Raw genomic sequence first — 55,359 nt, forward strand, 5'->3', positions numbered from 1 at the left:
CGGCGGGATCGGGCTCGTCGGGAACGATGTCGTGGATCAGCTTCTGTACGTGCAGATACATGAGGCCTCCTCAGGCGTGGGGCGGAACTGCCGCCCACGCAGCACGGGTGCCCCGAGCCTGACCACCCTCAATCCTTCGGTGGTGTTCCAGTCTTCGAGGAAGGCTGTTGTGACTCACCACGTTTCACTGGTGTTACGCGCATTTATTGTTTTGTGATACACGCCTCACGGAGTCGTCCGAGCACATTTCGTCCGGAGAATGACAGGTATGACCTCTCCTATGGCGATCAGTCGTGACACCGCAGTGGGCCCGGAAGCCCGGTTGTCCTGGATTCTGTCCGGCCTCGCCGGGATGGTCGGCGCGGTCGCATTTCTGCATTCCGCGGGATACTTCGTCACCTTCATGACGGGAAATACCGAACGTGCGGTTGTGGGTCATTTCGGGGAACCCGCCGGCAAGGAGGTGGCGCCCGGCGCATCTCCCTGGGCTGCACTCGCTTTGATGGGATCGTTCCTGCTCGGTGTCGTCATCGCATCGATCTGCCGGCGGAAGTACTGGTCGAACCATCCGCACGGTGCCACCGTGGTGACGACGATCGCGCTCGCGGCAGCGGGATCGATCGATATCGCTCTGTCCGGGTGGTCGTCCGCCGACGTCAACTTCTATCCGATCCTTCTCATCGCTTTCGCGCTCGGTGCATTGAACACCGCCTTCACCAAGAAGGAAGAGACCTATATTCCGTTGAGTTACGTCACCGGAACGCTGGTCAAGCTCGGTCAGGGAATCGAACGCCATCTGTTCGGGGGCGGCACCCGCTACGACTGGGTCTGCTACGTGATGCTGTTGGGTTCGTTCTCGCTCGGTGGTGCGATCGGCGCATTCGTCGGTGTGGTCATCACGGGCCCCCAGGTGCTTCTGCTCGCCGCGGTGTTCAGCTTCGGCGCCACCATCTTCACGTTCACGCACACCGAGCGGCAGACGGTCTTCGGCTGACAGGTACCCCGCCGGCTCAGATCGCGCGGAAAGCTCTCCGCGCCGTCGCGGCCAGTGCTGCCCGTCGTCGGTCGTGATCGGACGCGCTCTCACCCGCGTGTGCGGTGTGGACGATCGCAGACTGCGCCCACGTGGCGGCGAGGGACACCAGCATCGACCAGAGATCCTCCGCCGAGAGGTCGTCGACGAGAACGCCCCGCTTCTGTGCGTCCCGGATGGCGTCCAGCTCGACACGACTCGCATCCTCGCGGTGTGCGAACAGCGGGCCGATCGGAGTCCGCTCCAACCGCGCCCACGTGAGCAGGCGCACCAGCTCGGGATCGTTCAGATACATGTCGTAGAGGGCCGCGACGTATCCGGGCAGGTCGTCCGCGTCGAGCGGGACGTCCGCCATGTCGACGTCCACCCGGTTGTCGAAGACCGCGTCGAACAGTGCCTGTTTGCTGCCGAAGTACGCATAGATCTGCGACTTGTTGATGGCGGCGTTCGCAGCGATGCGGTCGACGCGCGCCCCCGCGATGCCGTGCTCGGCGAACTCGGCCGTCCCTGCACGGAGTATTCGTCGTCTCGTCTCGGCGGCGTCACCCATGGGTCGAGCCTACGCAGTGACCAACTGGTTGGTCACTGCGATCGTTCTCGGTTACGCTTCCAACTAACCAGTTGGTTGCCACCGACCGGTCCACTTCGAAGGGACATCCAGTGAGAACCGTGGCCGCCTACAGCGCATCCGCACCCGGAGCCCCGTTGATCCGGGACTCGGTGGAGCGACGGGACCTGCGGGCCGACGACGTCGCCGTGCTCGTGAGCCACTGCGGTGTGTGCCATTCCGATCTGCACGCGCTCCGGGACGACGCGGGGTCCTTCCCGCTCACCCCGGGCCACGAGTTCGTCGGAACGGTGCTCGACGTGGGCAGCGGCGTCACGGACTTCGCCCCTGGGGACCCCGTGGCCGTCGGCAACATCGTCGACTCGTGCGACGTGTGCGACATGTGCGCTGCGGGGCAGGAGAACTACTGCCGTGAGTTCCCCACCCTCACCTACGGCGGGCGGGACCGCGTCGACGGATCGACGACGGCAGGAGCCTTCTCGGCGGAGTACGTCGTGCGGGATCGGTTCGTCTACCACCGGCCGAAAGGCCTCGATGCGGCCGCGGTCGCTCCCCTGATGTGCGCGGGCATCACGGTCTGGGAGCCGTTGCGCCGCTGGGGCGTCGGTCCAGGGTCGCGCGTCGGTGTGGCCGGAATCGGTGGCCTCGGTCATCTCGCCGTGCGATTCGCGGCGGCGCTGGGCGCCGAGGTCACCGTGTTCACCACCTCGTCGGCCAAGGCGGAGGAGGCGCGGGAACTGGGTGCTCACCACACCGTGCTGTCGACCGACGACGCCGCGATGGTGGCGGTGCAGGGCGGACTGGATCTCGTCGTCGACTGCATCCCGGTCGCTCACGATCCGCACCCGTACCTCGCGAGCCTGGCACTCGACGGAACCCTCTGTCTGGTGGGCCACCTCGGCTCGGTCTCGATCGAGACGGTGGACCTCCTGGTCGGTCGCAAGTCGGTCACCTCGTCCGGCAGCGGTGGTCGCCGGAGCACGCAGGAGATGCTCGACCTCTGCGGCGAACACGGCATCACCGCACAGGTGGAGGTACTGCCGTCGGCTCTCGTCGGCACCGCTCTGGACCGTCTCGAGGCCGGGGACGTTCGCTATCGCTTCGTGCTCGACATGAGTGATCTGACCGGCGACGCCACACCCGCACGAGGGTTGCCGAATCGGGACGCGGGGCATCCACGGTGTGACCCGACCACCGATCAGAGAGCAGGACCCCACGATGACGATGCCCAGTGATGCTGCGGACGCCGTTCCCGCCGCCGGAAGCAACGACGGGCCGCGCGAGCACGAGCAGGACACCGAGCACACGGCCTACGTCGACGAGGAGAACGTGCCGCACCCGGGGGACGCCAACACGGACTCCTGATCGACGATCGTGGGTATCTACATCAGCGGAAGGACGCTGACACTCACCATCGGGCACGACGAGTTGATCGTCCGTCAGCGATGGGAAGTCGTCAGTATCGTCAACGACATCGCGATCGCGGTGTGGTTCATCGTGGGCAGCGTGCTGTTCTTCAGTGAGTCGACGACCGAGATCGGCACTGTCCTCTTCCTCCTCGGAAGCATCGAGCTTCTGATCCGTCCTGTCATCCGCCTGTGTCGACGTGTGCACATTCGCCGAGTACGCGGCGCGACCGACGGAGTGGACAGCCTCGACTTCTGACAGCGGGACGATTCGACGAACGTGTCCACGACGTCGTTCAGTAGCTGTACGTGTTCGACGGCGCCTCCGTCGGTGTCACCGCTGTCACCCGGAGGTCCGGCGTCCACCGATCGTCCTCGGTGGCGCTGCCCGAGACCACGACACCTGTCACGATCCACCACTGATCGGCACCCGCGCTGCGCATCGACTCGGTGCCGGGACCCACGAGGTGCAGCCTCGTCGTCCGGGCGTCGGCGGCGCAGCAGATGATGAGGATGCGCGCCAGATCGACGCCGCCGTCCTCGCGGGGCATCGCGTATCCCCGGACCGCGATCTCGCGGTCGTCGAGTGTGCCCGCCGTGTCCGACCGGGCGCGCTGCAGGACGTCGATCATCGTCAATTCGGGCGTGCCGTCGGCCGGCAACGGGGGGAACGCTCGCCCGCCCGCGACGGTGATCGGCGGTTCCGTCTGGCGCTGTACGAACGATCCTGGTCCCAGCGCAGGGGGCGCGAGAAACAGGACGACCAGCGCCGGAGCGAGGAGCAACCACGGCATGCGGTGCGAGTGCGCGTGACCGTCGTCGTGCTCGTGCACACCGCCTGCCCTGATGTCGGAGACGATCGCCGCCGCCGCCAGCAGGAGGACGACCACCGCGCTGACGATCAGGTACGGGCCCAGCCCCGGTTTGACGTAGCGGACGTACGTGCCGTCGAGGGTGGTCTTCAGGACGGCGATGCCGAGAAACACCAGGATCAGGTTCTGCGTCTCCCGGCTCACGACGACAGTCCCGGGACGAGTACGCCGGCCAGGCACGCGCACAGAACCGCCGCGCAGAACACGACCGGTGCGAAGCGCACCGCGAACGTGCGTCCGAACGTTCCCGCGTGCATCGCGAAGAGCTTCACGTCGATCGCCGGGCCGACCACCATGAACACCAGCTTCGGGAGCGCCGGCAGGGTGGAGAAACTCGCGGCGACGAAGGCGTCGGCCTCCGAGCACACCGAGAGCACGACGGCGAGGACGGCCATGGCTGCGATGGCGAGCATCAGTTGTCCTGCCAGAGTATCGAACACGCTCTGCGGAACGACGACGTTCAGCATCGCCACGAACAGCGCTCCGAACGTGAGGTAGGCAGCGGACTGCAGGAGGTCCGCTCTGGCCGACTCGGCGAACACCGCCCAGCGGGGCGCGTCCTCGTCCGGGCTTCTCGCCTCGGCGAGCCGGCGCGTGATCCACGTCGGATCCGCGAAGCGCGTCCACAGACCTGCGACGACGACGGACGTCGCGAGCGATCCGAGCGCTCGCGCCACCACCATTCGTGGTTCGCCCGGAAAGGCGACGGCTGTCGAGACGAGCACGACGGGGTTGATCGCGGGTGCGGACAACAGGAAGGCCAGCGCGGGGCCGACGGGCACACCCCGGTCCAGCAGTCGACGGGCGATGGGGACCGATCCGCACTCGCACCCCGGCATCACCGCGCCGGACAGGCTCGCAGCGGTGATGGCCAGCGGCGTTCTGCGGGGCAGGATCCGCCGCACCATGGCAGGGGTGATCCACGCGGCGATTGCTCCGCTGACGAGCGTCCCGAGTACGAGGAACGGAATTGCCTGCACGACGACGCCGACGAAGATCGCTGCCGCGGTACTCGCCCGCGCGTTCGACATCACCACGTCGGACACGGGCACGGCGAGCAGTGCGGTGACCAGGACGATGCCGACGAACACCAGGGTGGAGGCGGACCTGGCCCGCGTCTCCGTCGCGGGGGTTCCGTCGCCCGGATCCGCCGCTGTGCTGTGGTCGTCGATGGAGCCACCCTAGGCCGACCGCAGACGCACTCGCGAGGTCGGCCGATTTCGCCGCGCGAGTACCGCAGGTTAGCCTGTGCTAACTCCACACCGTCGTGTGGTGGGCCGCCGGCGTATGTCGGCGGCTTCTCGCTGTCACACGAAGGAATCGTCTGTGGTGCACGCTGCTCGGCGCGTCGGCATTCTCGCCGCCGCCACCCTCGTTCTCGGTTCGCTCGTCGCCTGCGGCGCGTCCGAGGAGGTGACCGAGACCGCGGCCGCGACCACCGACGGCGGCACCACGTATCCCCTGACCGTCGACAACTGCGGTGAGACGGTCACGTTCGACTCGGCCCCGACCAGGGTGGTCTCGCTGGATCAGGACTCCACCGAGATCCTGCTGTCGCTGGGTCTCGCGGACCGCATCGTGGGCACGGCGTCGTGGACCGATCCGGTGCTGGACGAACTCGCCGACGCGAACGCCGGCGTGCCCCGGCTCGCCGACAACGCGCCCACCTACGAGGTCGTCGTCGATGCGGAACCCGATCTGGTGACCGCCTCCTTCGGTCGCCATTTCAGGCAGGGCGGCGTCGCAGAGCGGTCACGCTTCACCGAGACCTCGACCGCGACGTACCTCTCGCCGACCGATTGCGACAAGGGCCTGAGCGTCAACGGCGGCAACACGCGCACCACCCCGTTGACCATGGACTCGCTGTACCAGGAGATCACCGAGCTCGCGGCCGTCTTCGACGTCAACGAGCGCGGCGCGGAGTTCGTCGCCGAGCTGAAGGAGCGCATGGCCGCCGCGACGGCTCCGACGACGACCGACGGTGTGACGGTGGCATTCTGGTTCGCCGACACGAAGAGCCCGTACGTCGGTGGCGGTCTGGGCGCGGCGAACCTCCTGGCCACCTCTGTCGGAACGACCAACGTCTTCGCGGACCAGACCGACGACTTCCCCGCCGTCGGCTGGGAGACGGTCGTCGACCGTGATCCCACCGTGCTGGTGCTGGGAGATCTCACGCGAGCACGATTCCCCGGTGACCTCCTGGCCGACAAGATCGCATTCCTCGAGTCCGATCCGGTCACGAGCACGATGCAGGCCGTCCGTGACAAGCGCTACGTCTCGCTCCACGGCGCCGAGATGAACCCCTCCATCCGCACCGTCGACGGCGTCGAGAAGATGGTGGCCGGTCTCCGCGAGATGGGACTGTCGTCCTGACCTCCGCCGTCCTCGACACCGGGTCCCCGACGACCCCGCGTCGTGGTCGGGGACACACGGTCCGCGTCGCTGCGGTGTCGATCGGCGCGCTCGCTGCCGTGGTGTTCTCCGTACTGGTCGCCATCACTCTGGGGCCGGCGAACATCTCGATGGTCAACGTCCGCGACATCGTGCTGAATCACCTCGGTCTCGCGGACGTTCCCGTGAAGATGTCCAAGGACGCGATCGTCTGGCAGGAGCGGTTGCCCCGTGCTCTGGTCGCGGCGGCCAGCGGTGTCGGACTGGGTATCTGCGGTGTCGTCATGCAGTCGTTGCTGCGCAACCCCCTGGCCGACCCGTTCATCCTCGGGATCTCGTCGGGTGCCTCCACCGGCGCCGTGGTGGTCGGCGTGCTCGGCATCGGGGGAGCGGCGTTCGGGTTGTCGAGCGGCGCGTTCGTCGGTGCCCTGCTGGCCTTCGGGTTGGTGCTGTTCCTCGGCCGGCTCGCCGGGAACGGCACCGACCGCATCATTCTCGCGGGTGTGGCCGCGACGCAGTTGTTCTCGGCCCTCACGTCCTTTCTCATCTTCGCGTTCGCCGACTCCGACGAGACGCGTGGCGTGATGTTCTGGCTGCTCGGATCGTTCGAGGGTGTGCGCTGGAACGACGTGGCCCTGTGCGCCGGCGTCGCCCTGGTCGGCGTGGCGTTGTGCACTCACCATGCGTACGTGTTGGACGCCTTCACCTTCGGTGACTCCGTCGCCTCCTCGCTCGGATTCGACGTCCGACGAGTGCGACTCGTGCTGCTGGTAGGCACCGCCCTGGTCACCGCGACATTGGTCAGTGTGGCGGGAGCCATCGGCTTCGTCGGTCTGGTGCTGCCCCACGCAGCGCGATTGCTGGTGGGTCCGAACCACAGTCGCCTCGTTCCGGCGACCGCGATCATCGGCGCGATCTTCATGGTGTGGGTCGACGCGGTCTCGCGCGTCGCGTTCGCGCCCACCCCACTGCCGGTGGGAGTGGGAACCGCACTGGTGGGCGTTCCCGCCTTCATCGTCATCATGGCGAGGCGAGGTCGGGACCGATGACCCTCCACGCACGGGACGTCTCGTGGAAGAGAGGCGCCGCACTCGTGGTCGACGGTGTGACCCTGACGCCGGAACCGGGGGACGTCGTCGGGCTGCTCGGTCCGAACGGATCGGGCAAATCCTCGCTGCTGCAGCTGATGTCCGGAGCGACGAACCCCACGTCGGGGGTGGTGCATCTCGACGGCGACGACGTGTCGTCCCTGCGCCGCCGCGACGTGGCCAAGGCCGTCGCCGTCGTCGATCAGGACACGCACACCGACGTGGACGTCACGGTCCGAGACGTGGTGCGGCTCGGGCGGATCCCACACCGCGGCATGTTCGGCGGATCCGACGGCGACGAGCTCGCCGTCGACGAGGCTCTGGCGCACACCGGTCTCGAGGACAAAGCGGATCGGCTGTGGCGCAGACTGTCCGGTGGCGAGCGCCAGCGCGTGCACATCGCGAGGGCGCTGGCGCAACAGCCGCGCGAACTGCTGCTCGACGAGCCGACCAACCACCTCGACATCCACCACCAACTCGAGATCCTGGCACTGGTCGCCCGGCTGCCCGTCACCAGTGTGGTGGCCCTGCACGATCTCAATCTGGCCGCCATGTTCTGCGACCGGGTGATGGTGCTGAAGAACGGCCGCGTCGTCGCCGGCGGTACCCCCGAGGACGTGCTCACCGAGGAGCTGATCGCCGACGTCTACGACGTGCGGGCGCGCGTCTCGGTCGACGCGCCCGGCGGGCGTGTACACGTCCGATTCGAACCCGGAGCGGTGCAGCGCGTTCCCGCCGGGTGACCGCAGGGTCGCTGTCCCGGGCGGTTCCTCGGCGCCGGCGTCATCGAGGTCCGGGTCCGCGGCGATCTCGACGGGCTCGGCGCCGCAGCGCTCGGACTCGGGGGTACGGCTCGCCGGACGGGACCACCACGGGTCCCGACGGGCTCCGATCGATGCATCGCGATCCGTTCCTTCGGAGCCGCCGGGAACTGCGGACGAGGATCGGGCGCATACTTACCGGATGCCCCCCAACGCGAAGCGCACGATTCTGAGCAACGGCGCCGACCGCGTCACCGTCTTCCACGACGGGAGGGTGAAGGTCACCTCGAGTTCGCACGTCTGGGACATCGTCGACCGCGGCCGTCACAGCGCCCTCGGCCAGTACGTCACCCTCGCGCCCGCACCGGCCCGCCACGCGGACGTTCGGGCGGACGACCGCGAGGCCGCACCGGGCACCCCCGACTTCGTCGCGGAGCTGGATCCGGAGCTCGGATCGGCCGTCGCCGGAACCGCTGCGGCCACCAACGGAACCTTCGTCCAGTTCGTGCACGACGGGACCATCATCGTCGGCAACGACGGTCGCGACCTCGCCGAGACGTTCAACACCGGCCGTGAGGCCACGGAGGAGGCGGCGGCGGAACGCGGCGGCGCGGTGACCGTGACGTTCAAGGGGTCCTACCGGCCGAGAGACGTCCGAGACCACGACTGGCTCATCGAGATCCCGCCGAAGGAGAAGCCCTTCAGCAATCGTCTGTACCGCGGGGACTACGAGAACCCCGAGAACAAGGTGGGTCCCCACCGCAGGTAGTCCACCGGCCACCCGCAGCACCGCCCGTCAGTGCGTCGGATAGTGGCTGCGCCACCGTTCGAGAAACGTCGTCAGCTCGGCTACGCCCGACGACGCAGGTGAGGTGGTACGCCAGACCACGTGACCGTCGGGACGGACGAGCACGGCTCCCTCCTCACCGACCTCGAGGAGGTCTCTCACTCGACGCCGGTCCTCGGGATCCGGCACGTCGAAGGGAGCCACCACGACACCCGGGCTCGGGACACGGTGATCTTTCAGCTCGTTCTCCCACCGGTTGCCGTCCAGGCCGACGAGCGTCAACGAGGTCGGGTCGATCAGGTCGTGGATGCTCGCGGTGGCACCGCCGATCGACACCACCGCGTGGGGAAGCCGGGCGCCGGGGTAGGTGGTGGGGAGATAGTCGACCACGTCCTCGGGCGGCCGCACTGCAGAGTCGTCGTCGGCGACGAGGTCGCTCGTGTGCAGATAGCCGAACTGCAGACCGGTGGAGACGAAGTGTTCGATCTGACCGGGCAACGCCTCCGCGATCTGCCCGCGCAGTGCCGTCGAACCCGGAGCCCGAGGATGCAGTCGCCGCGCTCGACGCATCTGCCGACGCATCATCGCCGTGGCCATCGGCGCGACGAGCCGGTCGGGGAGCCACACGAGCGGTGCACGTGCCGCGACACGGGTCGCGACCGCGAGCATCCTGTTGGTGATGCCGATGCGTCCACCGATGTCGTCGAGCCGGAAATGGTTGGCCACACTCTGCTCCGCGAACTTCTCCACCACCGGTCGGCGTTCCGTCTCGTAGGTGTCGAGCAGAGTGGGAGAGGCAGTGCCGGACAGCACCGCGTCGAGCTTCCACGCGAGATTGTGCGCGTCCTGCACCCCGGAGTTCAGGCCGAAGCCGCCGGTGTGCGGGAACCGATGCGCAGCGTCACCGAGGAGCAGGAGCCGCCCGCGGCGGAACGAGTCCGCGGTCTGCGAGGTCATCACCCAGGTGCCGGTCGACTCCAGCTCGAAGTCTTTGTCACCGAGCACCTTCGGCAACATGTCGGCCCAGAACTGGCGGCTGTTCGCGGCGATCTCCTGGGCCGGGTGCAGGTAGGCCGTCATGAGGATGTACCGGTGATCGGCGTGCGAGATCAGGACGCCGCACAGATCCGGCGTGTAGATCCAGCTCAGAAGTGGACGAGCGTCGTCCGGGAACAGCGTGTGCGAGGTGAAGAACGCGCTGCCCATGTTCGCCAGGACCGGCCCGTCGAGGTCGATTCCACTGGCATCGCGAACAGGGCTGTTGGCCCCGTCGCACCCCAAGACGTACCGAGCGGTCAGCTCTCCGTCGTCATCTCCACTGCGCGTTCGCACTCGGGCGACCTCGGGTGTGGACTCGACATCCAGAACCGTGACGCCGCGGCGGAAGTCGATGAGCGGGTCCTCGTCCAGCGCGTTCCACAGCACGGGCATGAGCAGGTGCTGTCCGATGTGCGAGACCATGTACGGGCTCTGGCTCTCGACGACTGCTTTCCGCTCGGGATCGGACAGCAGGTCGATGGACCCGATGGGGCCGTCGCCGATGCCGCCGAACCAACTGATGAGGTTCACCTCGTCGTGCGGAGGCGACATCGACGCGATGACCGACGCGAGATCGGGGCTGTACTCGTGCCAGATCTCGAGCGTGCGGGCATTGATCACGTGTGCGGCCGGATGGAAGAGCGGCGTGGCTCGACGCTCCAGGACAACGGTGCGGATACCCCTGCGAGCCAACAGCAGTGCGGCTGTGGCGCCTGCCGGTCCCGCGCCGACGATCACCACCGGAGTCGTCATCGGACGACGGTCCGCTGAGTGCCGAGGTCGATGGTGCCGTCGGCCGTGCGGATGGTGGCGGTCACGACGTCGTCGACGGAGAGATAGTGGGGATTGCGCGCCTGTCGAGCGAAGAAGATCTTCCACTTGACCGCCGGCGGAAGGAGTTCGCCGAACTTCTGCACGATCTTCGGTGGGGCGGAGATGGCGGTTCCGACGGGCGTGCCCGTCAGGAGAACGTCTCCTGCGGAGAGGGATTGGAAACGAGACAGGCGGGTGAGTGCCTCGGCGGGTGGCGTGATCAGGTCATCGCCGATGGTCTGATCCTGACGGACGTCGCCGTTGACGGACAGGGTCATGTGCAACTCGGGAAGCCGCGCCCAGTCCGCTGCGTCGAACAGGACGAGTCGCGGGCCGAGTGGCGTGAAGGTGGGATAGGACTTGCTCTCGTAGACCTGGACGCGGGTCAGCTGGATCTCGCGCGCCGACACGTCGTCGGCCACGACCACCCCCGCGGCGTAGTGCGGCAGGGTGTCCTGCGTGACCGTGGTCCCGACAGGGACGTCCGCCCCGATGACGATGCCCAGCTCGATCTCGTGATCCAGCAGGGCGACCTCGGCGGGTTGGCGGATCGGGTCGTTGGGGCCGCTGATGGAGGCCGACGATTTCCGGAAGAACGTGGGGTACAGCGTTGCCGGGTCGGCTCCGATGTCCAGCGCGTGCGACCGGTAGTTGAGCAACTGAGCCACGACGCGGCACGGTGCGGTGATCGGCGAGAGGACGTCGAGATCCGCCGCGACGGCGTCCTCGCCGTGTGCGCTCTCGACGGCCGCACGATCGGCGAGCAGATCACGGGTGGTGTCGGCCGTGGTGTCGATGCGGGCCGCGGTCTCACCGTGCAGGCGCCACCATCCCTCGGCAGTGCGAACAATGTTCACGGGCATGGTGATTCGCTTTCTCGAGAAGGGATCACAAGGTACGGAACGAGATGGTCTTCTTGTTCGCCACGACCGGCCGGCCCGGCCTGGTCCCGGCCTCCCGCCGCCGCAGCTCCTTCGGCGACTCGCCGTTGCGCAGTCGGCTCAGCAGGTAGTCGGGATCGATGTTCACGCCGATCGGATTGCGGGCGAACTCGTCGCTGTAGAAGAACGCCGCGGTGTGATCCGGGTCGAAGTTCTCCACCTGGAACTCGAGTCGGATGCCGTCGGGATCCTCGTAGTAGAGGGAGATGGTCGGGCCGTGGTTGATGGACCAGACCGGGCGGATGCCCTGGCGCTTCAACCGCACGTAGTTCTCGAGCAGCCGTTCGAGGGACGTGAAGGTCAGCGCGATGTGGTCGATGCCGTAGACCTTGCGCTTGAGCCTCGCGAGCGGGAAGAGAAGCCGCAGAACCGGGGGCACGGCGATGATCGCCAGGCGGTGCGACTCGTCGTCCCAGGTCAGGAACGTGATCTCGTCGTCCTGATACGCGACCTGCGCCCCGAAGACGGTGCCGTACCACCGCACCATCTCGTCGGTGCGAGTCGATTTCACCACCCAGTGGGCGATGCGATCCGGTCCGTACCTGCCGAGACCGGCCGAGCCGGTGTGATCACCCGTCGCGTTCATCGTCGCCTCTCGTCGTGGGGAAGTGACCGCGACGCTACGAGCACTTTGACTATCAGTCAAGAAATTGACTCGTGCTCGAGGTGCAGGGCGGGGTGCACTACCCTCGGTGCCATGTCCGCGAACCCCCCCGACGGCGCGCGTCGTCCGCGACGGGATCGTCGACAGGCACTCATCGATGCGGCCATCGCCCTCATGAGCGAGGGCGGCGACGCGGACATCAGCGCGGCCGCCATCTCCCGGCGGGCCGACGTGGCCCACGGGTTGCTGTTCTACTACTTCACCGACAAGCAGGGCCTGGTGGCCGCGGCGCTCGCAGACGTGTTGTCGCGCTTGGTGCATCACCAGAGTCCGAGGGCGGACGAGCAGACTCCGGAGCAACGCCTCGACGGTTTCGTCCGACGGCACATCGAGTTCCTGGAGAACCATCGGACGCTGTACGTCCGCGTCGTCGTCGAGGGCGTGCTGGGCGATCCGGCCGTCGAACGGGCACTCCGCGAGGCACGTGCGGCAGGCGCGCGTCAGGTGGCGGACATCGTCGGACTGGAGCAGCCCCTGACTCCGGTGATGCAGACGGCGGTCGTCGCCTGGACGGGATTCCTCGACCGGGCGGCCGACGAGTACGTCGAGCGCGACGACCTGTCGCTCGACGACGTCGTGGACCTCGTGGTGAGAGCCTTCGGCGTGGTCACCGGGCACTGACGCCGCGCATCCCTCGTGGCGGTGGGCACGTGCACAACGCATCGTGCGGCGCCGTGTCGCGACAGCCATCGTGCGCGACGCTCCCGAAGGCCACACTCGAGTGATCGATACCGTCGGCCGGCGAGGAGTGGCCCGTGATCATGATGCTGCGCTGGGTCCTCCGCATGCACTCGTTCGGACGGACGGCGCGAGTGGGTGATCCTCTCGAGACACGGTTCCGCGTACTCCCGGCGGATCTCGACATCCTGATGCACATGACCAACGGCCGGTACCTGTCCGTTCTGGACGCGGCACGCATCGCGTACTACGCGAGAACCGGTCTGTGGCACCAATTCCGCGTGCGGGGCTGGAGTCCCGTCGTCACGGCGCAGAGCATCACCTACCGGCGCTCGCTGACCTTCCCGCGTGCGTATCGCGTGCGGACCCGTCTGATCGGTACCGATGCCAAGAACCTGTACTTCGAGCAGGTCTTCCACATTCGCGACGTCGACCATGCCACCGCGGTGGTGTCCGTCCGACTGACCGATCGGGGCGGCGGGTCGGTGCCGCCGGCGCGGATCCTCGCTCTCGACGGCACGTTCGTGCTGCCCGACCGCATCCCGACAGCAGTCGCGGAATGGTCGGAGTTCGCCCGTCACCACCACGCAGGGAAAGAGGGTCAGTGATGACATCGTCCGGGACCACCACGAGTTCCGACCACCACACGCTGGCGGTCGTCGGCTCGGGTTTCGCGGGAGTCGGAGCAGCGATCGGGCTGGCACCGTTGCACCAGGGGAGCGTCGTCATCTTCGAGCGCGCGGCGACGCTCGGCGGGGTGTGGCGCGACAACGACTATCCGGGTGCTGCGTGCGACGTCCAGAGCCTCCTCTATTCGTTCTCGTTCGCTCCCAGCCACCGGTGGCGTCACACCTACGCACGGCAGCCCGAGATCCGCGAGTACCTCGACCGGGTGGCGCGGGACCACGGGTTGCTCCCGCGACTCCGGACGCAGTGCCCGGTCACGTCCCTCACCTGGGACGCGAGCGCGGCGCGATGGACTCTCGAGACGCCGCGCGGGACGTCGACCGCGGATCACGTCGTTCTCGCCACGGGATCCCTCGCCGACCCCTCTCTCCCCGCCGTCGACGGCATCGAGTCCTTCGCGGGTCCGATGTTCCACTCGTCGCAGTGGGACCACGACACGGATCTGACGGGTATGCGCGTCGCCGTCGTCGGTACCGGTGCCTCCGCGATCCAGTTCGTCCCGAGAATCCAACCGCTGGTGGAGTCCCTGACCCTGTTCCAGCGCACGGCACCGTGGGTGATGCCGCGCGACGACAAGCCCATCTCCGCACGCACGCGGACCCTGCTGAAGTCGGTTCCCGGATACCAGCGTGCTGCGCGCGCGGCCATCTACCTCGAGCGGGAGGTGAAGCTCCTGGCCTTCCGGCACCCTGCGTTGATGGCGATCGGGGAGCGCGAGGGTCGTGCGCACCTCGCACATGCCGCGAGCGATCCTGTTCTGCGGCAGAAACTCACACCGGACTATCGGATGGGCTGCAAGCGGATCCTGTTGTCCGACGAGTACTACCCGGCCCTGGCGCAACCCAACGTGTCCGTCGAGACGGCGGGCGTGGCGACGGTGACTCCCACCGGAGTGATCGACACGAACGGCACCGCGCACGAGGTGGACGCCGTCATCTTCGGCACCGGGTTCGACACCAGTCGACTTCCGCTGACGGACAGTGTCTTCGACGGGTCGGGTCGATCGATGGCGGACACGTGGGGCGACAGTCCGCGGGCCTACCTGGGAACGACCGTCGCGGGATTCCCGAATCTCTATCTGATGCACGGACCGAACATCGCACTCGGCCACACGTCGGTGATCCTGATGTTCGAGTCTCAGATCGCATACATCGAGAAGGCGATGCGTCGTGCGATGACCGCACGCGGTTCCATCGAGCCGACCGCCCGGGCGCAGGCCGAGTACTCGACCGACATCGACGACCTCACCGACGGGACGGTGTGGACGAGCGGTGGGTGCTCGAGTTGGTACCTCGACCCCGCCGGCCGCAACAGCAACCTCTGGCCGGGCAGCATCCTCGGGTATCGACGCCGTGCCGAGCGATTCGACGAGAAGCACCACGCGGTCCACGCGGACACGGTGCCGCGATGAGCGAGCCCGTCGTCCTCCTGCACGGACTCGGCGGGTCGCCTGCGATCTGGGATCGCGTTCGACCGCTGCTCACCGGTACGGTGCTCGCGCCCGAGATCGCGGGTACCGCGTCGATCGAGCAGGACGCCCTCGACATCGCCCGGGCGGTCCGGGCCGCCGGCATCGGTCCCGCTGTCGTGGTGGGGCACTCGCGTGGCGGACTCGTCGCCACGTCCCTGGCGGAGCAGTTCCCGGGCCTCGTGACCCGTCTGGTGCTGGTCGCGACTCCGCCGACCACGGCGAGTCGGCTGACGGCCAGAGGTGTCTCCGAGATGGTTCTCGGTGTGCCGGTCCTCGGCGCCGCGGTGTGGACGATGCTGCCCGAGCGCAGGCTCCGGTCCGGTCTCGCGTCGGCGTTCGCCCCCGGTGGTCCGGTTCCGGAGTTCGCGGTGCGGGACCTCGTCGCGACGGGACTGCGTCGGTTCCGCGCGTCCTCGACGGCGATCGACCACTACGTGACCGAAGCGCCGCTGAGAGAACGACTGTCGAGACTGTCCGTCCCGGTCTCACTGGTGTACGGCCTGAACGACCGACGTGTGGATCCGGCCGCGATGGCCGACAGTGCAGGCGGCCCGCGCACCACCGCGTATCCGCTGCGGCGCGAGGGGCACGGTGCCCCGTGGAGTTCGGCCGGTGCCGTGGCCGCCGTGATCGCCGGCGACGCGCACCCGAGCGAGGCCGTCCGACCCACTTCCACGGTGGCTCCGCGACTACGCCCGGTCCGGTGGACTCCACCGAGCGCGCCGGCCCGAGCACGGCAGGTGACGAGCAGGGAGCCGGTGGCGTCGATCCGGCGTCTCGAACTACCGGGCCGCGGGCCGGAGGACGTCAGGCTGGACTCGCGGGGGCGAGTACTCACCGGCCTGGAGGACGGGCGCATCGTCCGGGTCACCATCGACGACACCGGTCACGGCGTCGAGACTCTCGCGCACACGGGAGGTCGACCGCTCGGCATCACCGTCGTCGACGACGCCACGTTGCTGGTGTGCGATGCCGAACGAGGTGTTCTCCGCGTGGATCTCGGCACCGGGGTGGTCGATGTCCTTCTCGACCGACTCGACGGCGAACCGATCACCTTCGCGTCGAACATCGTCCAGGGGCGGTCGGGAAACATCTACTTCACGGTGTCCACCCGGCGGTTCGGGTTCCACGACTTCCTGGCCGATCTCCTCGAGCACTCCGGCACGGGCCGGCTGGCGGTGGTGTCGCCCGACGGCGCCGCGCGCACGCTCGTCGACGGTGTCCAGTTCGCCAACGGGCTGGCGGTCTCGGACGACGAGGATTCCGTCACCGTGATCTCGACAGGCGACTTCGCCGTACTGCGGTACCCCCTCGTCGACGGTCACGCCGGACCGCCGCATGTCGTCGTCGACAATCTGCCTGCCTTCCCCGACAACGTCTCGGTCGACGGTGACCTTCTGTGGGTGGCCCTGGCGACGCCGCGCAGCACACTGCACGATCGGGTCGCGCAGCTCCCCGGCATCGTCCGGAGGTTCGCGTACCGCCTCCCCGAGAGTGTGCGACAGGGCGAGTCCACGACGTGGGTGATCGCTCTCGACTCCGGCGGTACGGTCGTGCACGACCTGCAGTCGGCATCTGCCGAGTACTCGATGGTGACCAGCGTGGTCCGACGCGGCACGCAGCTGATTCTCGGAAGCATCACCGAATCCGCGCTGGCGGTCGTCGACCTCCCGCCCACGTCACAGGGGAGAGTCGAATGGTGAGCCGCCTCGACGGCCAGGTCCTCGTCGTCACGGGCGCGGCCGGAGGCATCGGTTCCGCGACGGCGCGGCGGTGCTCGGACCTCGGTGCGATCGTCGTCCTGCTCGACGTGGACGAGGGCGGTCTGACCCGCACCGCGCGGTCGCTGACGGGCCCGTGCGACACCCACGTGCTCGACGTCCGGGACGCCGATGCCTGCCACCGAGTGATCGACACCGTCGTCGCCGAGCGGGGGCGGGTCGACATCGTGTGGGCCAATGCCGGTGTGTCGGAGTACGGTCCGCTCGACCTTCTGCCCGACGGAGCGTGGAAGCGCATGATCGACATCAACCTGGTCGGTGCCCACAACATCGTGCGGGCCGCGCTCCCGGCTGTCCTGGTCTCGCGCGGCCACATCGCCTTCACGTGTTCCTGGGCGTCCTTCGCTCATCAGCCCGGCCACTCGGGCTACGCCGCGGCGAAGGCCGGGCTGGAAGCGTTCGCGAACGCCCTGCGACTGGAACTCAGCGGCACCGGGGTGCGCGTCGGATCCCTGCACCCGGGATGGATCGACACGTCGATGGTCACGGGAAAGATGGCGCAGCCCGCGTTCGCGGCCCTGCTCGCCGCCCTTCCCGGCCCGTTCGGTGCGGTCAGCCCCGTCGACGACATCGTTCCGCACATCGTCCGCGCGCTGGAGCGGCGGTCGTCGCGCATGGTGTACCCGAGAGCCGGTCGCGTCCTCCTCGTCCTCCGTGCCGCGCTCCCGACGGCACCGTTCACTGCGCGGAGTCGAGCAGCAGCTCCGCGGATTCGTGCGCTCGCTGCTCGGGATGTGCGACGCTCGTGAACCGGACAGGCAGGGTGGTGGAAGAGGAGGCGCGATGAGCGACCGGACGGGTACTCCGCGGGAGCGGGAGATCGCCGCGCGCATCGCCTCCCTCGTCACCGACGCCGAGGAGCAACTCGATGCCGTCGCGTCGGACCTGACGTCGTTGTACCGCAGAAGCATTCCGGTGTACGACTCGGTGGCGCACGAGGAGGTACAGCGCAACACGCGCGCCGTCCTGGACATCGTGCTGTGGCGAGTGCGTAGCGATGCACCTGCCGTGAACGAGCGGGACGTCGCCGATCTGGTCCGGCGGTGGGCCGATCAGCGGATCCCCCTCGAACTCGTCGCACACAGCATTCAGCTCGGTGCCCGCGAGCTGTTCAAGATGATCCGGCGCAACGCCGTCGAGCAGCAGTTGTCGACCGATGTCATCGACGACATGCAGGACATGATGTGGGAGTGGGCCACGTCGTACTCGGCCGCCGTGAACACGGTGATGCAGGAACGAGCGGTCACGGGTGCCACCCGGCGTGCGGATCTCATCCGGCAGCTCGTCGACGGGTCGTACGTGCCCGCGTCCGTCGAGCGGGACGCCCGTGAGCACGGTATCGCGCTCGATCACCACTACAGCGTCGCCTGTGTGACCTGGAACGACTCGTCGATCGTGTCGGACATCCGGTCGATGCTGCGACTACGTTGCGGCACCGACGATCTCGGCGTGGTGGACGCTGTCATCGACGGCTGTCTCGTCGCCCTGCTGCCCGTGGTTCCGGACCGCCTCGCGGCCTCGGTGGCGGTCGGTCTGGGCGATGCTCGACCGGCCACGGACGCGCGCGCGTCGTACGGGCAGGCGCGGCACGCACTCGACCTCGCCACCCGCTTCGCGAGGACTGGGGTGGTCGACCTGGCCGCACTCGGACCGCTTCCTCTCCTCGCGCTGGGGGAGGAGGCCGCGGATCGACTCGCGTCCGCGCATCTGACCACGGTGGCCGAACGCGGCGAGGCGGGTCGCGAGATCCTGGACACCGTCGCGGCGTACCTCGACCATGATCGGCGCGTCGACGACACCGCCGCCGCCCTCTACGTGCATCGCAACACCGTGCGCAACAGGGTGGCGCGTTTCGGTGATCTGACGGGCCTCGACATCGACCGGACAGCCGATCTCGTCCTCGCGTGGTGGCTACTGACGCGTGAGCGCAGCGCGCGCTCGGCTCTCCAGGATCCCCCGCTCCAGTAGTGGAACCGTCTTCCGCATCTTCGGACGGAGAATCGCGTCCCACAGCGAGCCGGTGAACACACCGCGGATCTTGTCGACGCCGCGCAGAGCGCCCGGCACGTACACCTTCCGGCGGCGCCGGACGATGGCGTCGACGAACGCGTCGGCGCAGTCCTCGACGTCGGTGACGACATCGAACGGCCAGGGCAGTTCCTCGATGCTCGCCCGCACCGACTCGATGCTGTGCTGCGACTCGAACATCGGAGTCCGGACGAATGCGGGATGCGCGACCCCGACGCCGACGCCCTTGTGTGCCACCTCGAGGCGCAGTCCGCCGCCGAATGCCTCGACACCCGTCTTGGCGGCCGCGTAGGCGGACTGGCCCGGCACGGTCTTCAGGGCGGCCGCGGACGAGACCAACAGATAGAAGCCGCGCTGTGCGGTCACGGCGGGCAACGTGGCGTGCACGGTGCGGATGACGCCGTTCAGATTGATGTCGACGATGCGGGTCAGTGTCTCGACGTCGCTGATGGCGACGGTGCCGGCCTCGGCGATGCCCGCATTGGCCACCACCACGTCGAGGCACCCGTACTCCGAGAGGATCTGTGCAACAGTTGATTCGAGTGACGCGGTGTCCGTGACGTCGGCGGTCACGGCCAGGTGCCGGCCGTGAGCGCTGGTGTCCAGGCTCCCGATCACCGATGCGGGTATGTCGGATCGGTCCACGAGCACCACGTGCGCGCCCTGCGACGCGAGTCGGCGTCCGGTCTCGAGACCGATCCCGGACGCACCGCCGGTGATGAGTACGACCTTGCCTGCCATCGATGCCATCTGCTGTCCTTCACGGGTCGTCGTTCGCGGTCCCCTCAGCGTCGCCCGGCGAGCAGCCCCGCGACAGGTGCGTGACTCCACGTCGGGTCGGCCTGCGCTGTGCAGCCGCACAGCGAGCTATCGACCGGTCTGCGTAGGCCTGACGCCGATCGGGTACCCCGCGGAACGACGACAGGAGCAACTCACGTGAGTACGGACGATCTCGACCCCGGTGTCGCCGCGGCCGTACGGTCCCGCATCGCGTCCGCTGGTGAGATCCCGCTACCGGGGTCCGGTGCGACCAGGCGACGCTGGGATCTGCTGGCCGCGTGGTGCCGCGACGACGCGGTGGTCGGCCGGTTGCTCGAAGCCCACTTCGACGCCGTCGCCATCTGCGCGGAGCTGGGTGGTCCCGCGACCTCGTCCGAGCAGATGTGGGGAGTGTGGGCCGCAGAGACGCCGCCGCCCGTCAACGCGGTCTCCGACGAGCACGGTTCCTGGTCGCTGACCGGCCGGAAGATGTGGTGCTCGGGCGCCCACAGTTGCTCGCACGCGCTGGTGACGGCACGGGCGGGGGAGGACTCCGCCTTGTTCGCCGTGGCGCTGGACAGCGGCACCGTGACCCCTGAACCGAACACGTGGCACGCGACGGGTATGCGCATGAGCGATTCCGGCGCAGTGTCTCTCGCGGGAACGCCCGCGGTCGCGGTGGGGCAACCGGGTGACTACACCGCGCGTGCCGGATTCTGGCACGGTGCGATCGGGGTGGCCGCCTGCTGGTTCGGGGTGGCACTCGCCGTCGCCGACCCGCTCTACCGCCGGGCCGCTGCGGACCGGGCCGGACCGCATGCGCTCGCGCACCTCGGAGCAGTGGACGCGGCACTGACGGCCTGTGTCAACACCTTCGACGTCGCTGCCGACGAGGTGGACCGAGACCCACTGGCTCTGGACGAGGCGAGAGTCCGCGCCATGCGGGTTCGCGCCATCGTGGAGCGGGCCTGCACCGAAGTTCTCGACCGGGTCGGCCGCGCGCTGGGTGCGGCACCCCTCGGTCTGGACGCGGAGCACTCCCGCCGGGTGGCAGACCTGACGACGTATCTTCGCCAGAGCCACGCCGAGGTCGATCTGGAGAACCTGGGCCGGGCGGTCGCGGCGTCGGGTTCCGCATCGTGAGTGTGGACAGGTTCGCGGAACGCCCGGTGGCACAGCGTGGAACGCCGGAGTCCGTGTGGCGCGAGAACGGTCCGACGTACCCCGACCTTGTCCACGACGGGCTGGCGCATCTGGTCCTCGTCGCTCCGCACCCTGACGACGAGGTCCTCGGTCTGGGCGGCTGGGCATCGATGCTGGCCGCATCCGGTGTTCCGGTGACGGTGGTCGCCGTCACCGACGGGGGCGCGTCTCACACCCCCACGCCCGCGCGGTCGCGCGCCGACCTGGAAGCGGTGCGCAGAGCCGAGAGTGCCTCGGCGCTGGTGGATCTCGGTATCGTCGACATCCGTCGGCTGAGCATGCCCGACGGACAGGTGGCCGAGCACGAGCGCGCCCTCGTCGACGCTCTCGTCGACGTGCTCGACACCGTGGGGCGCGGTACGACGGTGTGGTGCGCGACGACGCTGCGCGGCGACGGCCACCCCGATCATGAAGCGGTCGGGCGCGCGTCGGCCGCGGCGGCGAGCCGGAACGGGTGCACGCTCGTCGAGTACCCGGTGTGGATGTGGCACTGGGCAGAACCGGGGGACGAGGCCGTGGACTGGGAGTCGGCCCGCACGATCACGCTCGACGCGGACGCGATCGCGCGCAAGGAGGTAGCGGTGAGCAGATTCGTCAGCCAGACGACTCGGGACGGGAACGAGGACGAGATCCTCCCGCCGTGGGTTCTGGAGCGGCTCCTGCGTTCTCACGAGACGGTGTTCGTGTGAGCGGGCAGGCCGGAGGCCGGTCGGAATCGGGCGGGCAGGCCGGAGGCCGGTCGGAAACGGGCGGGCAGGCCGGAGGTGTCCCGGCGAGTTATTTCGAGCGCATGTACGAGGCCGATCCGGACCCGTGGGGGTTCGAGAGCCGGTGGTACGAGCGACGCAAGTACGCCCTCACGATGGCGATGCTTCCGAACGAGCGGTACCGGTCGGCCTTCGAGCCGGGGTGTTCCGTCGGAGTTCTGTCCGAACTCATCGCGGGCCGAGCCGATCGCCTGCTGTCCACGGACATCGCGGAGGCACCGTTGCGTCGCGCGCGGGAGCGTGGGATTCCGAACGTGGAGTTCCGCCGAGAGTCGCTGCACGACGGGTGGCCGGACGAGCAGTTCGATCTTGTCGTGCTGAGCGAGATGTGTTACTACGTCCACCCGGCGGAGCTCGACGCTCTGGTGTCGAAGGCGGTCGATGCGGCAGAGCCCGGCGGAACCGTGTGCGTCGCGCACTGGCGCCACGACGTTCCGGAGTACCCGAGCACTGCGGCCGAGGTGCACACCGCGTTCCGCGCGTCACCGCACCTGCTCCTCCGGGCGGAGTACCGCGACGACGACGTTCTCGTCGACGTCTTCACGCGGGGTACCGGCGCACACTGATCAGGCGGTGACGGGAGTCGCCATCTCGTCGAGGAACGTGGCGAAACCACCTGTGGTGCGCGTACTGGTGCGGGCCGACGTGGTCACGCACGGAGCGCCGGTGCGGCGTATGCGGTACCCCCGGCGTCCGAGTCGCGCGACCAGATCGACGTCCTCGTGGACGGCGAGCGCACGGAATCCGCCGACCGCACGGTAGGCGTCGGCGCGCACCGCGAGGTTGGCTCCGTGGACCTGCAGGAGACCGCGTCGTTCACGGTCCGCGTAGTCGCGCCGGAATCGCCGGAGCACGACGGGATCACGCAGGCCCTCGTCGACGCGCACCGGTCCGGGGACGACGTGTGCCTGCGCAGCGCACGCCACGATCGATCGGAAGTGGCCGGGGTCGACCAGCGAATCGGCGTCGGTGTTGACGTACCAGGTGGACGATCCGGCGCTCGACGTCTCGGACCGGAACCCCAGGGCCCGTGCAGCTCCCACGTTCGCGACGTCCGTCGTGACGCACCGGACGCCCCCACCCACCACCTCCGCGGTGCGGTCACTGCAGGCGTCCAGCACCACCACCAGTCGGACGGGGACCGGCGACAGCGTGCGAGCGGTGCGCAGGGCATCGAGGCACGCAGACAGCGACGCGTCCTCGTTGTGGGCGGGCACCACTGCGACGATGCGCTCGACCCGGGCCGGCGTGAAATGCACACCTGTGAAATGCCCGATTCCCATCGTCGCCAATCATGCGCGGCGCGCGGTGCTGTGCGCGCTACGCCGTGCGGTGCGCGCGGCGCCGCATGGCGGGGCGTACCGCCTCCAGGACCGCGATACCCACTGCCGCGGAGACGAAGGCGAGCACGGTGTAAGACACGTTGCCCGCATCGAGCTCGAAGAAGCGGGCGAGCGGCGGCACGGTGAAGATGACCGCGTAGGCCGCCACGGACACGGTCAGCAGCGTCACCTTCCACCACTGCATGGGCCGGGCCACCGTCCCGAGGACCCACATCGCGACGACGATCAGCGTGATGAGCGCCGAGGTGCTCGACTGGATCCGGTCCGCCCGCGAGGCATCGGGTCCGTCGTAGGTGGCGAGGTAGGTCGCGAACGTGGCGACACCCACCACCAGTCCGGCGGGGACCGCCTTGCGCAGCACCCGAGGGACGAAGCCGGAGCGGGCCCGTTCGTTGTTCGGCGCCAGCGACAGCAGGAACGCGGGAATGCCGATGGTGAACCACGCCGCGATGGTGACGTGGCGGGGAAGAAACGGGTAGGGCAGCGGGTCGACGTTCACGACCAGGGACAGCAGACCGGACAGCCCGACGAGGACCGCGAGCACCACCGAGTAGACCGTCTTGGTGAGGAACAGCGTGGAGACCCGTTCGATGTTGCCGATGACTCGTCGACCCTCGGCCACCACGTGGGGCAGCGTCGAGAAGGCGTTGTCCAGCAACACGATCTGCGCCACGGACCGCGCCGCGGGACTTCCCGCGCCCATGGCGACACCGATGTCGGCCTTCTTCAGTGCGAGAACGTCGTTGACGCCGTCACCCGTCATGGCCACCGTGTGACCACGGCTCTGCAAGGCGGTGACCATGTCCCGCTTCTGTTCCGGGCGTACCCGTCCGAACACGGCATGACGCTCCATGGTGTCCGCGAGATCGTCCGTGTTCGACGGGAGATTGCGAGCGTCGACCGCATCGCCCGACGGCAGCGCGTCGAGCGACCCGGCCACCGCGCCCACGGACACCGCGTTGTCGCCGGAGATGATCTTGACCTGGACGGCCTGATCCGCGAAGTAGTTCAGTGTGTCGCCGGCGTCCGCCCGGATCTTCTGCTCGAGCACGACGAGGGCTCGGGGCGTCACGACACCCGGCGCGTCGGCGTGATCCATCGGGAGGTCGCTGGTGGCGAAGAGCAGCACCCTCTTTCCGGCCGCACCCAGCTCGGTGGCGCGTGCGGAGGCCTCCGATACCGGATCCAGCAGCACGTCCGGAGCACCGATCAGGAAGTTGCCCGCGTCGGGGAAGGAGACTCCGCTCCACTTCTTCTCCGACGAGAACGGAGCCCGCGCGGACGCCGTCCGGGCAGGCGCGGTCGGAAGCGCGTCGGCGACGGCGATCATGCTGGCGTTCGGTCGATCGTCGTCGGCGACGACGGCGGACAGGTCGCGCCGGACGTCCTCGTCGGACTCGGCCGACAGCACGAGGAGGTCCGACATGACCATCGCGTTCTCGGTCAGCGTTCCGGTCTTGTCGGCGCACACCACGTCGATACGGGCCAGCCCCTCGACCGCCGGAAGCTCCTGCACGAGGCACTGTCGACGTCCGAGGCGGACCACGCCGACGGCGAAGGCCAGTGAGGTGAGCAGGACCAGTCCTTCCGGCACCATCGGGACCAGCGCCGCCACCATGCCGTTGAGCGCGGGGCCGAGCGGCTGGCCCGTGACGACGAGCTGGTTGACGACGATGACGATGCCGGCCGGGACCATCACCCGGGTGATGTGGCGGAGGATGCGGTCGATACCGGACCGGAGTTCGGAGTCGATGAGCGTGAACTTGCCTGCCTCCTCGGCCAACTGGGCCGCGTACGCTTCCCTCCCCACCTTGGTGACGCGGTAGGCTCCGCGGCCGGCGACGACGAACGACCCGGAGAACACGGAGTCGCTCGGGGTCTTGGTCATCGAGTCGGACTCACCCGTCAGCAGTGATTCGTCGACGTCGAGCGAGTCCGCCTCGATCACGTCGCCGTCGACGATGATCTGATCGCCCGGACCGAGTTCCACGACGTCGCCGAGCACCACCTCGTGGGGAGCGAGGTCCCGTGCACGGCCGTCTCGTCGCACGAGGGGCCGACTCTGGCCCACGATGGCGAGCGCGTCGAGGGTGCGCTTCGCGCGCAGTTCCTGGATGATGCCGATCCCGCTGTTGGCGACGATGAGCAGACCGAACATCGCGTCGATGATCGATCCGGTCGACAGCACGATGACGAGAAGTACCGCCAGAATCGCGTTGATGCGCGTGAAGATGTTGCCGCGCAGGATGTCTGCGACCGACCTCGAGGAGCGGGCCGGCACGTCGTTGGACCGACCCTGCGATGCGAGGGTCTCCGCTTCCGCTGTGGTGAGTCCGACTGCGGTGGGGACGTCGCTCGACAGCATGAAGGGGAGCCTAGTGGGTGTCGGCGACGACGGTCGTCAGCCTCGTTGGTCGTCCAGCACCCGTCGAGCCTGCTCGGTGACCGTGGTCCCAGCGCTGTAGGCCTGTGCTCGCAGCAGTGCCGACGCTGCCTGGACGCCGAGGTGGTGCCGAGCGACCACCACGCCGATCGCCAGGTGCACGGTCGACAGGTCGAAGCCGTGGTCGGGCCCGCCGTCGACGGCCGTGAGGACAGTGTCTCCGTCCAGGTCGTCGCACAGGGGAACTCGCGGCGCAAGCAACTCCGGGCGGCGTTCCACGAGCGCTGCGATGGCGGCGTCGGAGTGCGTGCTGCTGCGGCGTCGACCACGCCAGTACATCTGGAGCGTTCCCAGGGGGGTGGCGGGTGCACCGATGGGGAACGTCGCGACCTCGACGACTCCGAGGGTCGCCAATTCGTCGACGAGAGTGGTCCAGCGGACGCCGTGGTCAGGGTCCTCGACATCGAGTCGGCTGTGTCCCGCTCCCGCCATCGACTCGGTGTGCGGTCCGCAGCCGAGCAGGTACTGGAGGTCGGCCAGCCGCTCCGCCAGGTCGTCCGTCGCGTACGTGACGAGCCGGACGTCGGCATCGGCCGCCGATTCCGCCACCACGGCGGCTCCGTCCGCCCGGCACCACTGCACGCACGCGGCCAGCCATGTCTCCGCAGTGCGTCCGGACCGCAGGGCGCCCATGACGCGTTCGTCTGGTGGATGGGGCTCGCGGGCCGAGTTCGATGCCATGGGGCGTCCTTCGCTGCGTTCGTGTAACCGGTTCGTGGACCGCAGCTGAGGGTGTGTCTCGCCGTTCATCGTGTACCCGTCCGTCGGCTCCGCACACCACATCCGGCCGGTGTCCTCGAACACGGGCGCCCACTCACCGGGTGTCGCCGGTCACCCGAGTGGTCGACACGCTCGGAACACCCACGACGACATGCGGTGCTGTGCGCAGAATGCTCGGTCGCGGAGCCGGATCTTGCGCAGTCGGCAAGACCGTGGTCACCTGGGGATCTCCGCGAAGCATCGAGCCGGAGATGACGTCCTGAGGGGGAAGCGCCATGACCAGCAACGAGCATGTCGATGATCGAGCGCCACAGACGGTGGAGACCCTGGAGGAGATCGCACAGCGTGTGTTGTGGCTGTCGACCTCGATGATCCACCACGCCAATCGAATTCGGCCCAACCCCAGCGGACTCAAAGTCGGAGGCCACCAAGCCTCGTGCGCGTCGATGGTGTCGATCATGACCTCCCTGTGGTTCGAACAGTTGCAGCCCGGGGACCGGGTGTCGGTCAAGCCGCACGCGTCTCCGGTGCTGCACGCGATCAACTACCTCCTCGGTGAGTTGGACGAGAAGTACCTGACGACGCTGCGGTCCTACGGCGGGCTGCAGTCCTACCCCTCGCGCGCCAAGGACCCCGACACCGTCGACTACTCCACCGGGTCCGTGGGAATCGGAGCGACCGCACCGATCTGGGGCGCGATGTCGCGCCGCTACGTCGACGCCGCCTTCGGTGACGCGCACGACGACGCCCGGACAGCGACCGGATTCCGGGGGCGGCAGTACTCGCTCGTCGGCGACGCCGAACTGGACGAGGGCGCGGTGTGGGAAGCGGTGATCGACCCGGGAATCGCCGACCTCGGCGAGATCGTGTGGATCGTCGACTTGAACCGCCAATCGCTGGATCGAGTGGTGCCGAACTTCGCTGCGCGGCGGCTGGAGAAGATGTTCGACGCCGCCGGCTGGCAGGTCGTCACGGTCTCGTTCGGCACCCTTCTCGACGCATTGTTCGCCCGTCCCGGCGGCGAGGCCCTGCGCGAACGCATCGTCGACATGCCCAACCCGGAGTACCAACGCCTCCTGCGCTGCACGGCGGACGAACTGCGCACCCGACTGCCCGGCGCCGGGCCCGGTGCCGAACGGATTCGTGCCCTCGTCGCCGATCTGGACGATGCCGCTCTGACGGAGGCCGTCCGCAACCTGGGCGGACACGACCTCGCCGCACTGCGCGCCGCGTTCGCCCGTATCGACGACACCCGTCCCACCGTGATCATCGCGTACACCGTCAAGGGCTTCGGGTTGCCGACGCAGGGTCATCCGCAGAATCACTCGTCGTTGCTGACGGTCGAGGAGTACGCCGAACTCGCGGGCGCGCTGGGCACCGACCCCGACGCGCCCTGGGCACGATTCTCGGACGACAGTCCGGCCGGGCGGGTGTGCGCGGACACCGCGGACCGGCTGCGCCGGGAACCGATACACACGGCCGAGCCTCCCTCGGTGCCCACCGACATCGGGCGCACGCCCAAGGGAACGGCGACGACACAGGCCGCGCTCGGTCGCGTCCTGCTCGACCTCACCAGAGCGGCTCCGGACGCCGCGCGGCGGGTCGTCACCGTCAGTCCCGACGTCAGCTCCACCACCAACCTCGGCGGCTGGGTGAACAAGGTCGGCGTCTGGTCCTCCTCGGAACGCCACGACTGGTTCGGTGACGACGCCGAGACGATCATGCACTGGCGCGAGAGCCCCACGGGGCAACACATGGAACTGGGCATCGCCGAGACCAACCTCGTCGGACTGATGGGCGAGCTCGGTGCGACGTGGAGCCGGTGGGGAGAGCCGCTGTTCCCGATCGGAGTCATGTACGACCCGTTCGTCGAGCGCGCGCTCGAGCCGTGGTCGTACGGCATCTACGCAGGCGGACAGTCCATCCTCGTCGGCACCCCCTCGGGAGTGACCCTGGCGGCGGAAGGTGGTGCGCACCAGTCGATCAAGACCCCGTCGATCGGTCTGGAGCAGCCCGGGTGCGTGAGCTGGGAACCGGCGTTCGCGATCGACGTCGAGTGGACGCTGCTGGCGGCGATCGGACGGTTGGGGCGCCCGGGCGGCACGTCGGCGTATCTGCGCCTGTCGACCAGGCCGGTCGATCAGTCGCTGGCGAACGTTCCGGCGGATCCGGCGGCGCGGGAGCGCCGACGGCGGCAGGTGGTCGCCGGGGGATACCCGCTGGTGCGGCGGGACGGTGCGGTGGTGACCATCGCGGCGATGGGCGCGATGGTCACCGAGGCCCTCGCCGCGGCGGAGCGGCTCGAACAGATCGGGCTCGCTGCCGACGTCCTGTGCGTCACGAGTCCGGGGGAGCTGTATCGGGCGGTGCAGGCACGGCAGGGGCATCTCGAGGCGGAGTCGTGGATTCTCGATCATCTGCTGCCGGCAGAGCGGGCGACGCCGATGGTGACGGTCCTCGACGGTCATCCCCACACGCTCGCGTTCCTGGCGACGGTGAACCGGGTGCCGTCCACGTCTCTCGGGGTGAGTGAGTTCGGTCAGGTCGGCGCACTCGACGAGGTGTACCGCCACCATCAGATCGACACCGACTCGATCGTCCGGGCCGCACTCGACGTCACCGGTCACTGACTGCTCGGCAGGTTCATCGAGCGGCCGCGGCACCGAGTTCGATGAGCAGGACGCCGACGACGATGCATGCGATCCCGCCGAGCATGCGGCGGGTCAGGGGTTCTCGAAAGAGGTACCGGGAGGCCACGGCGGTGAGGGCGACTCCGCACGCGGCCCAGATGCCGTAGGCCACTCCCAGGGCCAGACCCGAACGGAGCGCACCGAGCAGGGCGACGAACGCGAGAAGATAGCCGAGAGCGACGACCCCGTAGAACGCGGGGCGTCCGGTGGCCGCCACGCGGAGCGACAGCGTGGCCGACACCTCGAGGAGGATGGCGCCGAGGAGGAAGAGGTACTGCATCACGGTTCCCGCTCTGCGGGGTGGGACCCGGTCTCGACGAGGAGTACACCGACGATGACCAGTCCGATTCCGAGACCCATCACGATGGTCAGCGGTTCACCGAAGAGCGCTGACGCGAGAAGGGCGGTGAGAGCGACACCGCTTGCTCCCCAGATACCGTAGGCGACACCGAGGGCCATACCGCGGCGCAGTACGGACGCGAGTCCGACGAAGGCCAGCAGATAACCGATGATCACCACGACGTAGAGGACGGGACGGGTCTCGGAACCTTTGAGCGACAGGGTGGCGGACACTTCGGCCACCACGGCCGCCGCCAGAAGGAACCACACCATGCGGTAGTTCTACCGCGGGCGGGACTAGCGAGCGATCTGTCCGCGGCCCATGCGCAGGAGGAGCATGCCGAGGGTGCGGCCCTCGCGGCCGAGATCACCGAAGTGCTGGAGCACCGACATCTCGCGTGCGGACGATGCGGCCGAGCGGGGCTCCATCATGCCGACAGTGCGAGTGAGCTCGGTGCGTCGTGCCACTGCGGCCAGGATCTGGGCGTCGAGACGCTCGATCTCGTCGTGCATGGAGTCGATGTCGTGGGCGGTGTCGGCACCGTGGTTGCGCGTGACGTCTGCGGTGGCGAAGTCGGTTGCAATGCTCATGTCTACTGAATCGCGCCCATCCCGAATTTCATTACCGATCTGCCGAGATATTTTTCGGCGACCAGTCGAGAACGGGTCTCACCTGCGGTGATGCAGATTGTGAGCTGGATCGCAGTGCGCCCGTGGGCGTCAGGTGAGGTTAGGCTAACGCAATGTTTCTCACCGTGTGTGCGCCCGTGAGGCGACTGATCCCTGTACTCGTCGCGACGGTGGCCCTCACCGTGTCGTGCTCGTCGGCCGCCACCGAGGACGGCCGCGACGCGGCGCAGACGGCGGCCGGCGGCGTCTATCCAGCGACGGTCGACACCGCGTTCGGCGCCGTCGACCTCGAGTCGGCGCCGACGCGCGTCGTGGCGCTGGGGTGGGGGGACGCGGAGACGGCATTGGCCCTCGGGGTCCAGCCGGTCGGTGCCAGCGACTGGCTCGACTTCGGCGGAGAGGGCGTCGGTCCGTGGGCGGAGGGTCTCTACGACACACCACCCGAGATCATCGGAACCCTGGAACCGTCCTACGAAGCCGTGGCGGCACTCGAGCCGGATCTGATCCTCGACACCAAGAGCTCGGGCGACGTCGGCCGGCACGACCGGCTGGCGGCCATCGCGCCGACCGTCGGCATCCCGGAGGGTGCGGAGAACTACACGACGTCCTACGAGGATCAGGTCACCATGGTGGCCGCGGCGCTCGGTGTGCCCGAGAAGGGCGCCGAGCTGATCGCAGGGCTGGACGACGGCTTCCGCACGGCCGCTGCGGACCATCCGGAGTTCGCAGAGAAGACCGTGACGGTGGGCGCCCTCAGCGGAACCGGCTACGGCGCCTACATAGAGGACAGCGAGCGGGTGCAGTTCCTGATGCGGCTCGGGTTCCGGCAGAACCCGACCATCGCATCGATGACCCCGGTGCGGTTCTCCGTACCGATCGCGGACGAGCAGCTGGGTCTGCTCGACGCGGATCTCGTCGTCATGTTTCCGATCGGCAAGACTGCGCAGGACATCGAGCAGAACCCGCTGTTCCGCAGCATCCCGGCCGTGGCGCAGGGGCATGCGATCGTGTTCGACGACCCGGCGGTGGCGAAGTCCTACTCCACCAACTCGGCGCTCTCGCTGCAGTACGCACTCGACACCGTGGTGCCCATGCTGGCGGAGGCGCTCCGGTCGTGATGCTCGGAGGCGATCGCTCACGCGTGCCTTCACCAGCGGCGCGACCTCGGTGCCGAGCAACTCGATGCCCCGCAGCATGGTCCGTCCAAGAGATGCGCCACCCGCTCGCGAGCGGTGACGCGGTGGCCGGTGTCGTACTCGACGACGGCCGACACGAAGTTGCCGATCCCGATCTGCATTGGTGCCGTTCTGCCGATGTAGTGAAGGTTCAACACTCTGTGGTGTCGTCGAGTTGAACCTTCAAGTGAGGGTAGCGAAGGTTCACGACACCTAGGCTGGGTGCGTGAACGACGACGTCGAGTGGCTGCGACCCGACGAGGTACGCGCGTGGCTCGCGGTCGCAGGCCTCCTCGAGGCGCTCCCCGCTGTACTGAACTCGCAGTTGAAGAACGACGCGGGGGTCAACCACTTCGAATACATGCTCCTGGCCGGTCTGTCCGAGTCGCCTGGTCGGAGTTCGCCGACGAGTGAGATCGCTGCCTTCGCCGCAGGATCACTCTCTCGGGTCTCCCACGCACTCACGCGTATGGAGTCGCGGGGGTGGGTCGAACGGGGGCCACGCGGAGGCCCCGGTGGGCAGACCGCGGTGACGTTGACCGACGAGGGCATGGAGATCGTTCGTCGCGCGGCTCCCGGTCACGTCGCGCAGGTGCGAGAACTGGTCGTCGACCGCCTCGGTCGTGAGGACGCACTCGAGCTCGGGCGACTCGCGGGCCGGGTGCTCGAGGGTGCGAACCCGGCGGTCCACAGGATGCTGATGGACCGGTATCCCGAGCAGGACGTGCGCCCGGACGACCGGGACTGACGGAGAGGACCCCATGTCGCTACCGCTGACCGGCGTTCGAGTGCTGGAGCTCGGCAACTACATCGCCGCGCCGACCGCGGGACGCATGCTCGCGGACTTCGGCGCGGAGGTGATCAAGGTCGAGCGACCCGGCACCGGCGACGAGATCCGGAACTGGCGTCTCTATTCCGGTACCACGTCGATGTTGTACCGGACGATCAACCGCAACAAGAAGTCGATCGTGCTCGATCTGCGCACCGAGCAGGGGCGGCAGGACGTGCTGGATCTCGCCGCGCAGTGCGACATCGTGCTCGAGAACTTTCGGCCCGGCACTCTCGAGAAATGGGGACTCTCGCCGGAGCGGTTGAGCGAGAGGAACCCCGATCTCATCATCACCCGCATCTCCGCTTTCGGGCAGACCGGTCCGATGGCCGAGCGTCCCGGATTTGCCGCCGTCGCCGAGGCCTACGGGGGATTTCGCAACCTCGTCGGCGACCCCGACCGACCACCGGTTCGCGTCGGAGTGTCGATCGGTGACTCCATCGCCGGCCTCTACGCCGCCTTCGGGTGTGTCATGGCTCTGTTCCGACGCCAGACCGCGTCGAGCGAGCTCTCGCTCGAGCAACGCTCGATCGACGTCGCGCTCAACGAGTCGATTCTGTCGATGATGGAATCGCTGGTACCGGACTACCTCGCCTACGGAGTGGAACGCGAGCGCACCGGTGGGCGGATGGAAGGCATCGCGCCCTCGAATGCGTACCCGTGCAACGACGGTCACTCGATCATCATCGCCGGCAACGGCGACGCCATCTTCCAGCGCTACATGGAGACGATCGGCCGGCCGGATCTCGGCGCGGATCCCGAGCTGTCCGCCAACGCCGGCCGCTGGCGACGTCGGGACGAACTGGACGCGGCCATCTCCGCCTGGACCATGCTGCACTCCCGCGACGAGGCGTTGGCGGTGCTCGATCGGGCCGGTGTGCCGTCGGGGCCCATCTACACGGCCGCCGACATCGTGCGGGATCCACAGTATCGAGCGCGCAACATGATTCAGACGTTCCCCGTGGACGTCGGTGGTGAGACTCCGGTGGACGTGGGTTTCGTCGGTGTGGTGCCCGTCATCGGCGACGCGTCCGTTCCCATCCGATCGCTCGGACCGGACCTCGGCGAGCACACCGCCGAAGTACTGCAGGAACTGTTGGGACGCACCGAGAGCGAGCACGACGCATGACACGGATTCTGGTCACCCTGCCGATTCCCGAACCGGGTATGGAGATTCTGCGCCGCGCCGCCGACGTCGACGTTATCGCGCTCGATCACGTCGCGCTGGCGGAGCGATGCGCCTCCGGCGACTACGACGTGGTGGTGGCCCAGCTCCGGGACCGGTTCGACAGCGCACTGCTCGCCGGTGCGCGCCTGCGTGGGATCTCCAACTACGCGGTGGGTGTCGACAACATCGACGTCGGCGCCGCCACCGCCCGAGGCATCGTCGTCGGGAACACTCCGGGCGTCCTGACGGACTCCACGGCGGACATCGCTCTCCTGCTGATGCTGGCCACAGCGCGTCGGGCGCTCGAGGCGGACCGGACGGTGCGCGCCGGTGAGTTCACCGGATGGGCACCGGACCTGATGCTCGGCACGGACGTGTCCGGACGGGTGCTGGGACTGGCCGGATTCGGGCGCATCGCTCGCGCGACGGCGCGGCGCGCTCTCGGATTCGGTATGACGGTGCGGTTCTGCCCACGGCCCCCGTCCGACAGGCCCGTCGACGATGCGGAGCTCGACGAGTTCGGCGGTCGCGTCGAGCACGTCTCGTGGGACGAGTTGGTGGCGACGAGCGACTTCCTGTCCCTGCACGTTCCGCTGACCGAGGCGACGTACCACCTCGTCGATGCTCGGGTTCTCGGCGCGATGAAGACCTCCGCGATTCTGGTGAACACCGCGCGCGGGCCGGTGGTCGACGAGTCCGCTCTGGTGGAGGCGTTGCGGGACGGCGTGATCGCCGGTGCGGGGCTCGACGTCTACGAGGACGAACCGGCCACGGCACCCGGCCTGTCGGAGCTGGCCAACACCGTGCTGCTGCCGCACGTCGGGAGCGCGACGGTGTCGGTGCGGAGCGAGATGGCGCGTCTGTGCGCGGAGAACGCCGTCGCTATGGCCGCCGGCACGATGCCGCCCCACGCCGTCAATCCGGAGGCATGGGCGGACCTGTGAGAACTAGGTCGCGAGTGCGGCGTTGACCGCGTTCTCCGTTCGGGTCGGATCGTCCACCGTCAGGACGAGTCGATCGAACCGTCCGGTGCCGTCGAGCTCGATCACGATGTTGCGCACCGGGTCCCCGACGTTCCAGAACACTTTCTCGCCGTCACGATGGAAGGTGCCGGCGTACTTTCCCGGTATCGAGAGGCCCGGAGCCCTGATGCCCCTGGGCTCACGCCGTACACCGGTGTCGACGGTGGCGCCCTTCACCTCGGACAGCGGAATGTCGAGTCGGCGCGTGAAGCTCCAGAGCTTGTCGAGGCCGCGTGGTTCGACGACCAGTCGGCCGTCGACGATGGTCACGGTGTTCATGCTGTGCCCTTTCTCTCGATGCAGGCGCGCGTGAGTATCGCGTCGCCCAGTGCCCGTGCGTCGATGTTCTCGGCAACCAACTTCTCGCGGATCTCCTGCCTCACCGAGGGATCGGAGGGGGCCAGATCCATGAGAGCGACGAGAAGCAGAGGCATCGTGGAGTGCGTCGAGCGCAGTGCGGTGAGGAACAGTCCGCGCTTGCTTCCGAACGCGTTGTAGAGGCTCGCCCGTCGGATGCCGACGGCGTCGAGGATCTGATCGATGGACGCGCCGGTGTAACCGTGACGGACGAACGTGTCGACGGCGGCCGCGAGCACAGTGTCCGTGTCGAACTCGCGCGGTCTCGGCATGCACCCATTCTAGACTGATCAGTCAATAATGGCGAGCGCCCGCACGGCATCGACGAACGCGTCCACGTCGCGCGCAGTGTGCGCGAACGACGTCACGAGACGCACGACCCCCGGCTCCCACCGGTCGTCGTAGAACGTGAATCCGCGGTCGTGCAGTGCCCGTGTCAGAGCAGCGGGGAAGCGGAAGTAGGACATGTTCGCCGACGCGTCGCCCACGACCTCGATGCCCCCGATTTGTCGGAGCCCGTCTCGGAGCCGCGCGGCCATCGCGTTGGCGTTCCGCGCATGACGCATCCAGAGGTCGTTCTCCAGGTACGCGACCAGTTGCGCGCTCTGGAACCGCATCTTGGACGTCAGCTGGCCACCGCGCTTGTGTCGGAACGCCAGTTCGGTGGACAACGAGGGATCGAACGACACGATGGCCTCGGCGGTCATCGTGCCGTTCTTCGTCGCGCCGAAGGACAGGATGTCCACGCCTGCTCGCCAGGTCATCTCGGCCGGCGTGCACTCGAGGGCCACGAGCGCGTTGGCGAACCGGGCGCCGTCCATGTGCACGCGGAGTCCGGCATCGTGCGCGATGGTCGACACCTCACGCACCTCGTCGAGGGTGTGGACGCTGCCCGTCTCGGTGACCTGCGTGAGGCTCACCACCGACGGCTGGACACTGTGGACGTCGCCGCGTCGTCGCACGACCGCGGCGCGCAGTGCGGTGGGATCCATCGTCGAACGTGGGCCGTCCACGAGGACGATCTTGGCGCCGTCGGTGAAGAACTCCGGAGCGCCGGCCTCGTCGTTGGTGATGTGGCCGTCGGGATGAGTGAGGATGCTGCCCCACGGCGGTGTACACGCGGCCAGCGCCAGTCCGTTGGCCGCCGAACCGGTTCCGACGACGAACACGTCGACGGGACGCTCGAAGACGTCGGCCATCAGCGTCGTGAGACGAGCGGACGTCGGATCGTTGCCGTACGGGGCCGCGAGCCCGGTCGATGCTTCCGCCATGGCCGCGAGGATCTCCGGGGCGGTGCCCGCAGCGTTGTCGCTGAGATATCCGGTGAGTGGGGCAGTGGTGCTCGTGGCCATACCCCCATGGTGGCAGAACCTCGACCGGCTACCGCAGCTCCGCCGCCAGCCGAGGGAGCAGTGCGAGGGGATTGGCGCGTTCCACCCGTGCTCGGCCGTCGCCCTCGAACACGTCGGACAGTCCGGGGGCCGGGTCGTCCGTGTCCGAGGCGGAGTAGGTGAGTCCGCTGAAGGGCCAGTCGGTTCCGAAGACGATGTGGTCGACGTCGGTCACTTCGAGCACCGATCGCAGCGACGACGCCGAGGCGGACAGTGCGGTGTCGTAATGGAAGCGTCGCAGTGCACCCTCGAGGCCGAGCAGCGACACGGACGGGATCTGATCCGGTGCGACGGCGCGGGGCGCATTCAGCCGCGTGGCGAGGTACGGCAGGCAACCGCCCGCGTGAGCGAGGACGAAGCGGATGTTCGGATACCGGTCGAGGGTGCCGGCCGCGATCATCTCGACCGCGGTCCGTGTGGTCTCGAACGGGAACTCGAGGAGGAAGCTCGGAAGCGGCAGTGGGGGAGCCGAACCCGCGGGGAGCTCGCCGGGGTGCACGAAGACGAGGGCGGACCGCGCGTCGAGCAACGCCATGATCGGTTCGAAGCGTGGGTCGCCGAGGTAGATGCCGTCGTACGACGACAGCAGTGCCACCCCGTCCATTCCCAGCACGTCCAGGCCGTACGCGATCTCGGCGAGGGACGCCGACACGTCCGGAAGTGGCACGGTGACCAGGGAGCCGAAACGAGTGGGATGCAGTCGAACCTGGTCGGCCGCGTAGTCGTTGCAGGAGCGCGCGAGGCGCACCGCCTCGAGGCCGCGCACGAACCGCACTCCGGGGTCGGAGATCGAGAGCACCTGGGCCGCGATGCCGAATTCGTCCATGAACGCGAGAGCGGACTCCGGCGACCACGCGGGCAGCGGTAGGCCGCCCGGAGCGAGAAGCCCGGCGCGCAGCACGGCCTCCCGATACATCGGCGGGATCATGTGCGCGTGCAGGTCCACTCGATAGGCACCCACGGGCGCGGCCGAGGCCGTCGGTCCTGTGGCCGCGAGCAGGCCCGCGCCGAGCATGCCTCCGCCGATCAGTGTCTGCAGAGCTTGTCGTCGTGTCGCCATCGTGGTTCCCCCGTGTCTCGACGCCGTCCCCTCGGCTCCGCGGCAACATAACAGGGTTGGATGCCAGTTCTGATGATTCGATCGGAACTTCGGGACGGGTCACGAGTCGACGTGGTCCCGTGTGTCGTCCAGTCGGCCGGCCGCCGCGCGTCGACGCAAGACCTCGCGGTGTCCGAACGTCGCCCCGAGAATCTGCTCCTGGTCGGCCACGGTGCTGCCGACTGCACCCGCCACGGTGCCCAGCGATGCCGAGAGCCACGCCAGGCGCACGTAGTCGGAGACGTTCGCCGAACGCCCGATCTGTTCGGACAGGAACGACGGAGAGATCACCACTGCGGCCGCTGCGCCGACCACCAGGAACAGGACCGCGTACATGGTGACGACTCCGGCGGCGACCGTGCCGAGGGTGGCGAGGTTGTACATCGTGCGGTCGATCGCTCGCGCTCGCCGAGTGTGCTTCTCCCACAATCCGTTCGGAAAGATGAGCCAGGCCGTCACGGCCAACAGGGCGGTGGCGGACACCGCCGTCAGTCGCATGATCGACATCGACGCCGCCATCTGCCAGATGCTCGAGTAGAAGAGGCCGAACGCGGACGTCGCGGTCGCCGCGGCCAGTGCGCCCGACAGTGTCGGTATCAGCCGCCACGGTCGGTTGGTGCGGATCATGCCCGCTACCACCCGCGCACGCCCCAGCAGGGCGGGCGCCACCAGGGCGTCGTGGCCGGACACGGTGGACCAGTGCGCCAGACCGGTGGCGGGATCGGGTCGGTCGACACCGGTGGTGTCGCGCAGCGCTCCCAGAGCAGCCAGTGTGACGGCGCGCGCACGTCGCGCGACCCGGTGGGTGCCGAACGACGGGACGTAGACGACCACCATCGACGGCCGGACCATCTCGGCGAGGACGGGGCGCGACCGCACACGGCGCGGTATCTCGGACACGCACACGGTGAGGATGTCCTCGCTGCCCCCGGTATGGCCGAGCAGGGACGCCCAGGTGTCCAGGTCGGGGCTGCCGCTCTGTACCGGTGGCAACGGGATCGCGACCTGGTCGACGGTGAGCACGTCGCCGTCGCGCGTGGCCGATCCGTCGAGATCGGCCGCGACGGAGTCGGCGACGGCGGCGGCGAAGCCGGGATCGGACGCGACTCTGACGACGGGCATCCTGGTCGGCTACCCGTCGTGGTCGATCGGAAACGGGCACGGGGGCCGCCGCGTTCCCGCCGAGTCGTCGCCCGCCCGATCGCTCAGTCGTCGAGCTTGAAGCCGACCTTCAGCGTCACCTGAAAGTGCGCGACAGCACCGTTCTCGATGTGTCCGCGAGTCTCGGTGACTTCGAACCAGTCCAGCTCTCGCAGTGTGGCGCTCGCACGGGAGATGGCCTTGCGGATCGCGTCGTCGACACCCTCCGTCGAGGTTCCGACGATCTCGGTGACGCGGTAGACGTTGTCGCTCATGGTGTGCCCTTCACTCGGTGACAGTTCCCCGTCATCGTGCGTCCTCGGGTGTCGTCCGGTCCAGGGTTCCGATCATCGCGGTTCGACGCGGTCGAGCACCTGTCTCCGTTTCGGAAGTGGGTGGCTCGGGTAGAAGACGTGCGGCGGCAGCGGCGGCGCGTGCGTCGGCGTGGACGCCCGGTGAGGTTGAGACCACAGCCTGCCGATGGAACGGCCTTCCCGCACGGACCACGCGGGCGGGGAGGCCGTGTCCGTCTTCTATTCGGAGTCGGGCGGAGGTCGGATCTACTCAGTCCGAGACGGTGAGACCGTGCGCGTGCACGTAGGCGAGTGCCTGGACCGTGTCGATGCGGGCTCCGTCGAGCACGGCCGACGTCCAGAACGTGGCATCGGCGATGCTGCCCCGCAGATCCGCATCGTTCAACCGGAGCCCGGAGGTGCGGGCACCGCCGAAGTCGACACCGCGCAGAGTGGCCTTGCGGAGATCGGTCCCGACGAGGTTGGCGTCACGCAGGCGCGCCCCGGTGAGGTCGAGTCCGCGGAGGTCGAGACCGCCGAGCGAGGTGAGCATGAGGTCGACCTCGTCGAAGACCGCGGGCGTGATGCGCGAGTCCGCGATGGCGGAACCGAGGAACGATGTGCTGCGAAAAGTGCTGTGCCACAATCGGCTCCGCCGGAACTCGCAGTTGCGGAAGGCCGACCCGATGTGCGTCGAGTCCGTCAGATCCACGCCGGAGAAGTCGCAGTCGGTGAAGACGACACCGTGGGTGGTCAGACCGCCGAGGTCCGCGTCGATGAAGCTGCAGGACGTGTACGAACGCCTGTCCCACCGCTGGCCGTGTGCGTCGATCTCGTTGTAGTTCTCGTCCTCGAACGACCGGTCGGCGAATTCGTCCTCCACACGGGGGACTCTAGCGGGAAGGCCGGAGGCCGGTCGGGGTGTGGCGGGAGGGCCGGAGGCCGGTCGGGGTGTGGCGGGAAGGCCGGGGTCGGTCGGAATGCAGGCGGTCAGGCGGTCAGGCGGTCGGGCGGGCGGTGGGGCCCATCCGCGGCACGCTGGCGGGGAGCACGGCGTCGACGAGAGCCGCCGCTCGCGGGTCCACGTCGGCATCGGTCCGGGCGATGAACGTCGTGGTGCTGGTGCACACGTCCTCGCCGTGCGACGTCAGATGGTTCTGGACCACCAGGATGTCGTTGCCCGCGAACTGGCGGATCGACAGCACCTGGAGAGTGGACACCAGCTGATCTCCCTGCATGACCGGGCGATGCAGAACGAAGCTCTGATCGGTCTGCATGACTGCCGTGATCTCGTACTCCACGAGGATGTGCGCGAAGAGATAGTCGATGGCGATGGATCCGACGACGCTCACGAAGGTCGCGGGCGCGACGAGTCCCTCGTATCCCAACTCGGCCGCAGCGGCCTCCTTGTGGTGCGCCGGATGTTCGTTCTGGATGGCGCGGGAGAGTTCGCGGATCTTCTCGCGGCCGACCTCGTAGTAGTCGGGGATGACGTAGGCGTGTCCGACCAGGCGGGAGCTGCGTTCGAACCGGTGATCGGGCTCGTGCGGAACGAGCGGGCGAGTCTCGTGAGCACCTGTCACGGAGTCGTCGGTCACCGAATTGCTGGTCACGTGGAGCCTTCCCCTGGGACGCGCCCACCCCCATCGGCACACGCGTATGTGAACAAATCCTACTTCGCGTGTGAATATCCACAAATGCGGCAGTCGAACCCCGTCGGTCGGGTGCGCGGGTGCGTGGTCGCCGCCGGCGTGCACGGGTTTCGTGAGGGGCACACCCTGTGCCGCGTGTCGACAGGGGTGTGGCGCGCTGAGTGGGGTGTGGGCGCGAGATCGGTCAGGGAACCTGAGTCGGTCGCATTCCGGTCAGGTGTCGGACCGGCCGCGTCGACTGTCGAGGTAGGCCCTCGCCCTGAGGGACCGCAGCCATTCCGGACCGGGCCGGACACTGTCGGGAGTGCGCCGGATCGGGTCGAACGACAGGTCGCCACCGGACTGGTCGACCGAGCCGAGCGTCAGTTCGGCCAGCGGGACGTACGCCCCGGTGCCCTCGGCCTGCTCGAACTCGAAGACCAGCGGCCTCGCACGTACAGCGTCGACGATGGAGTCCAGGGTGGGCAGCGGCGGCGCGGCGACGGCCCGCGCGCGGACCCACCACTGACCACCCTCGAACTGCAGCGGCATCAGCGTCGAGAAGGAGGCCGTCTCGAACGCGAGCACCGGGTGCGGAACGCACCGCGTCACGACCTCCCGCCCGGCGCTGGCAAGGAGGATGTCCCAGGCACCGTCGGCCCGGTCGGTCGGCGGGAGACGCAACGCGAGACCCGCGACGTCGGGAACCCGTCGGGGCAGCCCGAGCGCGGTGGACAGGCGCACCGTCACCTCGCACGTGCCCACAGGCAGTCCGGCGTCGCCCTCGGCGGTACGGCGCAGTGTGCCCGTCAGAACCTTCCCGTGGGGATGGAACAGCTTGGCGTGGCGCAGCGCCGACCCCAGCCCGAACGGCAGGGCGAGCACGCGCACGGGCATCGACGTCTCGTTCACGCTCGGGGATTGCCCGGTGTGTGACGTGAGGAAACGTCGCCGCTCAGGCTCCGTCGTGCGCCTTCTGCAGGTCGGCGACCACGATCTTCGACATCGACAGCATGGCCTGCACGACGCGCTGGGACGCCGCCGGATCCGGGGTGCTCATCAACTGCATCAGCTGGACCGGGACGATCTGCCAGGAGACCCCGAACTTGTCCTTGCACCAGGCGCACCGGCCCTCGGATCCACCGTCGGACGTGAGCGCGTTCCAGTAGCGGTCGACCTCTTCCTGCCCGTCGCAGCTGACAGCCATGGAGATCGCTTCGGTGAACGGGAACTGTGGCCCCCCGTTCAGGGCGCTGAATCGCTGACCGAAGAGCTCGAAGTCGACCATCATCGCGCGGCCCGGGGCGCCGGGTCCACCGTCCCCGTAGCGGCTGACGTTCAGTATCGCTCCCGTGCCGAACGTCGAGAGGTAGAACTCCGCGGCCTCCTCGGCCCGGTCGTCGAACCACAGTGTGGGGGTGATCTTCTGCATCGTGAGGTCCTTCGTCTTCGGATGGCGGAGCGAACTCGACCCGTCAGCCGTGTCGACTCCGGCCGACGGCGAAAGTCATCGCGCGATGCCGGCAGTCAGCAGTGTGGCCAGCTCCCGGTAGGCGGCGGCGTCGTCCAGACCCGTGCGACGGGCGAGGGCACGGCTCTGGATCGAGACCATCACCGACGCGGCGACGTCGGCGACGAACGCGGCGTGGACGTCCCGCACGTCGCCGGCGCGGACCCCGTCGTCGATGATGCCGCGGACTCGCTCGGCCGCGATGGCGGTGTTGCGTTCGTAGACGAGCCTCGACGGCTCGAAGTCGGCGAGGTCGGTCATGAACCGTTCCGACGCCGGCGCGAGTGCTTCACCGACCGCGCCCAGATACGCCGCGAGGCGCTCGCGGGTGCCCGTCGCGGCGTCGGAGGCCGCGTCCACGCTGACCGCTGCCGAGGTGAAGAAGTGCACCGCGGCGGAGCGGACGAGGTCGTCCTTGCTCGCGGCGAGGGTGTACAGCGTGCTCTTCGAGCACCGAAGGCGGGCGGCGATGCCGTCGAGAGTGAGGTGCGCGAAGCCTTCGGCCAGGAACAGGGCCACTACGGAATCGAAGAGCTGCGCGCGCCGCGCCGTCGCGTGAGCTGCTGTCATGGTGAGCGACAGTACTGCAGAACGCCATGCAGTACTGTCGTAGTACTGAGGGGCCCGCTGCAGTACTGGTGCCGCCTCATCCGATCCGCGACCGAGACGAGGACCCATGGCTGTCGAACGACTGCTGCCGAACGACGACGCACGTGACCTTCTCCAGTTGACCCGCGACATCGCGGACAAGGTCCTCGACCCCATCGTCGACGAACACGAGAAGGCCGAGACCTATCCCGACGGCGTCTTCGCCACGCTCGGCGAGGCGGGGCTGCTCAGCCTGCCGTATCCGGAGGAGTGGGGCGGCGGCGGTCAGTCCTACGAGGTCTATCTGCAGGTGCTCGAGGAACTGGCGTCGCGCTGGGCCGCGGTGGCCGTCGCCGTGAGCGTGCACGGGCTCTCGTGCCACCCGCTGATGTCCTTCGGGTCGGAGGACCAGAAGTCGCGGTGGCTGCCGGACATGCTCGGTGGGCGCACGATCGGCGCCTACAGCCTCTCGGAGCCACAGGCCGGCAGCGACGCGGCCGCCCTCTCCTGCAAGGCCGTGGCCGGTCCGGACGGGTACACCGTCACCGGGTCGAAGGCCTGGATCACGCACGGCGGCAAGGCGGACTTCTACACGCTCTTCGCGCGCACCGGCGAGGGCTCGCGGGGCATCTCCTGCTTCCTCGTGCCTGCCGACCTCGAGGGGCTCTCCTTCGGAGCTCCGGAGGAGAAGATGGGGCTGCACGCGATACCCACGACGGCCGCCCACTACGACGGCGCGGTGCTGTCGGCCGATCGCCGCATCGGCGAGGAGGGGCAGGGGCTCGGCATCGCGTTCAGTGCCCTCGACGCCGGGAGGCTGGGCATCGCCGCCGTCGCCGTCGGCATCGCCCAGGCCGCGCTCGACGATGCCGTGGCCTATGCGCAGGAGCGAACGACGTTCGGCCGCAAGATCATCGATCATCAAGGGCTCGGGTTCGTGCTGGCCGACATGGCAGCGGCGGTGGACTCGGCCCGGGCGACGTACATCGACGCGGCACGCCGCAAGGATGCCGGACTGCCGTTCTCACGTCAGGCCTCCGTGGCCAAGCTCGTGGCGACGGACGCGGCGATGAAGGTGACGACCGACGGCGTGCAGGTGTTCGGAGGCTACGGGTACACCCGAGACTTCCGGGTCGAGCGGTACATGCGCGACGCCAAGATCACGCAGATCTTCGAGGGCACCAACCAGATCCAGCGTCTGGTGATCAGCCGGTCGCTGGCCTGACCCCCCCCGTGCGCACTATGCGCATCCAGCGGTACGCACAGGGCGCACGGGGCGATAGCCTCCCGCTATGAGCTCGTTCACCGGAATCCCGGAGGCCGCCCTCGATTTCTACGAGGATCTCGAGGTCGACAACAGCAAGACCTGGTGGGCCGAACACAAGCACGTCTACGACGAATCGGTCCGCGCGCCCATGACCGCGCTCACGGAGGTACTGGCCGAGGAGTTCGGGACGGCCAAGCTCTTCCGGCCGCACCGCGACGTCCGCTTCTCCAAGGACAAGGTGCCGTACAAGACGCACCAGGGTGCCTACGTGCAGGTGGCCCCGTCCACGGGGTGGTACGTGCAGGTCGACGCCTCCGGCCTCATGGTCGCCGGCGGGTTCTACGCGTCCACGTCCGACTCCATCGCCCAGTTCCGCGCCGTCGTCGACGACGAGGTCCGCGGGTCGGAGCTCGCGCGAATCGTGGCCGATCTCGAGAGCCGCGGCTACGACCGCGGCGGTGACCGGCTGAAGACCTCGCCGCGCGGCTACGACGCGGATCATCCCCGCATCGATCTGCTGCGCCACAAGTCCCTGACGGCAGGACGGTCCTTCGGCTGCCCGCCGTGGCTCGACACACCGGAGTGCGCCGATCACATCCGTGCCGCCTGGCGTGATCTCACACCACTTCTCGAATGGTGCCGTCAGGTACTGGCCTGACGTGCCAGCACGGCCAACTGGAGTTCCATCAGCAGTCGCGCAGCGGGATCCGACAGGTCCGTCCCGGTGATCTCCTCGGCCCGTCGGACCCGATAGCGCAACGTGTTCGGGTGCACGTGCAGGTCGGCCGCGGCCCGGCGCACATCGGACGGGTGCCGCAGATACGTCGCGATGCTCTCGCGTAGCGACGAGGACGTGCGTGCGTCGTACTCGACGAGCGCCGCCATGCGCGGATCGTGCAGCGAGGGGTGCGCGAGGAGCAGATCGACGATCTCACCGAGCAACACGGACGTCCGCGAATCGGCGAGTGTGGTCACCCTGTCGTCTGCTCCGGCGGTCCCGTCCAAGACGCGATCGACCTCGCGGCGAGCGGCGGCGACCTCGGACAGGGCGGCCACCGGCGATGCCACCGCGGCCCGCAAGCGGATCCCCGTGCGTCCCTCGATGCCCTCGAGCAACCGGCGAGTCCACGACGGCACCGAGGTCTCCGCGCGGGTCCGTGGGACGAGGACGTAGATGCGGTCGCCGAGAGTGGTGACCAGGGACAGTCGGTGAAAGGAACTGGCGTGCAGTCGGATCGCGCCGGACAGATCGGCCATCGTGGCCGACGAGGGGGCATCGGGCGCGGCGCCGTCCACCGCGGCGAGACCGATCACCGCCGCCGGCCCGTCCGTCGGGATGGACAGCGCCGCGGCGAGTGAGGGCACGTCGACCCCACCGCCACGAGCGCCGAGCAGTCGCTGGATCTGCACCGCCTCGTTCGTGGGTGCCTCGAGGATGCGCGTGATCAACCGTGCCGCCACCGCGGCCGCGCCCTGCAGCACGCTCGGAGCATCGTCGGTGAGCGGTCGACGACCTTCCTGGATCCACAGCGTGCCTACCAGTCGCGGTGTGCCCGAACCATCCTGCGTGGCAGTCGTTCTGATGCCGGCGACCAGTCGCCGTCGGATACCCAGATCGGAGTGCGCCGGCACCTCGACGACCTCGTCGGAACGGCGGACCGCGTCGTAGACACCCCACTGCTCGAGTCGCCGGAGATACTCCGCGGGGCCTTCTCGTCCGAGAATGGACAGGGTCCGCAGCTCGTCCGCCTGATCGTCCGACGCCGAGTACGCCAACACGTGCGACCGCTGGTCCTCGATGCTCACCATCCCGCGCGTGAGCACCGCGACGGTGTGCGCCAGCCCGAAGAGATCGGTGTCCGCGCCCACCAGTCCCGCCAGTTCGGACGGTTCCGCGGACGACGGTTGGGGTGTGGTGATCGACGGCGAGGAATGGTCGAGCACGCCGCGCACCATCGACAGGAGGCGGTCCCAGCGGGTCTGCGTGTGCACCGCGACGAGAGCGACGCCGGCCGTGCGAGCCGCGTGCTGCATCAGCGTGGACGAGGCGGCGATCTTCGACATCACCGCGGTGGGTCGAAGGTCGCTGCTCCGCGTCGCCAGGTCGTCGAACCACGCAACGGCGTCCGCTTCCCGCACACCCGCCAGCAGATAGAGGTCCGCCGCAGCGGCGGTCGTGTAGAGCTCGGCGGCCAGATCGTCGGCGTCGACGAGCGTCACCGACCCGATCGGCACGTCCGACCCTGCCGGTGCCACGAGCACCTCGACGAAGGCGGAGTGCAGCGCACGCACGATCGAGTCGAGGGTCGAGGAGGTGCGGGTCATGCCGTGCACTCTAGGTGTCCTTCATCCGATCGGACAGGGGTCGGTGTGTTTCTTTGGACGCTGGGCCGAATATCGAGGATGCCGCGTCCGCTTGGCTGAACCCACCGACCCGGCACGAAGACCCGACACCGAGGACCGACATGGACGCCGTCACCGCAGTACCCACCCCCCTGAACGAGCCGGTGCACACGTACGCACCCGGCAGCGCCGAGCGAGCGCGGCTCACGCACCATCTGGATCGACTCGCCGCCACGCCCACCGAGATCACCCAGGTCATCGGCGGAGACCACCGCGACGCGACGGGCCCACGCGAGAACGTCGTGCAACCGCACCGGCACGCGTCCGTCATCGGATCGTTCGCGAATGCCACCCACCAGGATGTGCGCGACGCCATCGACGCGGCGACCGCCGCCGCACCTGCGTGGCGATCGCTGCCCTTCGACGAGCGCGCCGCAGTCTTCCTCCGCGCCGCCGATCTCCTCGCCGGGCCGTGGCGCGAGACCATCGCGGCTGCCACCATGCTGGGGCAGTCGAAGAGCGCGTACCAGGCCGAGATCGACGCACCCTGCGAGCTGATCGACTTCTGGCGCTTCAACGTCTCGTTCGCCCGACAGATCATGGCCGAACAACCGATCTCCGCGCCCGGCGTCTGGAACCGCGTCGAATACCGCCCCCTCGAGGGCTTCGTCTACGCCATCACCCCGTTCAACTTCACCGCCATCGCGGGAAACCTCCCCACGGCGCCGGCGCTCATGGGCAACACCGTGCTGTGGAAGCCGTCGCCCACCCAGGCCGTCGCCGCGTACCTGACGATGCAGCTTCTCGAGGCCGCCGGACTGCCCCCCGGCGTCATCAACCTCGTGCTCGGTGACGGACCCCTCGTCTCCGAGGTCGCACTCGCCGATCGTCGTCTCGCCGGCATCCACTTCACCGGCTCCACACCGACGTTCCAGCGGCTGTGGCGCGAGGTGGGCGAGAACATCGCCGGCTACGACACCTACCCGCGACTGGTCGGTGAGACCGGTGGCAAGGACTTCGTCGTCGCCCACAGTTCCGCCGACCCGGACGTGCTCACCACGGCGCTGATCCGCGGTGCCTTCGACTTCCAGGGTCAGAAGTGCTCCGCGGCGTCGAGGGCCTTCGTGCCGTCGTCGGTGTGGAAGAGGATGGGGGACACGCTCGTCGACACCGCGTCGTCGCTGCGTTACGGCGACGTCACCGATCTGTCGAACTTCGGTGGGGCGGTCATCGACCGGAAGGCCTTCGACCGCAACGCGGCTGCACTCGAGCGCGCGAAGTCCACCCCGGGCATCACCATCGCCGCCGGCGGCACCTGCGACGATTCCGTCGGCTACTTCGTGGACCCGACGATCCTGCTCGGTGACGACGCGGGCGACGAGGCGTTCCACACCGAGTACTTCGGCCCGATCCTCGCCGTGCACGTCTACGACGACTCGAAGCCCGATGCGTTCGAGAACACGCTCGCCATGGTCGACAGCGGGTCGAAGTACGCCCTGACCGGATCGATCATCGCCGACGATCGCGCCGCCGTCACGCAGGCCACCGAGGCCCTGCGCTTCGCCGCCGGCAACTTCTACGTCAACGACAAACCGACCGGCGCCGTCGTCGGGCAGCAGCCGTTCGGCGGTGCTCGCGCGTCGGGCACCAACGACAAGGCCGGATCACCGCAGAACCTGCTCCGGTGGGCCTCCGCGCGCACCATCAAGGAGACTTTCGTGCCGGCCGTGGACCACACCTACCCTCACCAGGGAGTCTGACCGATGGCCACCAACCCGCTCCGCCCCGTCCTGCTCGCCGCCGGGCGATCGCGCCGCCTCGAACGCGTCGTCGCGCGGTCCGTCCTGACCAGGTCGCTCGTCGAACGCTTCATCGCCGGGAGCACCGAACCGGAGGTGGTCGGTGCCGTCGCCGACCTGCTCGGGTCCGGCCGCGTCGTCAGCGTCGATCACCTGGGTGAGGACACCACCGACCTGGCGCAGGCCACCGCGACCGTCGACGCGTATCTGTCCCTACTGCAGGCATACTCACGCCTCCACACCCCACAGCCTCCAGCTTCCCCGTCCACTTCCGGCCGGCCTCCGGCCTTCCCGCTGGAGATCTCGCTGAAGCTCTCGGCGCTCGGACAGTCGCTCCCCGACGACGGCCACGCCGTGGCCCTCGCCAACGCCCACAAGGTGTGCGCCGCCGCGGACGCCGCGGGAGTGTGGGTCACCGTCGACGCCGAGGACCACACCACCACCGACTCGACTCTCGCGATCGTGCGGGAGCTCCGCAAGGACTTCCCGACTCTCGGCACCGTCCTGCAGGCGTACCTGCACCGCACCGAACAGGACTGCCGCGAGCTCTCCGGTCCCGGATCACGAATCCGGTTGTGCAAAGGCGCATATCGCGAACCGGCCAGTGTGGCCTTCCAGAAGAAGGCGGACGTGGACGCCTCGTACGAGCGGTGCCTGCGGGTGCTCATGGAGGGGGAGGGTTACCCCATGGTGGCGTCTCACGATCCCCGCATGATCGAGGCGGCGCGACGAGACGCGGCCGAACTGGGACGTGGATCGGACGACATGGAGTACCAGATGCTCTACGGCATCCGCGACGGTGAGCAGACACGCCTGGTGTCGGAGGGGTACCGCGTCCGCGTGTACGTGCCCTTCGGTACGCAGTGGTACGGGTACTTCATGCGGCGGTTGGCGGAGCGTCCGGCGAACCTGACGTTCTTCCTCCGGTCACTGCTGACCCGCTCCTGACCCCTCGCCGCGCGCGCGATTCGCGCGTCCGTCGAAGCTCCCGTCCCGGCACCCCTCGCCGAGGGCGGGAGTGAAGACGGTGTCACCGCAGGTGCGGCAGTGGTGCGTGCGATGGTGACCGATGCCGCACGAGCACGACCTGGCTCCCACGAGAACCGAACGCGCTTGCAGCACATGACCGTTACCGCAGGTGGCCGGTGCCTCCTCGTGCCAGACCCCGTTCATCAGGTGCAGTCGGCGCCGACGGTTCATCACGGACGTCTCCTCGGGAATCACACGTCACGAGGGAAGGTCTGACGTCGGGTGGTGCAGTGACACCCACCCTACACGGGTGTCGAACACATGTTCGACTTCGAGTGGATCCGATCCGGGACGGAATCAGACGAGCGCGACGCGGGCCACGGCGCCCGAGGTGGGGAACGGTGATCCGCCCGCGGGTTCCACGGTCACCGAGAGTGCGGTGGCGCCGTCGACGGGCACGGATGCGGGCTGGGAGAGGTCGTCGGCATCCATCGTCCCGACGGACACGGGCGAGCCCTCGATGAGCCAGACCTGGTAGACCGATCCGGCGGGAGGCGCTGCGACATCCGTCATGCGGAGCACGGCGCGCTCGTCACCGGGGGTGTACTGCACGCTCATGGTGCCGCCTCCGGCCACCGGGGATTCGAGCGGTGCCGCGACGGTCGCGGTGGGAGCCGACGGAGTCGCGTTCTGCTGCACGGCCACCGCCCCGCCCACACCGACGACCACCGCAGCGGCGGCCGCCATCGCGGCGATGCGCCATCCGCGTCGGCGGCTGGGACGAAGGGGGAGGACTGTCGCGCCGTCGGGGTCGACCTGCGCCGTGTCCTCCACGGCCCCCAGGATGCGGACCCGGAGATCGGCGGGGGCGGGAGTGCGTGTCGCGTCCGACGTCACGGCCATCGTCTCGCGGACGTCACGCACGATCGCGTCGAACCTCCGCCTGGTGTGGGCGTCCGTGTCGTCGAGGCGAGTCATGGTCTCGTACTGCTCCGAGGCTGCCATGGCGTCGAGGGCACACAGGTACGCGAGCTCGAGAAGGTCCCGATCCGGCAGCTGCACGGGTCGTTCGGGCGAACCGTGATCGCTCATCTCGGGCTGCCTCCATGCGTGTGGTCGGTGGGTCAGTAAGAGTGGGCGAAAAGTACCCCCGTCACATCCACGGCCGTGCTCTCCTGGCTGATACACCGGGTATTCGGTGCGCTCGCCGCACCGGATGGGCGGAGGGCGTCAGCTCGGTCCGCCCTCGTCGACCAGTCGCGGCCGCAGGTGCTCGAAGATCAGTGTGGTCTCGGTCGCGGCCACCGACGGATGAGCACTGAGGTTCTGGACGACGAAGTCCCTCAGGTGCGCAGAGTCCGTCATCGCGACGTGGATCAGGTAGTCGTCGGCACCGGCGATGAAGTAGACGTCGAGCACCTCGGGGAACGTCGTGAAGGACTCCGCGAACTCGCCCAGGTGGCGCCGGGCACCCGCCAGCAGCCGCACCGCGATCATGGCCTGCAGGCCCTGCCCCAGTGCCGCCGGATCGATGTCGGCGTGGAAACCGCGGACGACCCCGCGCTCGACCAGTGAACGGACGCGTCCCAGACACGTCGACGGGGCGATCCCGGCGCGGGCGGCCAGGGTGTTGTTGGGGATGCGGGCGTCGTTCGCCAGTTCACGCAGGATGACGCGATCGATGCGGTCCAGAGATGCCGCCCGAAGATTGTTCGGTCGCACCGGGGCGGACAGACCCGTATTCGACGATTCGATGTCCATGAGGCCAGTCTACGAAATTATCGTCACTTCGATTGCGGCTCGGTCGAACGAAGTTCACGATTATCGGACATGACGAGTCATCCGGTAGAGGCGAAGGGCGCACCATGAGAATCGGCATACCTCGGGAACTGAAGAATCACGAGTACCGGGTGGCGGCGAGCCCGGCGGGAGTGCACGACATGGTCGTGCACGGTCATCGCGTCGTCGTCGAGACCGAGGCGGGCGCGGGATCGTCGTTCTCGGACAACGACTTCAAGGCTGCCGGCGCGGAGGTCTCGAACTCGGCCGACGAGGTGTGGGCGCGGGCCGAGTTGCTGCTCAAGGTGAAGGAGCCGATCGAGGCCGAATACCACCGGCTGCGGTCGGGCCAGGTCCTGTTCACCTATCTCCATCTCGCCGCGTCGGCCGCATGCACCGATGCCCTCGTCGCGTCCGGCACCACGGCGATCGCCTACGAGACGGTGACCGGCGCGGGCGGCAGTCTGCCGTTGCTCGCACCGATGAGCGAGGTCGCCGGCCGGCTCGCGACCCAGGCCGGGGCGTATCACCTGATGGCGCAGACGGGCGGCCGCGGCGTGCTGATGGGCGGCGTTCCGGGAGTGAGTCCGGCCAAGGTGGTGGTGATCGGCGGTGGGGTGTCGGGATCCAACGCCGTGGCGATGGCACACGGGCTCGGTGCGGACGTGACGGTGTTCGACCTCGACATCGCCAAGCTGCGAACCATCGACGCGCAGTACCGCGGCCAGGTCAAGACCGTGGTGTCGAACAGGTGGGAGCTCGAGCAGGCCGTCGTGGCCGCCGACCTCGTCATCGGGGCGGTCCTCGTCCCGGGTGCCAAGGCCCCGACGGTGGTGTCCAACGCACTGGTCGCACGGATGAAGGCGGGGTCCGTGCTCGTCGACATCGCCATCGATCAGGGCGGGTGTTTCGAGGACTCGCGTCCCACCACGCACGACGATCCCACCTTCCCGGTGCACGATTCGATCTTCTACTGCGTGGCCAACATGCCGGGCTCGGTTCCCCGCACGTCGACGCAGGCGCTGACCAACGCGACGCTCCCGTTCGTTCTCGCTCTCGCCGACCAGGGCTGGGAGCAGGCGTGCGCCACCGTTCCCGGGCTCGCAGACGGTCTCAGCGTGCACGCCGGCAACCTGCTGTCGGACACCGTGAGAACGGCGCTGGGTCGCTAGAGTCGGCCGGTATGGCTGTCATCGAGGTCGACACCGGAACAGATCGCATCGAGGCGACACTCGAGATCCCCTCAGGGGAGGGGCCCTGGCCCGCCGTCGTGATCGTGCACGACGTGTTCGGCATGACCGACGACATCAGGTCCATCGCCCGGCGCTTCGCCGACCAGGGCTACGTCGCGTTGGTGCCGGATCTCTACGCCCGCGGTGGTCGCGCCAAGTGTGTGACAGGAGTGTTCCGGTCGCTTCTCGCGCGCTCGGGCCGGGCGGTGGACGACCTGCTGGCGTGCCGCGACACCCTCACCGCGCGCGCCGACACCACCGGCGCGGTGGGCATCGTCGGGTTCTGCATGGGTGGAGGTTTCGCTCTGGCGCTGGCGCCCCGGGGGTTCGAGGCGAGCGCGCCGTTCTACGGCATCCTGCCCCGTCACATCGAGTCGGCCCTCGAGGGCACGTGCCCGATGGTCGCGAGTTTCGGCAAGCGCGATCCGATGCTGCCGGGCGCGGGCCCGAAGCTCGAGAAGGTGTTGCAGGACAAGGGCGTTGCCCACGACGTCGTGACCTATCCCGGTGCCGGCCACAGTTTCGCGAACGACTTCGGATCGGGTCCGGGTGCACTGGTCATGCGCGTCACCGGATTCGGCTATCAGCACGAGCAGGCCGAGGACGCCTTCGCTCGGGTCTTCACCTTCTTCGGCGAGCACGTCCGGTCGCGCTGACGCCCACGAGGCTCAGCGGCCGACGGCCGGACCCTGCAGCGCCCCGCGCACCTCGCCCGTCTTGGGCTCGACCGCGCCGCGACTCTTGACCCAGCGGCTCGGCAGCTTGCCCACCAGCTCGCCGAGCGGGTTCACCGCAGCGGCGAGGACGTCCACGGTGTCCTGCAGAATCTCCACGCTGACGCTCATGCGCTCGAGGTTGGGCGCCAGCGAACTCAGCGACTCGGCGACGGTCACGAGCTGATCCAGCGGACCGTTGCGTGCCGTCAGCCGCTGGATCGCGCCTTCCTCACCGAGCAGCGTCTCGACGAGCCCGCCCTTGGCGAGGGCGTTGTCGATGACCCCGTTCTCACGGGTCAGCGCCTCGATCACGCCGCCCTCCTTGGTCAGGAGTTCGACAGGGCCGTCCTTCGCGGTGAGGCGCTCGATGGGTCCGTCGACGGCCGTGAGTCGATCGAGCAGACCGCCCTCGGCGAGGAGGCGATCCAGCGCACCGTCCTCCGCGAGGACTCGGGTGAGGGGGCCGTCGTCCGCCAGGATGCGTTCGAGAGGACCGCCGGGCTCGAGCAGTCGATCGAGGGTGCCGCCCTTGCTCGTCAACCTGTCGACGGCGCCACCGGGCTCGAGCAGTCGGTCCAGCGGGCCACCGGGCCGCAGCGCGTGACCCAGTGCGCGGTCGTCGGAGGTGAGCTCGGCCAACTGTCCGAGAAGCTGCAGCGGGCCGCTCCGAGGATTGGCCAGGGTGATGGCGTCGAGTGACCCGGAAGCGCCTGCGGCCAGCGCCATCCGGGTGGTCGCGACGGCCGACTCGGCCACCCCGACCGCCGACTCGGCGACAGCCAATCCGACACGCACCGGCAGTGTGACCGCGGACACCCAGTTCATGGGGTCACTCTAACCCGCGGCGGGAAGGCCGGAGGCCGGTCGGGACGGGACGGCGGGAAGGCCGGAGGCCGGTCGGGATGGGACGGCGGGACGGACGGGGGCGCGGTCAGTGGGCGAGCTTGAGTCCGATGACGCACCCGACGAGCCCTGCGATGAGGGCGATGCGGATCGGCGTCGCGGACTCGGTGCCGGACACCATCGCGTAGACGACGGTGAGCGAGGCGCCGATGCCCACCCACACCGCGTAGGCGGTGCCGGTCGGGATGGTCCGCAGGGCGAAGGCGAGACCGCCCATGCTGACGACGAGCGCCGTACCGAAGACGATGGTGGCGACGGGCTTCGTGAAGCCCTCGGACTTGCCGAGTGCGGTGGCCCAGACGGCCTCGAACACGCCCGACAACACCAGAATGATCCATGCCATGAGTAGTCGACTCTCCTGGCACCGTCTTGTCGCTGGCCGGGTACGGTGCGCTCGTCCGGGTCTGTGTCGCAGTCTGTCCTCCACGGTAGCAAAGCGGACACGACGCCGGATCGGGGCTCACAGGAACCTCACAGCGACACCCCGGGCAGGAACCAGCAACGCCGGACACCATGGCACTCGTGAGCGAGAATTCCGTCATGACGACTCCCCGACCGCAGGCCACCGCCGAGGCGAAGGTACTGGTGGTCGACGACGAGCCGACCATCGTCGAACTGCTGTCGGTCAGTCTGAAGTTCCAGGGTTTCGAGGTCCGCACGGCGCTGGGTGGGCCCGCGGCTCTGGACGTCGCCCGGACCTTCCGGCCGGACGCGTTGATCCTGGACGTGATGATGCCCGACATGGACGGCTTCGGGCTGCTCCGCCGACTGCGCGCCGACGGCATCGACGCGCCCGCACTGTTCCTCACGGCACGGGACTCGGTGGAGGACAAGGTGACCGGTCTGACCATGGGTGCGGACGACTACGTCACCAAGCCGTTCAGCCTCGAGGAGGTGGTGGCGCGCCTGCGCGTGATCCTGCGCCGGTCGGTGCGCGGTCCGGAGGCGCAGCCGTCACGCCTGACGTTCGCCGACATCGAGCTCGACGACGACACCCACGAGGTGTGGAAGGCGGGCGAACCCGTCTCGTTGTCCCCGACGGAGTTCACGCTCCTGCGCTACCTCATGGTCAATTCCGGGACGGTGCTGTCCAAGCCCCGGATCCTGGACCACGTGTGGCACTACGACTTCGGGGGTGAGGTCGGTGTCGTGGAGTCCTACGTGTCGTACCTGCGCAGGAAGGTCGACACGACGGAACCCCGGCTGATCCACACACTGCGAGGCGTCGGCTACGTCCTGCGGGAACCGCGACGGTGAAGCGGCACCTACGCGCCGTCCCGCTCCGCGTCACCCTGGTGTCGGTGCTGCTGCTTCTCGTCGCCCTCGGTCTCGTCGGTTCGGGTGTGGCCGTGACCTCGGCATTGCAGAACACGCTGACCCAACGTGTCGACGAACAGCTCATGGAGGCGGCGTCCGGCTGGGCCAGGCCTCGTGGGGAGCGGTTCCTCGGACCTCCCCCGGAGGAGGCGAACCCACAGCGTCCGCCCACGGCGTTCTACGTCCGCTCGGTGGCGGCGGACGGCACCGTGCGTACTCCCGTGAACGATGTCGGGGACGATCAGCCGGATCTGACCGGCGTCCTGACCGCCACGCCGACCACTGTCGGATCGGTCGGCGATCCCGACGATTCGTGGCGCACGGTGACCGTCTCGAACGGGGACGGCCAGACGACGGTCGCGATTCCGCTGGCGGGCAACGAGGCCATCGTCTCCAGGCTCGTGACTCTGCAACTGTCCATCGGTCTCGGAGTGCTGGCGGTGCTGGGTGTCGCCGCGTACTTCCTGGTACGCCGGAGCCTGCGGCCGCTGCAGGAGGTGGAGGTGACTGCCGCGGCCATCGCGTCCGGGGATCTGCATCGACGCGTTCCCGAGCGGAACGAACGCACCGAGGTGGGGCGACTGTCCGCGGCACTCAACGGAATGCTCGCCCAGATCCAGCACGCCTTCGCTGCGACGGAGGCGTCCGAGAACGCGGCGCGCGAGTCCGAGAACGCGGCACGTGCGTCGGAGGACCGGATGCGCCGTTTCGTGGCCGACGCCTCCCACGAGCTCCGGACCCCGCTGACGACGATCCGCGGCTTCGCCGAGCTCTACCGGCAGGGGGCCATGACCGACACCGAGTTGCTGATGACCCGTATCGGGGGAGAGTCGGCGCGGATGGGTCTGCTCGTCGAAGATCTGCTGATGTTGGCGCGGCTGGACGCCCAGCGTCCGCTCGATCGGAGCCCCGTGGACCTACTCGTGATCG

General features: G+C 68.6%; 60 protein-coding genes and 1 riboswitch (1 of these 61 only partly in view). Of the genes, 31 read left to right on the top strand and 29 right to left on the bottom strand.

The features are described from left to right. Together QRN16_RS14040 and QRN16_RS14045 are read left to right on the top strand one after the other, a co-directional pair. Positions 1 to 217, top strand: a 217-nt coding sequence (locus tag QRN16_RS14040) for a hypothetical protein (protein ID WP_285187602.1), incomplete at its 5' end; no start/stop codon positions are given. Between the two features lie 51 nt (positions 218 to 268). Further along, positions 269 to 994, top strand: coding sequence for a YoaK family protein (locus QRN16_RS14045; protein ID WP_222626983.1), 726 nt, complete (start codon positions 269 to 271; stop codon positions 992 to 994). Positions 995 to 1,010: 16 nt separating this feature from the next. Here QRN16_RS14045 and QRN16_RS14050 read toward each other — a convergent pair whose 3' ends face one another. Then, positions 1,011 to 1,583, bottom strand: coding sequence for a TetR/AcrR family transcriptional regulator (locus tag QRN16_RS14050; protein WP_285187607.1), 573 nt, complete (start codon positions 1,581 to 1,583; stop codon positions 1,011 to 1,013). Positions 1,584 to 1,693: 110 nt separating this feature from the next. Here QRN16_RS14050 and QRN16_RS14055 point away from each other — a divergent pair, with 110 nt between their 5' ends. From QRN16_RS14055 to QRN16_RS14065, 3 genes are read left to right on the top strand one after another with little or no spacing between them, the layout of a single operon-like run. After that, a complete protein-coding gene (locus QRN16_RS14055; protein WP_285187609.1) occupies positions 1,694 to 2,836 on the top strand; it encodes an NAD(P)-dependent alcohol dehydrogenase in 1,143 nt (380 codons plus the stop codon). Then, on the top strand, positions 2,820 to 2,966 hold the full coding sequence (locus QRN16_RS14060; RefSeq protein ID WP_197027715.1) for a hypothetical protein: 147 nt from the start codon (positions 2,820 to 2,822) through the stop codon (positions 2,964 to 2,966). The genes QRN16_RS14055 and QRN16_RS14060 overlap by 17 nt, the downstream gene beginning before the upstream one ends. A 9-nt stretch (positions 2,967 to 2,975) precedes the next feature. After that, on the top strand, positions 2,976 to 3,266 hold the full coding sequence (locus QRN16_RS14065) for a YrhK family protein (protein WP_285187612.1): 291 nt from the start codon (positions 2,976 to 2,978) through the stop codon (positions 3,264 to 3,266). A gap of 37 nt (positions 3,267 to 3,303) precedes the next feature. Here QRN16_RS14065 and QRN16_RS14070 read toward each other — a convergent pair whose 3' ends face one another. Then, complete coding sequence (locus QRN16_RS14070) at positions 3,304 to 4,023, bottom strand: TIGR03943 family putative permease subunit (protein ID WP_285187614.1); 720 nt, start codon at positions 4,021 to 4,023, stop codon at positions 3,304 to 3,306. Further along, positions 4,020 to 4,970, bottom strand: coding sequence for a permease (locus tag QRN16_RS14075; RefSeq protein ID WP_285187616.1), 951 nt, complete (start codon positions 4,968 to 4,970; stop codon positions 4,020 to 4,022). The genes QRN16_RS14070 and QRN16_RS14075 overlap by 4 nt, the downstream gene beginning before the upstream one ends. 235 nt (positions 4,971 to 5,205) lie before the next feature. Between QRN16_RS14075 and QRN16_RS14080 the strand changes: the two genes are divergently transcribed. The 4 genes from QRN16_RS14080 (at position 5,206) to QRN16_RS14095 (ending at position 8,888) form a co-directional block, all read left to right on the top strand. Beyond that, a complete protein-coding gene (locus QRN16_RS14080; RefSeq protein ID WP_285187618.1) occupies positions 5,206 to 6,252 on the top strand; it encodes an ABC transporter substrate-binding protein in 1,047 nt (348 codons plus the stop codon). Between the two features lie 74 nt (positions 6,253 to 6,326). After that, positions 6,327 to 7,319, top strand: a complete 993-nt coding sequence (locus QRN16_RS14085; RefSeq protein WP_374107185.1) for a FecCD family ABC transporter permease — start codon at positions 6,327 to 6,329, stop codon at positions 7,317 to 7,319. Continuing rightward, positions 7,316 to 8,101, top strand: a complete 786-nt coding sequence (locus tag QRN16_RS14090) for an ABC transporter ATP-binding protein (RefSeq protein ID WP_222626986.1) — start codon at positions 7,316 to 7,318, stop codon at positions 8,099 to 8,101. The genes QRN16_RS14085 and QRN16_RS14090 overlap by 4 nt, the downstream gene beginning before the upstream one ends. A 220-nt stretch (positions 8,102 to 8,321) precedes the next feature. After that, on the top strand, positions 8,322 to 8,888 hold the full coding sequence (locus QRN16_RS14095; RefSeq protein ID WP_222626987.1) for a hypothetical protein: 567 nt from the start codon (positions 8,322 to 8,324) through the stop codon (positions 8,886 to 8,888). Between the two features lie 27 nt (positions 8,889 to 8,915). On the opposite strand, the gene QRN16_RS14100 is transcribed toward QRN16_RS14095, so the two are convergent. Genes QRN16_RS14100 through QRN16_RS14110 form a run of 3 tightly spaced genes read right to left on the bottom strand, consistent with a single transcriptional unit; the run spans position 8,916 to position 12,284 of the window. Beyond that, positions 8,916 to 10,697 carry an FAD-dependent monooxygenase gene (locus QRN16_RS14100; RefSeq protein WP_285187623.1) on the bottom strand — a complete coding sequence of 594 codons (1,782 nt, stop codon included), beginning with the start codon at positions 10,695 to 10,697 and terminating at the stop codon, positions 8,916 to 8,918. Next, complete coding sequence (locus QRN16_RS14105) at positions 10,694 to 11,620, bottom strand: fumarylacetoacetate hydrolase family protein (protein WP_285187625.1); 927 nt, start codon at positions 11,618 to 11,620, stop codon at positions 10,694 to 10,696. Before QRN16_RS14105 ends, QRN16_RS14100 begins: the two co-directional genes overlap by 4 nt. A 25-nt stretch (positions 11,621 to 11,645) precedes the next feature. Continuing rightward, complete coding sequence (locus QRN16_RS14110) at positions 11,646 to 12,284, bottom strand: VOC family protein (protein WP_285187627.1); 639 nt, start codon at positions 12,282 to 12,284, stop codon at positions 11,646 to 11,648. 111 nt (positions 12,285 to 12,395) lie between these two features. Between QRN16_RS14110 and QRN16_RS14115 the strand changes: the two genes are divergently transcribed. The 6 genes from QRN16_RS14115 to QRN16_RS14140 all read left to right on the top strand — a co-directional run bounded on the left by QRN16_RS14115 (position 12,396) and on the right by QRN16_RS14140 (position 18,947). After that, on the top strand, positions 12,396 to 12,983 hold the full coding sequence (locus QRN16_RS14115) for a TetR/AcrR family transcriptional regulator (protein ID WP_285187629.1): 588 nt from the start codon (positions 12,396 to 12,398) through the stop codon (positions 12,981 to 12,983). 140 nt (positions 12,984 to 13,123) lie between these two features. Further along, entirely contained in the window at positions 13,124 to 13,648 is a 525-nt protein-coding gene (locus QRN16_RS14120; RefSeq protein ID WP_235578830.1) for a thioesterase family protein, read from the top strand. After that, a complete protein-coding gene (locus tag QRN16_RS14125) occupies positions 13,648 to 15,138 on the top strand; it encodes a flavin-containing monooxygenase (RefSeq protein ID WP_285187631.1) in 1,491 nt (496 codons plus the stop codon). The genes QRN16_RS14120 and QRN16_RS14125 overlap by 1 nt, the downstream gene beginning before the upstream one ends. Further along, positions 15,135 to 16,901, top strand: coding sequence for an alpha/beta fold hydrolase (locus QRN16_RS14130; protein WP_285187633.1), 1,767 nt, complete (start codon positions 15,135 to 15,137; stop codon positions 16,899 to 16,901). Before QRN16_RS14125 ends, QRN16_RS14130 begins: the two co-directional genes overlap by 4 nt. Continuing rightward, the gene (locus QRN16_RS14135; protein ID WP_285187635.1) at positions 16,895 to 17,728 is read left to right on the top strand and encodes an SDR family NAD(P)-dependent oxidoreductase; all 834 of its coding nucleotides are present in this window, start codon (positions 16,895 to 16,897) and stop codon (positions 17,726 to 17,728) included. The genes QRN16_RS14130 and QRN16_RS14135 overlap by 7 nt, the downstream gene beginning before the upstream one ends. Positions 17,729 to 17,762: 34 nt before the next feature. After that, on the top strand, positions 17,763 to 18,947 hold the full coding sequence (locus QRN16_RS14140) for a PucR family transcriptional regulator (RefSeq protein ID WP_285187636.1): 1,185 nt from the start codon (positions 17,763 to 17,765) through the stop codon (positions 18,945 to 18,947). Here QRN16_RS14140 and QRN16_RS14145 read toward each other — a convergent pair. Then, complete coding sequence (locus QRN16_RS14145) at positions 18,891 to 19,757, bottom strand: short-chain dehydrogenase/reductase (RefSeq protein ID WP_285187638.1); 867 nt, start codon at positions 19,755 to 19,757, stop codon at positions 18,891 to 18,893. The genes QRN16_RS14140 and QRN16_RS14145 overlap by 57 nt on opposite strands. Before the next feature lie 186 nt (positions 19,758 to 19,943). Between QRN16_RS14145 and QRN16_RS14150 the strand changes: the two genes are divergently transcribed. The 3 genes from QRN16_RS14150 to QRN16_RS14160 all read left to right on the top strand — a co-directional run bounded on the left by QRN16_RS14150 (position 19,944) and on the right by QRN16_RS14160 (position 22,302). Further along, positions 19,944 to 20,909 (top strand): acyl-CoA dehydrogenase family protein, encoded by a 966-nt coding sequence (locus QRN16_RS14150; RefSeq protein WP_502944004.1) that lies wholly within the window; start codon positions 19,944 to 19,946, stop codon positions 20,907 to 20,909. Then, a complete protein-coding gene (locus tag QRN16_RS14155; RefSeq protein WP_285187640.1) occupies positions 20,906 to 21,658 on the top strand; it encodes a PIG-L deacetylase family protein in 753 nt (250 codons plus the stop codon). The genes QRN16_RS14150 and QRN16_RS14155 overlap by 4 nt, the downstream gene beginning before the upstream one ends. A 101-nt stretch (positions 21,659 to 21,759) precedes the next feature. Beyond that, positions 21,760 to 22,302: a class I SAM-dependent methyltransferase gene (locus QRN16_RS14160; protein WP_285188982.1), complete on the top strand. Its 543-nt coding sequence runs from the start codon at positions 21,760 to 21,762 to the stop codon at positions 22,300 to 22,302. Here QRN16_RS14160 and QRN16_RS14165 read toward each other — a convergent pair whose 3' ends face one another. The 3 genes from QRN16_RS14165 to QRN16_RS14175 are packed head-to-tail and all read right to left on the bottom strand — an operon-like array spanning position 22,303 to position 26,203. After that, the gene (locus tag QRN16_RS14165) at positions 22,303 to 23,019 is read right to left on the bottom strand and encodes a glycosyltransferase family 2 protein (protein ID WP_285187642.1); all 717 of its coding nucleotides are present in this window, start codon (positions 23,017 to 23,019) and stop codon (positions 22,303 to 22,305) included. Positions 23,020 to 23,056: 37 nt separating this feature from the next. Then, a complete protein-coding gene (locus QRN16_RS14170) occupies positions 23,057 to 25,444 on the bottom strand; it encodes an HAD-IC family P-type ATPase (protein WP_285187644.1) in 2,388 nt (795 codons plus the stop codon). A gap of 36 nt (positions 25,445 to 25,480) precedes the next feature. Beyond that, complete coding sequence (locus QRN16_RS14175) at positions 25,481 to 26,203, bottom strand: ANTAR domain-containing protein (protein WP_222627986.1); 723 nt, start codon at positions 26,201 to 26,203, stop codon at positions 25,481 to 25,483. 314 nt (positions 26,204 to 26,517) lie between these two features. Here QRN16_RS14175 and QRN16_RS14180 point away from each other — a divergent pair, with 314 nt between their 5' ends. Next, entirely contained in the window at positions 26,518 to 28,872 is a 2,355-nt protein-coding gene (locus tag QRN16_RS14180; RefSeq protein WP_285187649.1) for a thiamine pyrophosphate-binding protein, read from the top strand. Between the two features lie 13 nt (positions 28,873 to 28,885). Here the strand turns inward: QRN16_RS14180 and QRN16_RS14185 are convergent, their stop codons facing one another. Genes QRN16_RS14185 through QRN16_RS14195 form a run of 3 tightly spaced genes read right to left on the bottom strand, consistent with a single transcriptional unit; the run spans position 28,886 to position 29,862 of the window. Beyond that, positions 28,886 to 29,212, bottom strand: a complete 327-nt coding sequence (locus QRN16_RS14185; protein WP_027504356.1) for a DMT family transporter — start codon at positions 29,210 to 29,212, stop codon at positions 28,886 to 28,888. After that, entirely contained in the window at positions 29,212 to 29,544 is a 333-nt protein-coding gene (locus QRN16_RS14190) for a DMT family transporter (RefSeq protein WP_285187654.1), read from the bottom strand. Before QRN16_RS14190 ends, QRN16_RS14185 begins: the two co-directional genes overlap by 1 nt. Before the next feature lie 24 nt (positions 29,545 to 29,568). Further along, entirely contained in the window at positions 29,569 to 29,862 is a 294-nt protein-coding gene (locus QRN16_RS14195) for a chorismate mutase (RefSeq protein WP_037184031.1), read from the bottom strand. Between the two features lie 152 nt (positions 29,863 to 30,014). On the opposite strand from QRN16_RS14195, the gene QRN16_RS14200 reads away from it, so the two are divergent. The 4 genes from QRN16_RS14200 to QRN16_RS14215 all read left to right on the top strand — a co-directional run bounded on the left by QRN16_RS14200 (position 30,015) and on the right by QRN16_RS14215 (position 34,017). Further along, the gene (locus QRN16_RS14200) at positions 30,015 to 31,019 is read left to right on the top strand and encodes an iron-siderophore ABC transporter substrate-binding protein (RefSeq protein ID WP_222627978.1); all 1,005 of its coding nucleotides are present in this window, start codon (positions 30,015 to 30,017) and stop codon (positions 31,017 to 31,019) included. A gap of 283 nt (positions 31,020 to 31,302) precedes the next feature. Further along, positions 31,303 to 31,824, top strand: coding sequence for a MarR family winged helix-turn-helix transcriptional regulator (locus QRN16_RS14205; protein WP_056446583.1), 522 nt, complete (start codon positions 31,303 to 31,305; stop codon positions 31,822 to 31,824). Positions 31,825 to 31,837: 13 nt separating this feature from the next. Continuing rightward, entirely contained in the window at positions 31,838 to 33,034 is a 1,197-nt protein-coding gene (locus QRN16_RS14210) for a CaiB/BaiF CoA transferase family protein (RefSeq protein ID WP_082544576.1), read from the top strand. After that, complete coding sequence (locus QRN16_RS14215) at positions 33,031 to 34,017, top strand: 2-hydroxyacid dehydrogenase (protein WP_056446588.1); 987 nt, start codon at positions 33,031 to 33,033, stop codon at positions 34,015 to 34,017. The genes QRN16_RS14210 and QRN16_RS14215 overlap by 4 nt, the downstream gene beginning before the upstream one ends. A gap of 3 nt (positions 34,018 to 34,020) precedes the next feature. Here QRN16_RS14215 and QRN16_RS14220 read toward each other — a convergent pair whose 3' ends face one another. The 11 genes from QRN16_RS14220 to QRN16_RS14270 all read right to left on the bottom strand — a co-directional run bounded on the left by QRN16_RS14220 (position 34,021) and on the right by QRN16_RS14270 (position 42,086). Then, positions 34,021 to 34,374: a hypothetical protein gene (locus tag QRN16_RS14220; RefSeq protein ID WP_056446591.1), complete on the bottom strand. Its 354-nt coding sequence runs from the start codon at positions 34,372 to 34,374 to the stop codon at positions 34,021 to 34,023. Next, positions 34,371 to 34,724 (bottom strand): TetR/AcrR family transcriptional regulator, encoded by a 354-nt coding sequence (locus tag QRN16_RS14225; protein ID WP_056446594.1) that lies wholly within the window; start codon positions 34,722 to 34,724, stop codon positions 34,371 to 34,373. Before QRN16_RS14225 ends, QRN16_RS14220 begins: the two co-directional genes overlap by 4 nt. Positions 34,725 to 34,742: 18 nt before the next feature. Further along, positions 34,743 to 35,804, bottom strand: coding sequence for a threonine aldolase family protein (locus QRN16_RS14230; protein ID WP_285187670.1), 1,062 nt, complete (start codon positions 35,802 to 35,804; stop codon positions 34,743 to 34,745). Between the two features lie 28 nt (positions 35,805 to 35,832). Next, the gene (locus QRN16_RS14235) at positions 35,833 to 36,903 is read right to left on the bottom strand and encodes an amidohydrolase family protein (RefSeq protein WP_285187672.1); all 1,071 of its coding nucleotides are present in this window, start codon (positions 36,901 to 36,903) and stop codon (positions 35,833 to 35,835) included. A 99-nt stretch (positions 36,904 to 37,002) separates the two neighbouring features. Further along, a complete protein-coding gene (locus QRN16_RS14240; protein WP_285187675.1) occupies positions 37,003 to 38,064 on the bottom strand; it encodes a hypothetical protein in 1,062 nt (353 codons plus the stop codon). Between the two features lie 83 nt (positions 38,065 to 38,147). Further along, positions 38,148 to 38,357 (bottom strand): dodecin, encoded by a 210-nt coding sequence (locus tag QRN16_RS14245; RefSeq protein ID WP_222627022.1) that lies wholly within the window; start codon positions 38,355 to 38,357, stop codon positions 38,148 to 38,150. A gap of 289 nt (positions 38,358 to 38,646) precedes the next feature. Then, positions 38,647 to 39,207, bottom strand: a complete 561-nt coding sequence (locus tag QRN16_RS14250) for a pentapeptide repeat-containing protein (RefSeq protein ID WP_231476201.1) — start codon at positions 39,205 to 39,207, stop codon at positions 38,647 to 38,649. A gap of 166 nt (positions 39,208 to 39,373) precedes the next feature. Next, the gene (locus QRN16_RS14255; RefSeq protein WP_051612996.1) at positions 39,374 to 39,988 is read right to left on the bottom strand and encodes an FAS1-like dehydratase domain-containing protein; all 615 of its coding nucleotides are present in this window, start codon (positions 39,986 to 39,988) and stop codon (positions 39,374 to 39,376) included. Between the two features lie 252 nt (positions 39,989 to 40,240). After that, positions 40,241 to 40,918, bottom strand: coding sequence for a catalase family protein (locus QRN16_RS14260; RefSeq protein ID WP_285187679.1), 678 nt, complete (start codon positions 40,916 to 40,918; stop codon positions 40,241 to 40,243). Between the two features lie 43 nt (positions 40,919 to 40,961). Next, a complete protein-coding gene (locus tag QRN16_RS14265) occupies positions 40,962 to 41,438 on the bottom strand; it encodes a VOC family protein (protein ID WP_285187681.1) in 477 nt (158 codons plus the stop codon). A 75-nt stretch (positions 41,439 to 41,513) separates the two neighbouring features. Continuing rightward, entirely contained in the window at positions 41,514 to 42,086 is a 573-nt protein-coding gene (locus QRN16_RS14270) for a TetR/AcrR family transcriptional regulator (RefSeq protein ID WP_285187683.1), read from the bottom strand. 106 nt (positions 42,087 to 42,192) lie between these two features. Here QRN16_RS14270 and QRN16_RS14275 point away from each other — a divergent pair, with 106 nt between their 5' ends. Together QRN16_RS14275 and QRN16_RS14280 are read left to right on the top strand one after the other, a co-directional pair. After that, positions 42,193 to 43,329, top strand: coding sequence for an acyl-CoA dehydrogenase family protein (locus QRN16_RS14275; protein ID WP_222627948.1), 1,137 nt, complete (start codon positions 42,193 to 42,195; stop codon positions 43,327 to 43,329). A 67-nt stretch (positions 43,330 to 43,396) separates the two neighbouring features. After that, entirely contained in the window at positions 43,397 to 44,029 is a 633-nt protein-coding gene (locus QRN16_RS14280; protein ID WP_027504340.1) for a DUF2461 domain-containing protein, read from the top strand. Here the strand turns inward: QRN16_RS14280 and QRN16_RS14285 are convergent. Then, a complete protein-coding gene (locus QRN16_RS14285; RefSeq protein WP_285187687.1) occupies positions 44,014 to 45,696 on the bottom strand; it encodes a PucR family transcriptional regulator in 1,683 nt (560 codons plus the stop codon). The genes QRN16_RS14280 and QRN16_RS14285 overlap by 16 nt on opposite strands. A gap of 140 nt (positions 45,697 to 45,836) precedes the next feature. Here QRN16_RS14285 and pruA point away from each other — a divergent pair, with 140 nt between their 5' ends. Both pruA and QRN16_RS14295 read left to right on the top strand, forming a co-directional pair. Next, positions 45,837 to 47,474 (top strand): L-glutamate gamma-semialdehyde dehydrogenase, encoded by a 1,638-nt coding sequence (pruA, locus tag QRN16_RS14290; protein WP_285187690.1) that lies wholly within the window; start codon positions 45,837 to 45,839, stop codon positions 47,472 to 47,474. Between the two features lie 3 nt (positions 47,475 to 47,477). Further along, entirely contained in the window at positions 47,478 to 48,461 is a 984-nt protein-coding gene (locus QRN16_RS14295; protein WP_285187692.1) for a proline dehydrogenase family protein, read from the top strand. Between the two features lie 378 nt (positions 48,462 to 48,839). Here the strand turns inward: QRN16_RS14295 and QRN16_RS14300 are convergent, their stop codons facing one another. Continuing rightward, positions 48,840 to 49,574, bottom strand: coding sequence for an anti-sigma factor (locus QRN16_RS14300; RefSeq protein WP_051612994.1), 735 nt, complete (start codon positions 49,572 to 49,574; stop codon positions 48,840 to 48,842). Between the two features lie 138 nt (positions 49,575 to 49,712). Next, on the bottom strand, positions 49,713 to 50,243 hold the full coding sequence (locus QRN16_RS14305) for an Lrp/AsnC family transcriptional regulator (RefSeq protein WP_027504334.1): 531 nt from the start codon (positions 50,241 to 50,243) through the stop codon (positions 49,713 to 49,715). Between the two features lie 104 nt (positions 50,244 to 50,347). Here QRN16_RS14305 and ald point away from each other — a divergent pair, with 104 nt between their 5' ends. Together ald and QRN16_RS14315 are read left to right on the top strand one after the other, a co-directional pair. Further along, positions 50,348 to 51,433, top strand: coding sequence for an alanine dehydrogenase (ald, locus tag QRN16_RS14310; protein ID WP_285187697.1), 1,086 nt, complete (start codon positions 50,348 to 50,350; stop codon positions 51,431 to 51,433). A gap of 11 nt (positions 51,434 to 51,444) precedes the next feature. Further along, positions 51,445 to 52,149: a dienelactone hydrolase family protein gene (locus QRN16_RS14315; protein WP_285187699.1), complete on the top strand. Its 705-nt coding sequence runs from the start codon at positions 51,445 to 51,447 to the stop codon at positions 52,147 to 52,149. A gap of 12 nt (positions 52,150 to 52,161) precedes the next feature. On the opposite strand, the gene QRN16_RS14320 is transcribed toward QRN16_RS14315, so the two are convergent. Both QRN16_RS14320 and QRN16_RS14325 read right to left on the bottom strand, forming a co-directional pair. Then, positions 52,162 to 53,034 carry a hypothetical protein gene (locus QRN16_RS14320; RefSeq protein WP_051612993.1) on the bottom strand — a complete coding sequence of 291 codons (873 nt, stop codon included), beginning with the start codon at positions 53,032 to 53,034 and terminating at the stop codon, positions 52,162 to 52,164. 106 nt (positions 53,035 to 53,140) lie between these two features. Beyond that, the gene (locus QRN16_RS14325; protein WP_285187701.1) at positions 53,141 to 53,455 is read right to left on the bottom strand and encodes a DMT family transporter; all 315 of its coding nucleotides are present in this window, start codon (positions 53,453 to 53,455) and stop codon (positions 53,141 to 53,143) included. Positions 53,456 to 53,470: 15 nt separating this feature from the next. After that, positions 53,471 to 53,534: riboswitch (guanidine-III (ykkC-III) riboswitch) on the bottom strand. A 118-nt stretch (positions 53,535 to 53,652) separates the two neighbouring features. Here QRN16_RS14325 and QRN16_RS14330 point away from each other — a divergent pair. Continuing rightward, the gene (locus QRN16_RS14330) at positions 53,653 to 54,369 is read left to right on the top strand and encodes a response regulator transcription factor (RefSeq protein ID WP_261782509.1); all 717 of its coding nucleotides are present in this window, start codon (positions 53,653 to 53,655) and stop codon (positions 54,367 to 54,369) included. Further along, on the top strand, positions 54,366 to 55,359 hold the 5' portion of the coding sequence (locus tag QRN16_RS14335; RefSeq protein ID WP_350310214.1) for a sensor histidine kinase. It continues 647 nt past the right edge of the window; only the first 994 of its 1,641 coding nucleotides appear in the window; it begins with the start codon at positions 54,366 to 54,368; its stop codon lies off the right edge, out of view. Before QRN16_RS14330 ends, QRN16_RS14335 begins: the two co-directional genes overlap by 4 nt.

The sequence above is a fragment of the Rhodococcus sp. MEB041 genome (assembly GCF_030208955.1).
GTDB lineage: Bacteria > Actinomycetota > Actinomycetes > Mycobacteriales > Mycobacteriaceae > Rhodococcoides.

Bases quoted from the DNA above. Each gene is read 5' to 3' on its own strand.
- QRN16_RS14285 (WP_285187687.1), bottom strand. From the start codon at position 45,696: ATGACCCGCACCTCCTCGACCCTCGACTCGATCGTGCGTGCGCTGCAC.
- QRN16_RS14190 (WP_285187654.1), bottom strand. From the start codon at position 29,544: ATGGTGTGGTTCCTTCTGGCGGCGGCCGTGGTGGCCGAAGTGTCCGCC.
- QRN16_RS14095 (WP_222626987.1), top strand. From the start codon at position 8,322: ATGCCCCCCAACGCGAAGCGCACGATTCTGAGCAACGGCGCCGACCGC.
- QRN16_RS14185 (WP_027504356.1), bottom strand. From the start codon at position 29,212: ATGCAGTACCTCTTCCTCCTCGGCGCCATCCTCCTCGAGGTGTCGGCC.
- QRN16_RS14220 (WP_056446591.1), bottom strand. From the start codon at position 34,374: ATGAACACCGTGACCATCGTCGACGGCCGACTGGTCGTCGAACCACGC.
- QRN16_RS14125 (WP_285187631.1), top strand. From the start codon at position 13,648: ATGACATCGTCCGGGACCACCACGAGTTCCGACCACCACACGCTGGCG.
- QRN16_RS14110 (WP_285187627.1), bottom strand. From the start codon at position 12,284: ATGAACGCGACGGGTGATCACACCGGCTCGGCCGGTCTCGGCAGGTAC.
- QRN16_RS14225 (WP_056446594.1), bottom strand. From the start codon at position 34,724: ATGCCGAGACCGCGCGAGTTCGACACGGACACTGTGCTCGCGGCCGCC.
- QRN16_RS14100 (WP_285187623.1), bottom strand. From the start codon at position 10,697: ATGACGACTCCGGTGGTGATCGTCGGCGCGGGACCGGCAGGCGCCACA.
- QRN16_RS14165 (WP_285187642.1), bottom strand. From the start codon at position 23,019: ATGGGAATCGGGCATTTCACAGGTGTGCATTTCACGCCGGCCCGGGTC.
- QRN16_RS14115 (WP_285187629.1), top strand. From the start codon at position 12,396: ATGTCCGCGAACCCCCCCGACGGCGCGCGTCGTCCGCGACGGGATCGT.
- pruA (WP_285187690.1), top strand. From the start codon at position 45,837: ATGGACGCCGTCACCGCAGTACCCACCCCCCTGAACGAGCCGGTGCAC.
- QRN16_RS14275 (WP_222627948.1), top strand. From the start codon at position 42,193: ATGGCTGTCGAACGACTGCTGCCGAACGACGACGCACGTGACCTTCTC.
- QRN16_RS14135 (WP_285187635.1), top strand. From the start codon at position 16,895: ATGGTGAGCCGCCTCGACGGCCAGGTCCTCGTCGTCACGGGCGCGGCC.
- QRN16_RS14330 (WP_261782509.1), top strand. From the start codon at position 53,653: ATGACGACTCCCCGACCGCAGGCCACCGCCGAGGCGAAGGTACTGGTG.
- QRN16_RS14120 (WP_235578830.1), top strand. From the start codon at position 13,124: ATGATGCTGCGCTGGGTCCTCCGCATGCACTCGTTCGGACGGACGGCG.
- QRN16_RS14200 (WP_222627978.1), top strand. From the start codon at position 30,015: ATGTTTCTCACCGTGTGTGCGCCCGTGAGGCGACTGATCCCTGTACTC.
- QRN16_RS14050 (WP_285187607.1), bottom strand. From the start codon at position 1,583: ATGGGTGACGCCGCCGAGACGAGACGACGAATACTCCGTGCAGGGACG.
- QRN16_RS14230 (WP_285187670.1), bottom strand. From the start codon at position 35,804: ATGGCCACGAGCACCACTGCCCCACTCACCGGATATCTCAGCGACAAC.
- QRN16_RS14195 (WP_037184031.1), bottom strand. From the start codon at position 29,862: ATGAGCATTGCAACCGACTTCGCCACCGCAGACGTCACGCGCAACCAC.
- QRN16_RS14235 (WP_285187672.1), bottom strand. From the start codon at position 36,903: ATGGCGACACGACGACAAGCTCTGCAGACACTGATCGGCGGAGGCATG.
- QRN16_RS14180 (WP_285187649.1), top strand. From the start codon at position 26,518: ATGACCAGCAACGAGCATGTCGATGATCGAGCGCCACAGACGGTGGAG.
- QRN16_RS14245 (WP_222627022.1), bottom strand. From the start codon at position 38,357: ATGAGCGACAACGTCTACCGCGTCACCGAGATCGTCGGAACCTCGACG.
- QRN16_RS14170 (WP_285187644.1), bottom strand. From the start codon at position 25,444: ATGCTGTCGAGCGACGTCCCCACCGCAGTCGGACTCACCACAGCGGAA.
- QRN16_RS14280 (WP_027504340.1), top strand. From the start codon at position 43,397: ATGAGCTCGTTCACCGGAATCCCGGAGGCCGCCCTCGATTTCTACGAG.
- QRN16_RS14315 (WP_285187699.1), top strand. From the start codon at position 51,445: ATGGCTGTCATCGAGGTCGACACCGGAACAGATCGCATCGAGGCGACA.
- QRN16_RS14295 (WP_285187692.1), top strand. From the start codon at position 47,478: ATGGCCACCAACCCGCTCCGCCCCGTCCTGCTCGCCGCCGGGCGATCG.
- QRN16_RS14105 (WP_285187625.1), bottom strand. From the start codon at position 11,620: ATGCCCGTGAACATTGTTCGCACTGCCGAGGGATGGTGGCGCCTGCAC.
- QRN16_RS14130 (WP_285187633.1), top strand. From the start codon at position 15,135: ATGAGCGAGCCCGTCGTCCTCCTGCACGGACTCGGCGGGTCGCCTGCG.
- QRN16_RS14300 (WP_051612994.1), bottom strand. From the start codon at position 49,574: ATGAGCGATCACGGTTCGCCCGAACGACCCGTGCAGCTGCCGGATCGG.
- QRN16_RS14325 (WP_285187701.1), bottom strand. From the start codon at position 53,455: ATGGCATGGATCATTCTGGTGTTGTCGGGCGTGTTCGAGGCCGTCTGG.
- QRN16_RS14270 (WP_285187683.1), bottom strand. From the start codon at position 42,086: ATGACAGCAGCTCACGCGACGGCGCGGCGCGCGCAGCTCTTCGATTCC.
- QRN16_RS14145 (WP_285187638.1), bottom strand. From the start codon at position 19,757: ATGGCATCGATGGCAGGCAAGGTCGTACTCATCACCGGCGGTGCGTCC.
- QRN16_RS14060 (WP_197027715.1), top strand. From the start codon at position 2,820: ATGACGATGCCCAGTGATGCTGCGGACGCCGTTCCCGCCGCCGGAAGC.
- QRN16_RS14305 (WP_027504334.1), bottom strand. From the start codon at position 50,243: ATGGACATCGAATCGTCGAATACGGGTCTGTCCGCCCCGGTGCGACCG.
- QRN16_RS14265 (WP_285187681.1), bottom strand. From the start codon at position 41,438: ATGCAGAAGATCACCCCCACACTGTGGTTCGACGACCGGGCCGAGGAG.
- QRN16_RS14045 (WP_222626983.1), top strand. From the start codon at position 269: ATGACCTCTCCTATGGCGATCAGTCGTGACACCGCAGTGGGCCCGGAA.
- QRN16_RS14320 (WP_051612993.1), bottom strand. From the start codon at position 53,034: ATGAACTGGGTGTCCGCGGTCACACTGCCGGTGCGTGTCGGATTGGCT.
- QRN16_RS14160 (WP_285188982.1), top strand. From the start codon at position 21,760: ATGTACGAGGCCGATCCGGACCCGTGGGGGTTCGAGAGCCGGTGGTAC.
- QRN16_RS14140 (WP_285187636.1), top strand. From the start codon at position 17,763: ATGAGCGACCGGACGGGTACTCCGCGGGAGCGGGAGATCGCCGCGCGC.
- QRN16_RS14240 (WP_285187675.1), bottom strand. From the start codon at position 38,064: ATGCCCGTCGTCAGAGTCGCGTCCGATCCCGGCTTCGCCGCCGCCGTC.
- QRN16_RS14215 (WP_056446588.1), top strand. From the start codon at position 33,031: ATGACACGGATTCTGGTCACCCTGCCGATTCCCGAACCGGGTATGGAG.
- QRN16_RS14175 (WP_222627986.1), bottom strand. From the start codon at position 26,203: ATGGCATCGAACTCGGCCCGCGAGCCCCATCCACCAGACGAACGCGTC.
- QRN16_RS14210 (WP_082544576.1), top strand. From the start codon at position 31,838: ATGTCGCTACCGCTGACCGGCGTTCGAGTGCTGGAGCTCGGCAACTAC.
- ald (WP_285187697.1), top strand. From the start codon at position 50,348: ATGAGAATCGGCATACCTCGGGAACTGAAGAATCACGAGTACCGGGTG.
- QRN16_RS14090 (WP_222626986.1), top strand. From the start codon at position 7,316: ATGACCCTCCACGCACGGGACGTCTCGTGGAAGAGAGGCGCCGCACTC.